General features: G+C 55.1%; 43 protein-coding genes, 6 tRNA genes, 5 rRNA genes and 1 riboswitch (2 of these 55 only partly in view). Of the genes, 44 read left to right on the forward strand and 10 right to left on the reverse strand.

The annotated features are described in order from the left end of the window. From rmuC to tatD, 8 genes are all read left to right on the forward strand, one after another. Positions 1 to 220 carry the end of a DNA recombination protein RmuC gene (gene rmuC / locus AC6I8V_RS01000; protein ID WP_497844097.1) on the forward strand. The gene continues 1,295 nt to the left of window position 1, outside the view, so the window shows 220 of its 1,515 coding nt (coding positions 1,296–1,515); its start codon lies beyond the left edge, outside the window; the stop codon is at positions 218 to 220. A 75-nt stretch (positions 221 to 295) separates the two neighbouring features. Then, positions 296 to 1,054: a bifunctional demethylmenaquinone methyltransferase/2-methoxy-6-polyprenyl-1,4-benzoquinol methylase UbiE gene (ubiE, locus tag AC6I8V_RS01005; RefSeq protein ID WP_497844098.1), complete on the forward strand. Its 759-nt coding sequence runs from the start codon at positions 296 to 298 to the stop codon at positions 1,052 to 1,054. A 12-nt stretch (positions 1,055 to 1,066) separates the two neighbouring features. Next, positions 1,067 to 1,672 (forward strand): ubiquinone biosynthesis protein UbiJ, encoded by a 606-nt coding sequence (gene ubiJ / locus AC6I8V_RS01010; RefSeq protein WP_497844099.1) that lies wholly within the window; start codon positions 1,067 to 1,069, stop codon positions 1,670 to 1,672. Continuing rightward, positions 1,669 to 3,306: a ubiquinone biosynthesis regulatory protein kinase UbiB gene (gene ubiB, locus AC6I8V_RS01015; protein WP_497844100.1), complete on the forward strand. Its 1,638-nt coding sequence runs from the start codon at positions 1,669 to 1,671 to the stop codon at positions 3,304 to 3,306. Before ubiJ ends, ubiB begins: the two co-directional genes overlap by 4 nt. 110 nt (positions 3,307 to 3,416) lie before the next feature. Then, positions 3,417 to 3,671 (forward strand): Sec-independent protein translocase subunit TatA, encoded by a 255-nt coding sequence (gene tatA / locus AC6I8V_RS01020; RefSeq protein ID WP_497844101.1) that lies wholly within the window; start codon positions 3,417 to 3,419, stop codon positions 3,669 to 3,671. A 2-nt stretch (positions 3,672 to 3,673) separates the two neighbouring features. Then, complete coding sequence (tatB, locus tag AC6I8V_RS01025) at positions 3,674 to 4,183, forward strand: Sec-independent protein translocase protein TatB (protein ID WP_497844102.1); 510 nt, start codon at positions 3,674 to 3,676, stop codon at positions 4,181 to 4,183. 2 nt (positions 4,184 to 4,185) lie between these two features. Continuing rightward, positions 4,186 to 4,944, forward strand: coding sequence for a Sec-independent protein translocase subunit TatC (gene tatC / locus AC6I8V_RS01030; RefSeq protein WP_497844103.1), 759 nt, complete (start codon positions 4,186 to 4,188; stop codon positions 4,942 to 4,944). An 89-nt stretch (positions 4,945 to 5,033) separates the two neighbouring features. After that, positions 5,034 to 5,816 carry a 3'-5' ssDNA/RNA exonuclease TatD gene (tatD, locus tag AC6I8V_RS01035; protein WP_497844104.1) on the forward strand — a complete coding sequence of 261 codons (783 nt, stop codon included), beginning with the start codon at positions 5,034 to 5,036 and terminating at the stop codon, positions 5,814 to 5,816. Here tatD and rfaH read toward each other — a convergent pair. Further along, positions 5,813 to 6,301 (reverse strand): transcription/translation regulatory transformer protein RfaH, encoded by a 489-nt coding sequence (gene rfaH / locus AC6I8V_RS01040; RefSeq protein WP_497844105.1) that lies wholly within the window; start codon positions 6,299 to 6,301, stop codon positions 5,813 to 5,815. The two genes, tatD and rfaH, sit on opposite strands and share 4 nt — an antisense overlap. A gap of 209 nt (positions 6,302 to 6,510) precedes the next feature. On the opposite strand from rfaH, the gene pepE reads away from it, so the two are divergent. The 3 genes from pepE (at position 6,511) to fre (ending at position 9,545) form a co-directional block, all read left to right on the forward strand. Further along, positions 6,511 to 7,242 (forward strand): dipeptidase PepE, encoded by a 732-nt coding sequence (gene pepE, locus AC6I8V_RS01045; RefSeq protein WP_497844106.1) that lies wholly within the window; start codon positions 6,511 to 6,513, stop codon positions 7,240 to 7,242. A gap of 74 nt (positions 7,243 to 7,316) precedes the next feature. After that, positions 7,317 to 8,801 carry a 4-hydroxy-3-polyprenylbenzoate decarboxylase gene (gene ubiD, locus AC6I8V_RS01050; protein WP_497844107.1) on the forward strand — a complete coding sequence of 495 codons (1,485 nt, stop codon included), beginning with the start codon at positions 7,317 to 7,319 and terminating at the stop codon, positions 8,799 to 8,801. 42 nt (positions 8,802 to 8,843) lie between these two features. Next, a complete protein-coding gene (gene fre / locus AC6I8V_RS01055; protein ID WP_497844108.1) occupies positions 8,844 to 9,545 on the forward strand; it encodes an NAD(P)H-flavin reductase in 702 nt (233 codons plus the stop codon). Between the two features lie 79 nt (positions 9,546 to 9,624). Here the strand turns inward: fre and fadA are convergent, their stop codons facing one another. Then, positions 9,625 to 10,788: an acetyl-CoA C-acyltransferase FadA gene (fadA, locus tag AC6I8V_RS01060; RefSeq protein ID WP_497844109.1), complete on the reverse strand. Its 1,164-nt coding sequence runs from the start codon at positions 10,786 to 10,788 to the stop codon at positions 9,625 to 9,627. A 10-nt stretch (positions 10,789 to 10,798) separates the two neighbouring features. After that, on the reverse strand, positions 10,799 to 12,982 hold the full coding sequence (fadB, locus tag AC6I8V_RS01065) for a fatty acid oxidation complex subunit alpha FadB (RefSeq protein WP_497844110.1): 2,184 nt from the start codon (positions 12,980 to 12,982) through the stop codon (positions 10,799 to 10,801). Between the two features lie 186 nt (positions 12,983 to 13,168). Here fadB and pepQ point away from each other — a divergent pair, with 186 nt between their 5' ends. From pepQ to birA, 10 genes are all read left to right on the forward strand, one after another. After that, positions 13,169 to 14,500, forward strand: a complete 1,332-nt coding sequence (gene pepQ / locus AC6I8V_RS01070; protein ID WP_497844111.1) for a Xaa-Pro dipeptidase — start codon at positions 13,169 to 13,171, stop codon at positions 14,498 to 14,500. Next, the gene (locus AC6I8V_RS01075; RefSeq protein WP_497844112.1) at positions 14,500 to 15,132 is read left to right on the forward strand and encodes an IMPACT family protein; all 633 of its coding nucleotides are present in this window, start codon (positions 14,500 to 14,502) and stop codon (positions 15,130 to 15,132) included. The genes pepQ and AC6I8V_RS01075 overlap by 1 nt, the downstream gene beginning before the upstream one ends. Positions 15,133 to 15,146: 14 nt before the next feature. Further along, the gene (trkH, locus tag AC6I8V_RS01080) at positions 15,147 to 16,598 is read left to right on the forward strand and encodes a Trk system potassium transporter TrkH (protein WP_497844113.1); all 1,452 of its coding nucleotides are present in this window, start codon (positions 15,147 to 15,149) and stop codon (positions 16,596 to 16,598) included. A gap of 17 nt (positions 16,599 to 16,615) precedes the next feature. Continuing rightward, positions 16,616 to 17,152, forward strand: a complete 537-nt coding sequence (gene hemG / locus AC6I8V_RS01085; protein ID WP_497844114.1) for a menaquinone-dependent protoporphyrinogen IX dehydrogenase — start codon at positions 16,616 to 16,618, stop codon at positions 17,150 to 17,152. Positions 17,153 to 17,533: 381 nt separating this feature from the next. Further along, a 16S ribosomal RNA gene (locus AC6I8V_RS01090) occupies positions 17,534 to 19,075 on the forward strand. An 89-nt stretch (positions 19,076 to 19,164) separates the two neighbouring features. Continuing rightward, positions 19,165 to 19,239: transfer RNA gene (locus AC6I8V_RS01095), tRNA-Glu, on the forward strand. A gap of 217 nt (positions 19,240 to 19,456) precedes the next feature. Next, a 23S ribosomal RNA gene (locus AC6I8V_RS01100) occupies positions 19,457 to 22,361 on the forward strand. A gap of 104 nt (positions 22,362 to 22,465) precedes the next feature. After that, positions 22,466 to 22,581 (forward strand): 5S ribosomal RNA (gene rrf, locus AC6I8V_RS01105). The 16S, 23S and 5S rRNA genes sit together here with 1 tRNA gene alongside, the layout of an rRNA operon. 150 nt (positions 22,582 to 22,731) lie before the next feature. Next, positions 22,732 to 23,769 (forward strand): UDP-N-acetylmuramate dehydrogenase, encoded by a 1,038-nt coding sequence (gene murB, locus AC6I8V_RS01110; RefSeq protein ID WP_497844115.1) that lies wholly within the window; start codon positions 22,732 to 22,734, stop codon positions 23,767 to 23,769. Then, positions 23,766 to 24,728: a bifunctional biotin--[acetyl-CoA-carboxylase] ligase/biotin operon repressor BirA gene (gene birA / locus AC6I8V_RS01115; protein WP_497844116.1), complete on the forward strand. Its 963-nt coding sequence runs from the start codon at positions 23,766 to 23,768 to the stop codon at positions 24,726 to 24,728. The genes murB and birA overlap by 4 nt, the downstream gene beginning before the upstream one ends. A gap of 61 nt (positions 24,729 to 24,789) precedes the next feature. Here birA and coaA read toward each other — a convergent pair whose 3' ends face one another. After that, positions 24,790 to 25,740, reverse strand: a complete 951-nt coding sequence (coaA, locus tag AC6I8V_RS01120) for a type I pantothenate kinase (protein WP_497844117.1) — start codon at positions 25,738 to 25,740, stop codon at positions 24,790 to 24,792. A gap of 504 nt (positions 25,741 to 26,244) precedes the next feature. Between coaA and AC6I8V_RS01125 the strand changes: the two genes are divergently transcribed. From AC6I8V_RS01125 to rpoC, 13 genes are all read left to right on the forward strand, one after another. Then, positions 26,245 to 26,320, forward strand: a tRNA-Thr gene (locus AC6I8V_RS01125). Positions 26,321 to 26,327: 7 nt separating this feature from the next. Next, positions 26,328 to 26,412 (forward strand) — tRNA-Tyr (locus tag AC6I8V_RS01130). A gap of 192 nt (positions 26,413 to 26,604) precedes the next feature. After that, positions 26,605 to 26,679: transfer RNA gene (locus AC6I8V_RS01135), tRNA-Gly, on the forward strand. Between the two features lie 5 nt (positions 26,680 to 26,684). Continuing rightward, a tRNA-Thr gene (locus AC6I8V_RS01140) sits at positions 26,685 to 26,760 on the forward strand. A gap of 107 nt (positions 26,761 to 26,867) precedes the next feature. After that, positions 26,868 to 28,052: an elongation factor Tu gene (tuf, locus tag AC6I8V_RS01145; RefSeq protein ID WP_497843611.1), complete on the forward strand. Its 1,185-nt coding sequence runs from the start codon at positions 26,868 to 26,870 to the stop codon at positions 28,050 to 28,052. 228 nt (positions 28,053 to 28,280) lie between these two features. Beyond that, positions 28,281 to 28,664 carry a preprotein translocase subunit SecE gene (secE, locus tag AC6I8V_RS01150; protein WP_497844118.1) on the forward strand — a complete coding sequence of 128 codons (384 nt, stop codon included), beginning with the start codon at positions 28,281 to 28,283 and terminating at the stop codon, positions 28,662 to 28,664. A 1-nt stretch (position 28,665) separates the two neighbouring features. Continuing rightward, the gene (nusG, locus tag AC6I8V_RS01155; RefSeq protein WP_013507400.1) at positions 28,666 to 29,211 is read left to right on the forward strand and encodes a transcription termination/antitermination protein NusG; all 546 of its coding nucleotides are present in this window, start codon (positions 28,666 to 28,668) and stop codon (positions 29,209 to 29,211) included. A gap of 145 nt (positions 29,212 to 29,356) precedes the next feature. Next, entirely contained in the window at positions 29,357 to 29,785 is a 429-nt protein-coding gene (rplK, locus tag AC6I8V_RS01160; protein ID WP_497844119.1) for a 50S ribosomal protein L11, read from the forward strand. Positions 29,786 to 29,788: 3 nt separating this feature from the next. Next, positions 29,789 to 30,493 carry a 50S ribosomal protein L1 gene (gene rplA / locus AC6I8V_RS01165; protein WP_497844120.1) on the forward strand — a complete coding sequence of 235 codons (705 nt, stop codon included), beginning with the start codon at positions 29,789 to 29,791 and terminating at the stop codon, positions 30,491 to 30,493. Between the two features lie 353 nt (positions 30,494 to 30,846). Next, entirely contained in the window at positions 30,847 to 31,344 is a 498-nt protein-coding gene (gene rplJ, locus AC6I8V_RS01170; protein ID WP_084871753.1) for a 50S ribosomal protein L10, read from the forward strand. A 64-nt stretch (positions 31,345 to 31,408) separates the two neighbouring features. Next, positions 31,409 to 31,771, forward strand: coding sequence for a 50S ribosomal protein L7/L12 (gene rplL / locus AC6I8V_RS01175; protein WP_497844121.1), 363 nt, complete (start codon positions 31,409 to 31,411; stop codon positions 31,769 to 31,771). A 327-nt stretch (positions 31,772 to 32,098) separates the two neighbouring features. Continuing rightward, a complete protein-coding gene (gene rpoB, locus AC6I8V_RS01180) occupies positions 32,099 to 36,127 on the forward strand; it encodes a DNA-directed RNA polymerase subunit beta (RefSeq protein WP_497844122.1) in 4,029 nt (1,342 codons plus the stop codon). A gap of 81 nt (positions 36,128 to 36,208) precedes the next feature. Further along, entirely contained in the window at positions 36,209 to 40,432 is a 4,224-nt protein-coding gene (gene rpoC, locus AC6I8V_RS01185; protein ID WP_497844123.1) for a DNA-directed RNA polymerase subunit beta', read from the forward strand. Positions 40,433 to 40,493: 61 nt separating this feature from the next. Here rpoC and AC6I8V_RS01190 read toward each other — a convergent pair whose 3' ends face one another. Then, the gene (locus AC6I8V_RS01190) at positions 40,494 to 40,682 is read right to left on the reverse strand and encodes a DUF1127 domain-containing protein (RefSeq protein ID WP_497844124.1); all 189 of its coding nucleotides are present in this window, start codon (positions 40,680 to 40,682) and stop codon (positions 40,494 to 40,496) included. 174 nt (positions 40,683 to 40,856) lie between these two features. Between AC6I8V_RS01190 and AC6I8V_RS01195 the strand changes: the two genes are divergently transcribed. Beyond that, a complete protein-coding gene (locus AC6I8V_RS01195) occupies positions 40,857 to 42,311 on the forward strand; it encodes an aminotransferase-like domain-containing protein (RefSeq protein ID WP_497844125.1) in 1,455 nt (484 codons plus the stop codon). 606 nt (positions 42,312 to 42,917) lie between these two features. On the opposite strand, the gene thiE is transcribed toward AC6I8V_RS01195, so the two are convergent. The 3 genes from thiE to rsd form a co-directional block, all read right to left on the reverse strand. After that, the gene (gene thiE / locus AC6I8V_RS01200) at positions 42,918 to 43,565 is read right to left on the reverse strand and encodes a thiamine phosphate synthase (RefSeq protein ID WP_497844126.1); all 648 of its coding nucleotides are present in this window, start codon (positions 43,563 to 43,565) and stop codon (positions 42,918 to 42,920) included. Then, positions 43,562 to 45,487 (reverse strand): phosphomethylpyrimidine synthase ThiC, encoded by a 1,926-nt coding sequence (gene thiC, locus AC6I8V_RS01205; RefSeq protein WP_497844127.1) that lies wholly within the window; start codon positions 45,485 to 45,487, stop codon positions 43,562 to 43,564. Before thiC ends, thiE begins: the two co-directional genes overlap by 4 nt. A 79-nt stretch (positions 45,488 to 45,566) precedes the next feature. Next, positions 45,567 to 45,667: riboswitch (TPP riboswitch) on the reverse strand. Between the two features lie 86 nt (positions 45,668 to 45,753). Next, positions 45,754 to 46,260 (reverse strand): sigma D regulator, encoded by a 507-nt coding sequence (gene rsd / locus AC6I8V_RS01210; RefSeq protein WP_497845739.1) that lies wholly within the window; start codon positions 46,258 to 46,260, stop codon positions 45,754 to 45,756. 88 nt (positions 46,261 to 46,348) lie between these two features. On the opposite strand from rsd, the gene nudC reads away from it, so the two are divergent. From nudC to AC6I8V_RS01240, 6 genes are all read left to right on the forward strand, one after another. Further along, positions 46,349 to 47,122, forward strand: a complete 774-nt coding sequence (nudC, locus tag AC6I8V_RS01215; protein WP_497844128.1) for an NAD(+) diphosphatase — start codon at positions 46,349 to 46,351, stop codon at positions 47,120 to 47,122. 39 nt (positions 47,123 to 47,161) lie between these two features. Then, entirely contained in the window at positions 47,162 to 48,229 is a 1,068-nt protein-coding gene (gene hemE, locus AC6I8V_RS01220) for a uroporphyrinogen decarboxylase (protein WP_497844129.1), read from the forward strand. Positions 48,230 to 48,231: 2 nt separating this feature from the next. Next, complete coding sequence (nfi, locus tag AC6I8V_RS01225) at positions 48,232 to 48,900, forward strand: deoxyribonuclease V (protein ID WP_497844130.1); 669 nt, start codon at positions 48,232 to 48,234, stop codon at positions 48,898 to 48,900. Positions 48,901 to 48,962: 62 nt separating this feature from the next. Further along, positions 48,963 to 49,553: a YjaG family protein gene (locus AC6I8V_RS01230; RefSeq protein WP_497844131.1), complete on the forward strand. Its 591-nt coding sequence runs from the start codon at positions 48,963 to 48,965 to the stop codon at positions 49,551 to 49,553. 188 nt (positions 49,554 to 49,741) lie between these two features. Next, the gene (hupA, locus tag AC6I8V_RS01235; RefSeq protein WP_003850136.1) at positions 49,742 to 50,014 is read left to right on the forward strand and encodes a nucleoid-associated protein HU-alpha; all 273 of its coding nucleotides are present in this window, start codon (positions 49,742 to 49,744) and stop codon (positions 50,012 to 50,014) included. A gap of 68 nt (positions 50,015 to 50,082) precedes the next feature. After that, on the forward strand, positions 50,083 to 50,748 hold the full coding sequence (locus tag AC6I8V_RS01240) for a DUF1481 domain-containing protein (protein WP_497844132.1): 666 nt from the start codon (positions 50,083 to 50,085) through the stop codon (positions 50,746 to 50,748). 39 nt (positions 50,749 to 50,787) lie between these two features. Here AC6I8V_RS01240 and purD read toward each other — a convergent pair whose 3' ends face one another. Further along, on the reverse strand, positions 50,788 to 52,068 hold the full coding sequence (purD, locus tag AC6I8V_RS01245) for a phosphoribosylamine--glycine ligase (protein WP_497844133.1): 1,281 nt from the start codon (positions 52,066 to 52,068) through the stop codon (positions 50,788 to 50,790). A gap of 18 nt (positions 52,069 to 52,086) precedes the next feature. Then, the gene (gene purH, locus AC6I8V_RS01250; RefSeq protein ID WP_497844134.1) at positions 52,087 to 53,676 is read right to left on the reverse strand and encodes a bifunctional phosphoribosylaminoimidazolecarboxamide formyltransferase/IMP cyclohydrolase; all 1,590 of its coding nucleotides are present in this window, start codon (positions 53,674 to 53,676) and stop codon (positions 52,087 to 52,089) included. 604 nt (positions 53,677 to 54,280) lie between these two features. Here purH and AC6I8V_RS01255 point away from each other — a divergent pair. The 3 genes from AC6I8V_RS01255 to AC6I8V_RS01265 form a co-directional block, all read left to right on the forward strand. Next, positions 54,281 to 55,822, forward strand: a 16S ribosomal RNA gene (locus AC6I8V_RS01255). 89 nt (positions 55,823 to 55,911) lie between these two features. Next, a tRNA-Glu gene (locus AC6I8V_RS01260) sits at positions 55,912 to 55,986 on the forward strand. Between the two features lie 217 nt (positions 55,987 to 56,203). After that, positions 56,204 to 57,671: ribosomal RNA gene (locus AC6I8V_RS01265) — 23S ribosomal RNA — on the forward strand; it runs 1,437 nt beyond the window's last position.

Genomic DNA, 57,671 nt, shown 5'->3' on the forward strand with positions numbered 1-57,671 from the left:
CCATCTGGCGATGAAAAAGCTGGCGGAAGGGCGCGGCAATCTGATCGCGCAAAGCGAATCGTTCCGTGCGCTGGGGGTGGAGATCAAACGTCCGATTAATCCGCAGCTGGTGGCGCAGGCGCAACCGGATGAGGGCGAGGAGAACTGGGCTGATGATGACGAGCCTGATGAAAAGGCAGCAGATTCTTCTGCGTCTTCCCTGCGCCGCATCAACGAATAACGCGCCGGTCGCGTGCCCGGCCAGCGCAACTCTGATACACTTCGGGAAGAATTGTTTGTGGAACAGGTAAAACCGATGGCAGATGAATCACAGCAGGAAACTACGCATTTTGGCTTTCAGACCGTCGCAAAAAGCGAAAAGGCAGATAAAGTCGCCGACGTGTTTCACTCGGTAGCGGCTAAATATGACCTGATGAACGATCTGATGTCGTTTGGCATCCATCGTGTCTGGAAGCGTTTTACCATTGACAGCAGCGGCGTACGCCGCGGTCAGCGCGTGCTGGATCTGGCCGGTGGTACGGGCGATCTCACGGCAAAATTTTCACGTCTGGTGGGTGAAACCGGCCAGGTGGTATTGGCGGATATCAACAGCTCCATGCTGAAGATGGGCCGCGAAAAGCTGCGTAACCTGGGCGTTTCCGGCAACGTTAGCTATGTACAGGCAAACGCCGAAGCGCTGCCCTTCCCGGATAACTATTTCGATTGCATCACCATCTCCTTCGGCCTGCGTAACGTGACCGAAAAAGAGAAGGCGCTGGCGTCGATGTTCCGTGTGCTGAAGCCAGGCGGACGCCTGCTGGTGCTGGAGTTCTCCAAACCGCTGCTTGATCCGCTCAGCAAAGCCTACGATGCCTACTCATTCCACATTCTGCCGCGCATTGGTCAGCTGGTGGCGAAGGATGCGGAAAGTTATCGTTATCTGGCGGAGTCGATTCGTATGCATCCCGATCAGGAAACCCTGAAGGCGATGATGAACGACGTAGGCTTCGAAAACACCACCTACTTCAACATGACCGGTGGCATTGTCGCGCTGCATCGCGGCTTTAAGTTCTGACAAACCATGGCCATGACTTTCACTCCTTTGATTACCGGCGGTCTTGAGACCGCCCTCAATCGTGTTTTGTATCGCGATCGCAGCCTGAAAGCAGCACGCCAGCGTCTGGCGGGTAAAGTGTTGATGCTGCGTCTGCAGGAACTCTCCTTCCCGCTGGTGCTGGTGTTCAGTGAAAACCAGCTGGACGTGCTGGGTGACTGGCAGGACAGCAGCGATTGCTCCGTTAGCCTGCGCCTCGGCACTCTGCCAAAATTGCGCGACCGCCAGCAGCTCACCCGTCTGATTCGCAGCGGTGAACTGGAGGTGGAAGGGGATTTGCAGGTGGTGCAGCAATTCTCGGCGCTGATGGATCTGGCGGAGCTGGACCCGGCGGAATATCTCGCGCCGTGGATTGGCGATATCGCTGCGCAGGGCATCAGCCAGGCCGCGCAGCGGGCGTTGCAGTTTGTGAAGCATGAGGTGACGCGTCGCCAGGATTACCTGGGCCAGACGCTGACCGAAGAGTGGCGGCTGGCGCCGGGTGCGCTGGAACTTGCCTGGTTTTGCGAGGAAGTGGAAGCGATGGAACGTTCGCTTGATGCGCTTGACGCGCGTTTAGCACTGCTGGAGGCGAAATGACGCTGGGAGAAATTCGGCGCTTATATTTTATCGTAAAGGTCTTTCTCACCTATGGCCTCGATGAACTGATTCCCCACATGCGCATCACGCTGCCCCTGCGTTTATGGCGGCGCTGCATTTTCTGGATCCCCAACAAGCATAAGAATGAATCGACCGGCGTGCGGATACGTCTGGCGATGGAACAGCTTGGTCCGGTTTGGATCAAGTTCGGCCAGATGCTCTCGACGCGTCGCGACCTGTTTCCTCCGGCGATTGCCGACGAGCTGGCGGTGTTGCAGGACCGGGTTGCGCCGTTCGATGGCGTAAAAGCCAAAGAACAGATCGAAAAAGCCATTGGCGGACCGGTGGAAACCTGGTTCGACGATTTTGAGATCAAACCGCTGGCCTCGGCCTCGATTGCGCAGGTCCACACCGCGACGCTGAAAGAAAACGGTCGGGAAGTGGTGATCAAGGTAATCCGCCCGGATATCCTGCCGGTGATCAAAGCGGATATGAAGCTGATCTACCGTCTGGCGCGCTGGGTGCCGCGTCTGCTGCCAGACGGACGCCGTCTGCGCCCGGTGGAAGTGGTGCGCGACTACGAAAAAACGCTGATTGATGAACTCAATCTGCTGCGTGAAGCGGCCAACGCCATTCAGCTGCGTCGCAACTTTGATCAGAGCCGTATGCTGTATGTGCCGGAAATCTTCTCCGATTATTGCAGCGAATCCATGCTGGTAATGGAGCGTATCTACGGCATTCCGATTTCCGACGTCGCCACGCTGGAGCAGCATGGCGTCAATATGAAACTGCTGGCGGAACGCGGGGTGCAGGTGTTCTTCACCCAGGTGTTCCGTGACAGTTTCTTCCACGCCGATATGCATCCCGGCAACATCTTCGTCAGCTATGACCACCCGGAAGATCCGCAATATATCGGCATCGACTGCGGTATCGTCGGCTCGCTGAACAAAGAGGATAAGCGCTACCTCGCGGAGAACTTTATCGCCTTCTTTAACCGCGATTACCGCAAAGTGGCCGAGCTGCACGTCGATTCCGGCTGGGTGCCGCCGGATACCAACGTGGAAGATTTTGAGTTCGCTATTCGTACCGTGTGTGAACCGATCTTTGAGAAGCCGCTGGCGGAGATCTCCTTCGGCCATGTGTTGCTCAACCTGTTCAACACCGCGCGTCGTTTCAATATGGAAGTCCAGCCGCAGCTGGTGCTGTTGCAGAAAACCCTGTTGTATATCGAAGGCATCGGCCGTCAGCTCTATCCGCAGCTCGACCTGTGGAAAACCGCCAAGCCGTTCCTGGAAGACTGGATTAAAGATCAGATTGGCCTGCCAGCTATCTGGCGCGCGGTGAAAGAGAAAGCACCGTTCTGGGCAGAGAAGCTGCCAGAGCTGCCAGAGTTGTTCTATGACAGTATGCGTCAGCATAAATTGTTGCAGCACAGCGTCGACAAACTTGTCAGCGATCTCAACGCTCAGCGCACCCGCCACCATCAGGCACGTTATCTGTTTGGGGTAGGGGCTACACTGTTATTAAGTGGCACCGCCGTGCTGCTGAGTCGGCCCGACTGGGATTTCTTCCCTGCGTTATTAATAGCCGCCGGCATCGTCACCTGGCTGATAGGCTGGCGCAAGACAAACTGATTGTCAGCCTGATCTAAAACGCGTAATGTCGCAAGTTAAGGCCCGAAATCATACGGGCTTTCTGTGCGCTACATTCGACAGTTTTTCACAGAATATTAGAGGCATATCTCATGGGCGGTATCAGTATTTGGCAATTGTTAATCATTGCCGTCATTGTTGTACTTCTGTTCGGTACCAATAAGCTCCGCAATCTGGGTTCGGATTTAGGTTCTTCCATTCGCGGCTTTAAAAAAGCCATGAGTGACGAAGACGATAAAAAGGATGATCCGAAAGAGCAGGACGCTGACTTCAACGCCAAAACCCTGGCAGACAAACAGCAAACCTCGGCTAGTAAAGACGACGCCAGGAACGACAAGCAGGTATAACTGTGTTCGACATTGGTTTTAGTGAACTGGTATTGGTGTTCGTTATCGGGCTGATTGTTCTTGGCCCGCAACGATTACCGGTTGCGGTAAAAACCGTTGTGGGCTGGATCAGGGCGATTCGCTCGCTGGCCGCCAACGTACAACATGAACTGGCGCAGGAACTGAAGCTACAGGAGCTACAGGATAGCCTGAAGAAGGTGGAAGAGGCGGGCCGTGGCACGCTGTCCCCGGAACTGAAAGAATCGATGGAAGAGTTGCGGAAAACCGCCGACTCCATGAAGCGTTCTTATCAGCAGAGCATCGATGTAGAGAAAGCGGAAGATGAAGCCAATACCATTCATACGCCGCAGCCTGCCAGCAGCGTGCTGCCAGTAACGCCCGCGACGGCGGAACATCAGGCCAGCGCCCCGGCGCAGGCTCCGCAACCTGCTCCGGCTGCCGCGGATAAACCCGAAACCGCCAGTGCCCCTCGCAGCACAGCGACGACTCCTTCCGCAAGTGATGAACGATAAACATGGCCGTTGAAGATACCCAACCGCTCATCAGCCATCTGATTGAGCTGCGCAAGCGTCTGTTGAACTGCATCATCGCGGTATTTGTGATTTTTCTGGCGTTGATTTACTTCGCCAACGACATCTACCATCTGGTGGCAGAACCGTTGATTAGCCAGATGCCCGCCGGTGCCAGTATGATCGCCACCGAAGTCGCGTCGCCGTTCTTTGCCCCGATTAAGCTCACCATCATTGTGTCGGTATTTCTTGCCGTGCCGGTGATTCTGTATCAGGTATGGGCGTTTATTGCGCCAGCGCTCTATCGCCATGAACGCAAACTGGTGATGCCGCTGCTGTTCTCCAGCACGCTGTTATTTTACGTCGGCGTGGCTTTTGCTTACTTCGTCGTGTTCCCGCTGGCGTTTGGCTTCTTTGCCAAAACGGCGCCGCAGGGGGTGCAAATCGCGACAGACATCACCCACTATCTCGACTTCGTCATGACCCTCTTCCTGGCATTCGGGGTGGCGTTTGAGGTGCCGGTGGTGATTGTGCTGCTGTGCTGGACCGGGATCACCTCGCCGGAAGAGCTGAAAAAGAAACGTCCTTACATTCTGGTTGGCGCGTTCGTTGTTGGGATGCTGCTCACACCGCCAGACGTTTTTTCCCAAACTTTGCTCGCTATTCCGATGTACTGCCTGTTTGAAGTCGGCGTATTCTTTTCCCGCTACTATGTGGGGAAAGGGCGTAAGGCGATGGATGAGGAAAACAACACCGAATCCTGATCTCCTTTTGCAGGGCATCCCGTATGCGAGCGGGATGATGATGAATCTGAACCGCCCGCCTGTTGGGCGGTTTTTATTTGGGAAAAAACATGTTTGATATCGGTGTAAACCTGACCAGCACGCAGTTCGCCAAAGATCGCGAACAGGTGGTTGCACGCGCGCGCGACGCGGGCGTCACCGGCCTGTTAATCACCGGCACCAACGCGCTGGAAAGTCAGCAGGCACAGCGGCTGGCCGCGCTGCATCCGGGCTACTGCTGGTCAACCGCGGGCGTGCACCCGCACCATGCCAGCGAATGGTCAGCTGAAACCGCCAATACGCTACGTCGCCTGGCCGAGAGCGGGCAGGTGGTGGCGATCGGGGAATGCGGACTGGATTTTAACCGTAACCTTTCGGCGCATGACCAGCAGGAATACGCCTTCGAGGCGCAGCTGGCGCTGGCGGCTGAATTACAGCTGCCGGTCTTTTTGCATTGCCGCGAAGCGCATGCGCGTTTTGCCGCGGTGCTGCGTCCCTGGTTGCCAAAACTGGTGGGCGCGGTGGCGCACTGTTTTACCGGCACGCGTGAGGAGCTGGTCGCCTGTCTTGATCTCGGCCTGTCGGTGGGGATTACCGGTTGGGTGTGCGACGAACGTCGCGGTATGGAACTGCGTGAGTTGCTGCCGCTGATTCCGGCCGAACGTCTGCTGCTGGAAACCGATGCGCCGTACCTGCTGCCGCGTGACATGCATCCACGCCCGACTTCACGCCGCAACGAGCCGTGCTTTCTGCCGCACATCGTGCAGCAGGTGGCGCTATGGCGTAATGAGTCGGCAGAGACGCTGGGCGCGCAGGTTGATCACAATGCGCGGCAGTTATTCAGGCTGGCTTAGGCTTTCCGAAACTGTTTGTTATCCACGCTGCGCATCACCTGTTTATTCAGCAGGTTAAGCAGCAGGATTGAACGGGTTTCGCCATCCGGTTCGGCAAAAATAGCGCGCAACCCTTCGAAGGTGCCTTCGGTGATGATCACTTCATCACCGATTTGCGGCGTTTCGGGATCGATCAGGATTTGCGGGGCATCACTTTGTAACGCTTCGATCACTTCATACGGCACCGTCGCTGGCATGGTGCCAAAGCGCACAAAGTGGCTGACACCACGCGTGCTGCTGATGGTGGTGGTGTGGATCGCTTCCGGATCGAATTCAATAAACAGATAGTTGGGAAACAGCGGCTCACTCACGGTCGTGCGTTTGCCACGGACGATTTTCTCCAGCGCAATCATCGGGCTGAGGCAATTGACCTCCTGCCGCTCAAGATGCTCCTTCGCGCGCAATAGCTGTCCACGTTTGCAATAGAGTAAGTACCAGGATTCCATAACTGCTCCCAAAGAATGGACGCTAAGAATAGCAAACCTGCTGTCAGAGTTATAGCGCATCGGCCGGGGGAAACGCAGTCGCGAAACAAATTTCACTACGATTTTTCTGAGTTCTAACCCTTTGTCATCGTTTATCGCAAGAAAATTGACGTCTGGCGATCATCTGTATCAGACTCCTTCACCATCTTGTGAATGAAAAGGACCGTCTGATGGAACTGTTCCTGTTAAGCAACGGCAAGCTGGCCGATGATGCTCCGCTGCTGAGTTATGCCCACCCACAGCTGCACGCGATGATTGCACAACGCGGTATCACCTCTGCGGTGCTGGTGCCTTACGCCATTATTCGTGGCGATCATGCCCAGCGGGCGCAGGATCTCAGCGACTCGCTCGGTATTCAGGTGCGCACCGTGCATGAATTCGCTTCGCCGGTGCAGGCGATTGAGCAGGCCGAGTTGATTCTGGTGAGCGGCGGCAATACCTGGTTGCTGAACCAGATGCTGCATGAGCAAGGGCTGATTGTGGCCATCCAGCGCGCGGTGCGCGAGCGTAGCGTGCCTTACGTCGGCTGGAGCGCGGGCTGCAACGTCGCGACGCCATCCATTCGCACCACCAATGATATGCCGGTACGCAGCAGCGTGGTGCTCCCCGCGCTGGGTCTGTTCCCGGTGCAGATCAATCCGCATTACCTTGATGCGCATGTCAGCGGCCATATGGGTGAAACCCGTGATGAGCGCCTGGCCGAATTTTGTGCGGTGAACCCGCATGAGTCGGTGATTGCGCTGCGCGAAGCCAGTTTCCTGCACGTTAGCGAGAGCCGTCTGCGCTACTACAGCGCGCGCGGTGAAGACTTTAAAGTATTCCGCCACGGCGAGCCGATTGCCGCTTACCATGATGTACTGGCGTTGCAGTCGCTGGTGCCGTTCTCCTGTCAGCCCGCCTGACGCAGAAACCTCAACATAGCCGCAGAATCGGCCCTATAATGGCCGATTCAATTGGGCCGGAAAGCTAAACCCGCATGAAATATCATGATTTACGAGATTTCCTTGACCTGCTGGAGCAGCGGGGCGAGTTAAAGCGCATCACTCAGGCGATCGATCCTGAACTGGAGATGACCGAAATTGCCGACCGCACGCTGCGTGCTGGCGGCCCGGCGCTGCTGTTCGAAAACCCCAAGGGTTATGACATGCCGGTGCTGTGCAACCTGTTTGGCACGCCGAAGCGCGTGGCGATGGGCATGGGCCAGGAAGAGGTCAGCGCGCTGCGCGAAGTCGGCAAACTGCTGGCGTTTCTTAAAGAACCGGAGCCACCCAAGGGCTTCCGCGATCTGTTCGACAAGATGCCGCAGTTCAAACAGGTGCTGAACATGCCGACCAAACGGCTGCGCAATGCGCCGTGCCAGGAAGAGGTTTTTACTGGCGACGAGGTCGATTTATCGCGTATTCCGGTGATGAAATGCTGGCCTGGCGATGCGGCGCCGCTGATCACCTGGGGTTTAACCGTGACGCGCGGGCCGCATAAAGAACGCCAGAATCTGGGCATTTATCGTCAGCAGGTGATTGGCAAAAACCGCGTGATTATGCGCTGGTTGTCGCACCGTGGCGGCGCGCTCGATTTTCAGGAGTGGTGTAAAGCCCATCCGGGCGAGCGTTTCCCGGTTTCTGTCGCGCTGGGCGCCGATCCGGCCACCATTCTCGGTGCCGTAACGCCGATACCGGATACGCTGTCGGAATATGCTTTTGCCGGGCTGCTGCGTGGCAACAAGACCGAGGTGGTGAAGTGCCTGTCTAACGAGCTGGAAGTCCCCGCCAGCGCGGAAATCGTGCTGGAAGGGTATATCGAGCAGGGCGATATGGCGCCTGAAGGTCCGTACGGCGATCACACCGGCTACTACAATGAAGTAGATAACTTCCCGGTGTTTACCGTGACGCACATAACGCAACGTCGCAACGCGATTTATCACTCAACCTATACCGGCCGTCCACCGGATGAACCGGCGGTGCTGGGCGTGGCGTTAAATGAAGTGCTGGTGCCGATCCTGATTAAGCAGTTCCCGGAAATTGTCGATTTCTACCTGCCGCCGGAAGGCTGTTCGTACCGCCTGGCGGTGGTAACGATGAAAAAGCAGTACGCCGGTCACGCCAAACGCGTGATGTTTGGCGTCTGGTCATTCCTGCGGCAGTTCATGTACACCAAATTTGTTATTGTGTGTGACGATGACGTCAATGCGCGTGACTGGAACGATGTGATCTGGGCCATTACCACCCGTATGGACCCGGCGCGCGACACGGTGCTGGTTGAGAATACGCCCATCGACTATCTCGACTTCGCTTCGCCGGTCTCCGGGCTGGGTTCGAAGATGGGGCTTGATGCCACCAACAAATGGCCCGGTGAGACGACGCGCGAGTGGGGCACCCCGATTGTGAAGGACCCATTGGTCACGGCGCGTATTGACGCCATCTGGGATGAGTTAGGCATCTTTGCTGAGCCGCCGCAGCGCTGACGGCGGCGAGCAACCATAAAAATGACCCGACAGAGGGAACGCATGACAACGTTAAGCTGCAAAGTGACTTCGGTTGAAGCGATTACTGATACCGTCTACCGCGTCCGTTTAATCCCGGAAGCGGATTTTAGCTTCCGGGCCGGACAGTACCTGATGGTGGTAATGGATGAACGTGATAAGCGTCCGTTCTCCCTGGCCTCCACGCCGATGGAAAAAGATATTATCGAGCTGCACATCGGCGCATCCGAGCTGAATCTCTACGCCATGGCGGTGATGGAACGTATCCAGAATCAGCGCGAAATCACCGTGGATATGCCGCACGGCGATGCCTGGCTGCGTGAAGATAGCGACCGTCCGGTGATCCTGATTGCGGGCGGCACCGGTTTCTCCTATGCCCGTTCCATTCTGCTGACCGCGCTGGCGCAACGGCCTGACCGTGAGATCGCCATCTACTGGGGCGGCCGCGAACTGACGCATCTCTACGATCTCGACGAACTCAATGCGCTGGCGGTGAAGCATCCGCATCTGAAGGTGATCCCGGTGGTTGAGCAGCCGGAAGCGAACTGGCAGGGTCGTACCGGTACGGTGCTGACCGCGGTGATGCAGGATTACGCCACGCTGAGCGCGCACGATATCTATATCGCTGGTCGCTTTGAGATGGCGAAGATTGCACGCGAACGCTTCTGCGCCGAGCGCGGCGCGCTGGAAGCGCAGATGTATGGCGACGCCTTCGCGTTTATTTGATCGCGTCTGAACGATACGGGTGCGCATTCATGCGCACCCTACGTGCAGGGTCGGCATTCATGCCGACCTGGTCAACGTATTACAGACGCTCAAATACGGTGGCAATCCCCTGACCTAAACCAATACACATGGTCGCCAGACCAAATTGCGCATCGCGTCGCTCCATCAAATGCAGCAGCGTGGTACTGATGCGCGCCCCGGAGCATCCCAGCGGATGACCGAGCGCAATCGCGCCGCCGTTCAGGTTCACCTTCTCGTCCAGCTGATCCAGCAACCCTAAATCTTTCAGGCAGGGCAGCGTTTGTGCTGCGAAGGCTTCGTTCAGTTCGAACAGGTCAATATCCTGCACTGTCAGACCGGCGCGTTTCAGCGCCAGCTTGCTGGCCGGTACCGGGCCATACCCCATGATCGAAGGATCGCAGCCAACCACCGCCATGCTGCGGATGCGCGCGCGCGGAGTCAGGCCCAGTTCACGGGCGCGGCTCTCGCTCATCAGCAGCATCGCCGCCGCACCGTCGGACAGGGCCGAGGAGCTGCCGGCGGTGACGGTGCCATTGACCGGGTCAAACGCCGGTTTCAGCGCCGCCAGGCCCGCGAGGCTGGCGTCTTCGCGAATTACTTCATCCGCGTCATAACGTTTCAGCACGCCGTCGGCATCGTGGCCATAAGTCGGGATGATTTCACGTTTGAAATCGCCACGCAGGGTGGCCTGCCAGGCGCGCTGGTGCGAGCGCAGCGCAAAGGCATCCTGCTGTTCACGGCTGATATGATGCATCCGCGCCAGCATCTCGGCAGTCAGACCCATCATGCCAGCGGCTTTCGCCACGGTACGACTTAAGCCCGGATGGAAATCCACGCCGTGGCTCATTGGCACATGGCCCATATGTTCGACGCCGCCAATCAGGCAGCTTTGCGCATCGCCGACCATAATGGCGCGCGCAGCGTCGTGCAGCGCCTGCATCGACGAACCGCATAAACGGTTGACGGTGCTGGCCGGGACGCGGTGCGGGATCTCCGCCAGCAGCGCGGCGTTGCGGGCGATATTGAAGCCCTGCTCCAGCGTTTGCTGCACGCAACCCCAGATGATGTCATCCAGTGACGCCGGATCAAGCGCCGGATTGCGGCTGAGCAGTTCCCGCATCAGATGGGCCGAGAGATCTTCCGCGCGTACCTGACGAAACGCGCCGCCTTTGGAACGTCCCATTGGTGTACGGGCGGCATCGATAATAACGACATTTTCCATTTTCTTACCCTCAGGCACTTTGCAGCGCGGCTTCATCAATCGGTTGGGCTTCGGGATACCAGCTTTGATGCTGATGGGCTTTCTGCAACAGCAGCTCCGGCAGCGCATAGAGCGGGCCAAGAGCGGTGTAGCGTTTAGCCTGATCAACCACCGTGCTGTTGCCCAGCGTATCCATATAGCGGAAGGCGCCGCCACGGAACGGCGGGAAGCCCAGGCCATACACCAGCGCCATATCGGCTTCGGCAGGGGATGCGATGATCTTCTCTTCCAGGCAGCGCACCACTTCGTTCAGCATCGGCAGCATCATGCGGTTGGCAATCTCTTCATCACTGAACACCCGCTTCGGCTGACAAACGTGTTCCAGCAACGCATCCACCGCGGCATCGGGCTGCTTCTGCGCCTTGCCCTTTTTGTCCTCTTCCCAGCGCCAGAAACCGAGACCATTTTTCTGACCATAACGTCCGGCTTCATACAACACGTCGATGGCGTCGCGATAATCTTTCTGCATCCGTGACGGGAAGCCCTGCGCCATCACCTGCTGCGCATGATGGGCGGTATCGATGCCGACGACATCCAGCAGCCACGCCGGTCCCATCGGCCAGCCAAACTGTTTTTCCATCACTTTATCGACCTGACGGAAATCGGCACCGTCGCGCAGCAGCAGGCTGAAGGCGGCGAAGTAGGGGAACAACACGCGGTTGACGAAGAAACCGGGACAGTCATTCACCACAATCGGCGTTTTACCCATTTTGCTGGCCCAGGCCACCACTTTGCCCAGCGTCTCCTCCGAGGTTTTTTCGCCACGGATCACTTCCACCAGCGGCATCCGCGGCACCGGATTGAAGAAGTGCATCCCGCAGAAGTTTTCCGGGCGTTGCAGCGCCTGCGCCAGCTGGCTGATAGGAATGGTGGAGGTGTTAGAGGCCAGGATGGCGTCGTCGCGCAGCTGCTGCTCGGTCTCGGCCAGCACTTTGGCTTTGATTTGCGGGTTTTCCACCACCGCTTCTACCACCACATCGGCACGGGTAAACCCGGCATACTCCAGCGTCGGCTGGATGGTGGTCAGCACGCTGGCCAGTTTCGCGCCATCAATTTTCCCGCGCTCCAGCTGTTTATTCAGCAGCTTGCTGGCTTCTTTCATCCCCAGCGCCAGCGCCTGTGGATTGATATCCTTCATCATCACCGGCACGCCTTTCCATGCCGACTGATAAGCAATGCCGCCGCCCATAATCCCTGCGCCGAGCACTGCCGCCTGCGCAGGCGTGCTGGTGGCGCTGCCGCGTTTTTTCGCCAGCCCTTTGACGTATTGATCGTTCAGGAAGATGCCGACCAGCGCGCGCGCCACATCGCTTTGCGCCAGCGGTACAAAGGCGGCGGTTTCCAGCTTCAGCGCATCGTCGCGGCCCAGACCCGCTGCGGCTTCAATGGTTTTCACTGCGGTGATCGGCGCCGGATAGTGTTTCCCGGCGGTTTGCAGCGCCATGCTTTTGGCGATGGTGAAACTCATCGCGGCTTCAATCGGGCTGAGCTTCAGCGGCGCCAGCTTCGGTGCACGACGCGCCTGCCAGCTGCCCTGGACGATCGCGTCCTGCAACACGGTTAAGGCCGCGCTGCGCAATTTATCCGGGCTTACTATCGCATCCACCAGGCCCAGCTTCAGCGCACTGAGGCCATCGACATCTTTGCCTGCGGCAATAATCTCCAGCGCGCTGTCCGCGCCGAGCAGACGCGGCAGGCGCACGCTGCCGCCAAAGCCGGGCATGATGCCGAGTTTGGTTTCCGGCAGGCCGATACGGGTTTGCGCCGTGGCGATGCGGAAATCGGTCGCCAGCACGCATTCACAGCCGCCGCCCAGCGCATAACCGTCGATAGCGGCGACGGTGGGCACCGGCAGATCCTCCAGACGATTGAAGATGCTGTTGGCAAACGCCAGCCACTGGCTCAGCTTCTCTTCGGGAGCATCGAACAGGGAGAGAAATTCGGTGATGTCGGCACCGACGATAAACGCCGGTTTCGCTGATGTGAGCAGCAGGCCGCGCAGCGTGGGTTGCTGCTCGAGTACGCCCAACGCCTCGCCCAGCGAGGCAACGGTTTTGGTATCGAGTTTGTTCACCGAACCGGGCGCGTCAAAAACCAGCTCGGCGATGCCATCGTCAAGCCAGCGAACAGAAAGGGTATCGCCTTGGTAGAGCATGTCCGTCTCCTGAAACCGCGAAAGTTGATCTGGTCATACCAGATGATCGAGAGTCTGGGCGTCATGTTAATTTTTTGCAAACAAGAGTTTGATTATTTGATACAGCGATCACAGCGCGCGGGGCACGGCATCACTGGCGCGGCTGTGCTACACTGCGGCCATTTTCGCGACACTGGAGACAAGTCCATGGATTCACTGAAAACCCTGTATCACGCACATATCAATACGTTGCAACAGCGGGCGCAGCAGGTGCTGGCACGCTTTAAACTTGATGCCATGCTGATTCATTCCGGCGAGTTGCTGACCGTGTTTCTCGACGATCACGACTATCCGTTTAAGGTGAATCCGCAGTTCAAAGCCTGGGTGCCGGTCACGCAGGTGCCAAACTGTTGGTTATGGATCGATGGCGTGAATAAACCCAAACTGTGGTTCTATTCGCCAGTGGATTACTGGCACAACGTCGAACCGCTGCCGAACAGCTTCTGGACCGGTGACGTTGAGGTTATTGGCCTGAAAAATGCGGACGAGATTGGGCAGTTGCTCCCGGCCCAGCGCGACAACGTGGCGTATATTGGCCCGGTGCCGACGCGTGCTACCCAGCTGGGGATTAAGGCGGATGGCATCAACCCGAAAGGGGTGATCGATTTCCTGCATTACCATCGCAGCATCAAAACTGATTATGAGCTGGCCTGTATGCGTGAAGCGCAGAAGCTGGCGGTTGCCGGTCATCGTGCCGCCAAAGAAGCCTTTTTCTCCGGCATGAGCGAGTTCGATATCAACATCGCTTACCTGAGCGCCACCGGCCATCGCGATATCGATGTGCCTTACGGCAACATCATCGCGCTGAATGAACACGCCGCCGTGCTGCACTACACCAAACTGGATCACCAGCCGCCAGCGAAGCGCCATAGCTTTTTGATTGATGCCGGGGCTGAGTATCTGGGCTATGCCGCGGATTTGACCCGCAGCTATGCCGCGCAGACGAAATCGCGCTATGCCGAAATGGTCGACGCGATGAACAAAGAGGAGCTGGCGCTGATCGCCACCCTCAAAGCTGGCGTGCGCTATACCGATTATCATCTGCAAATGCATCAACGCATTGCGCGCCTGCTGCTGAAGTTCGAGCTGGTGAAGGGATTAAGTGAAGAGACGCTGGTGGCGGAAGACTTAACCGGTCCGTTTATGCCACACGGCCTCGGCCATCCGCTGGGCTTGCAGGTACATGATGTCGCGGGCTTTATGCAGGATGATAAGGGGACGCACCTTGCGGCTCCGGCGCAATATCCTTACCTGCGTTGTACCCGTGTGCTGGAACCGGGCATGGTGATGACCATCGAACCCGGTTTCTACATTATCGATTCGCTGCTGGCCGCGCTGCGTGCTGGCAAGTTTAGCCAGCACTTCGACTGGCAGGCGATTGATGCGCTGAAGCCGTATGGCGGCATCCGCATCGAGGATAATGTGGTGATCCACGCCAACCGGATTGAAAACATGACGCGCGATCTGCATCTGGCCTGATGGACGCCTATGACATTCCCGCTGAGGCCGTGAGCCTCAGTGAGGAAACCATCAAGAAAAGCCGCTTTATCACGCTGCTGGCGCATACCGCTGGCGTAGAGGCGGCGCGCGCCTTTGTTCAGCAGATCAAAGCTGAACATCCAGCGGCGCGTCACCATTGCTGGGCATGGGTGGCGGGTGCGCCGGATGATTCACAGCAACTGGGCTTTTCTGATGATGGCGAACCATCGGGCACCGCGGGCAAACCGATGCTGGCCCAGCTGATGGGCAGCGGCGTTGGGGAAATTACCGCCGTGGTGGTGCGCTACTATGGCGGCATTATGCTGGGTACCGGCGGGCTGGTGAAAGCCTATGGCGGCGGCGTGCAGCAAGGGCTAAAACAGCTGGCCCGCTGTCGCAAAGTGCCGATGCAATCTTTTACCCTGCAATGCGAGTATGCCCAGCTGAGCGATATCGAACGCCTGTTGCAGCGCTTTGACGGCAAGATAGAAGAGAGCCATTATCTTGATCGCATTACGTTGCGGCTGGCATTACCGCATAGCCAGATCGATGGCTTTCGGCAAAACCTCTCTGACTACAGCCGGGGCGTGCTGACGCTCATCCCGCTGGAAAACTCAAGCTTATCTCTTTGAAAGGAAACGGCTGAATGCATTTTCGCGCCATAACCCGCATTGTGGGCCTGCTGGTGATCCTGTTCTCAGTGACCATGATCTTGCCCGGTCTGGTGGCCTTAATTTATCGTGACGGTGCCGGGCGGGCGTTCAGCCAGACCTTTATGATGGCCCTCGTGATTGGTTCATTATTGTGGTGGCCAAACCGCAAGGAGAAAACTGAGCTGAAGCCGCGCGAAGGGTTTCTGATTGTGGTGCTGTTCTGGACGGTGCTGGGCAGCGTCGGGGCGATGCCGTTTATGTTTGCGGAACAGCCGCACCTGTCCGTGACCGATGCATTTTTCGAATCGTTTTCCGGATTAACCACCACCGGGGCAACGACGCTGGTGGGGCTGGACTCATTACCCAAAGCGATTCTGTTCTATCGCCAGATGCTGCAATGGCTGGGCGGTATGGGGATCATCGTGCTGGCGGTGGCGATCCTGCCGATTCTCGGGGTTGGTGGTATGCAGCTGTATCGCGCCGAGATGCCAGGGCCGCTGAAAGACAACAAGATGCGACCGCGTATTGCAGAAACGGCAAAAACGCTGTGGCTGATCTATGTCCTGTTAACGGTGGCCTGCGCTGTGGCGTTGTGGCTGGCGGGGATGCCGGTGTTTGATGCCATCGGCCATAGCTTCTCCACTATCGCGATTGGCGGCTTCTCTACCCATGATGCCAGTATCGGTTACTTCAATAGTCCGACCATCAACACCATCGTAGCGGTATTTCTGCTGATCTCTGGCTGTAACTATGGCCTGCACTTCTCTCTGCTTAGCGGACGCAGCCTGAAAGTTTACTGGCGCGACCCCGAGTTTCGCATGTTCATTGGCGTGCAGCTGACGCTGGTGCTGATTTGCACTCTGGTGCTGTGGTTCCACGATGTCTATGCCAGCGGCTGGCAAACCCTGAATCAGGCCTTTTTCCAGGTGGTGTCGATGGCGACTACCGCCGGGTTTACCACCGATAGCATTGCACGCTGGCCGCTGTTCCTGCCGGTGCTGCTGTTATGTTCCGCCTTTATTGGTGGCTGCGCCGGTTCTACCGGCGGCGGGTTAAAGGTGATCCGCATTCTGCTGCTGTGCAAGCAGGGGTCGCGTGAGCTGAAGCGTCTGGTTCATCCCAATGCGGTTTACACTATTAAGTTAGGCAACCGTGCGCTGCCAGAACGCATTCTGGAAGCGGTGTGGGGCTTCTTCTCCGCCTATGCGTTGGTGTTCCTCGTCAGTATGCTGGCGATTATCGCCACCGGCGTGGATGACTTCTCGGCGTTTGCTGCCGTCGCTGCCACCCTTAATAACCTCGGACCGGGGTTGGGCGTGGTGGCCGATAACTTCGCATCAATGAATGATGTGGCGAAGTGGATTCTGATCTCGACCATGCTGTTTGGCCGACTTGAGGTCTTCACATTGCTGGTTCTCTTCACGCCGACCTTCTGGCGTGAATGATAAAACGGGATTGTGTAATGAAAGCGTTGATTCTCTACTCCAGCCGTGACGGGCAAACTCAAAAGATCGCCGGGCGCATCGCGCAAAGCCTGGCGCCGCAGCAGCTATGTGATGTGATTGATATGCTGCATACCGCGTCTCTCGACTGGGCGCAGTATGATCGCGTGCTGATTGGCGCTTCAATTCGCTATGGTCATTTCCATCCGGCACTGATGAAGTTTGTGACGCAGTATCGCGCGCAGCTGGAACAACGTGTCAGTGGTTTCTTTAGTGTGAATCTGACGGCACGCAAAGCCGATAAATGTACGCCGGAAACCAACGTTTATACACATAAGTTCCTGACGCAGTCGCCGTGGCAGCCAGATTGCTGTGCGGTATTCGCCGGTGCGCTGCGTTATCCACGCTATCGCTGGTTCGATCGCGTCATGATTCAGCTGATTATGCGTATGACGGGTGGCGAAACGGATACGTCAAAAGAAGTGGAATACACCGATTGGCAAAAAGTCGCGCTTTTTGCCCAGGATTTTGCGCACTTACCAGGCAAATCGTTGTGAAATAAGGCGCTTTGGTGAAATTTAGGCCGAACGATCATTTTTTTGCAATAAACGCTTGTCAGTCAGAATTAACTCCCTATAATGCGCCTCCACTGACACGGGAAAGCGGCAACGCAGACGGTCAGCGAGGGACGAAGTGATTCATCCCGCCAGAGAAAAATCTCGAAAAAGAGATTGACTCTGAAAGAGGAGGGCGTAATATACGCCACCTCGCGACAGCAGCGTAAAGCACTGGTCGCACTGCTCTTTAACAATTTATCAGACAATCTGTGTGGGCACTCGCAGGATTGATATCAAAAGTCTACGGACTTAAAAAAATATCAAGTCTCAAGAGTGAACACGTAATTCATTACGAAGTTTAATTCTTTGAGCATCAAACTTAAATTGAAGAGTTTGATCATGGCTCAGATTGAACGCTGGCGGCAGGCCTAACACATGCAAGTCGAACGGTAGCACAGAGGAGCTTGCTCCTTGGGTGACGAGTGGCGGACGGGTGAGTAATGTCTGGGGATCTGCCCGATGGAGGGGGATAACTACTGGAAACGGTAGCTAATACCGCATAACGTCGCAAGACCAAAGTGGGGGACCTTCGGGCCTCACACCATCGGATGAACCCAGATGGGATTAGCTAGTAGGTGGGGTAACGGCTCACCTAGGCGACGATCCCTAGCTGGTCTGAGAGGATGACCAGCCACACTGGAACTGAGACACGGTCCAGACTCCTACGGGAGGCAGCAGTGGGGAATATTGCACAATGGGCGCAAGCCTGATGCAGCCATGCCGCGTGTATGAAGAAGGCCTTCGGGTTGTAAAGTACTTTCAGCGGGGAGGAAGGTGTGACGGTTAATAACCGTCGCAATTGACGTTACCCGCAGAAGAAGCACCGGCTAACTCCGTGCCAGCAGCCGCGGTAATACGGAGGGTGCAAGCGTTAATCGGAATTACTGGGCGTAAAGCGCACGCAGGCGGTCTGTCAAGTCGGATGTGAAATCCCCGGGCTTAACCTGGGAACTGCATTCGAAACTGGCAGGCTAGAGTCTTGTAGAGGGGGGTAGAATTCCAGGTGTAGCGGTGAAATGCGTAGAGATCTGGAGGAATACCGGTGGCGAAGGCGGCCCCCTGGACAAAGACTGACGCTCAGGTGCGAAAGCGTGGGGAGCAAACAGGATTAGATACCCTGGTAGTCCACGCCGTAAACGATGTCGACTTGGAGGTTGTTCCCTTGAGGAGTGGCTTCCGGAGCTAACGCGTTAAGTCGACCGCCTGGGGAGTACGGCCGCAAGGTTAAAACTCAAATGAATTGACGGGGGCCCGCACAAGCGGTGGAGCATGTGGTTTAATTCGATGCAACGCGAAGAACCTTACCTGGCCTTGACATCCACGGAATTCGGCAGAGATGCCTTAGTGCCTTCGGGAACCGTGAGACAGGTGCTGCATGGCTGTCGTCAGCTCGTGTTGTGAAATGTTGGGTTAAGTCCCGCAACGAGCGCAACCCTTATCCTTTGTTGCCAGCGATTCGGTCGGGAACTCAAAGGAGACTGCCGGTGATAAACCGGAGGAAGGTGGGGATGACGTCAAGTCATCATGGCCCTTACGGCCAGGGCTACACACGTGCTACAATGGCGCATACAAAGAGAAGCGACCTCGCGAGAGCAAGCGGACCTCATAAAGTGCGTCGTAGTCCGGATCGGAGTCTGCAACTCGACTCCGTGAAGTCGGAATCGCTAGTAATCGTAGATCAGAATGCTACGGTGAATACGTTCCCGGGCCTTGTACACACCGCCCGTCACACCATGGGAGTGGGTTGCAAAAGAAGTAGGTAGCTTAACCTTCGGGAGGGCGCTTACCACTTTGTGATTCATGACTGGGGTGAAGTCGTAACAAGGTAACCGTAGGGGAACCTGCGGTTGGATCACCTCCTTACCTGAAGATACCTTCCTCCGAAGTGCTCACACAGATTGTCTGATGAAAACGTAATGAGCAAGACGGCTGCGAAGTCGTGACACATTCGTGTCCCCTTCGTCTAGCGGTTAGGACTCCGCCCTTTCACGGCGGCAACAGGGGTTCGAATCCCCTAGGGGACGCCACTTGCTTGGTGACAGGTGAAAGGTGTCTCCACGAAGTATCTCAAAACTGACTGTAAAGTCATGTTTGAGATATTTGCTCTTTAACAATCCGGAACAAGCTGAAAATTTGAAACGACGCGCAGTCGTATTCCTCCGTAATAAGGAATACAGCACGGCGCGTTCGAGTCTCTCAAATGCTTGCAGTCTGCACGCGTTGCAAAACGCCTGTGGGTTGTGAGGTTAAGCGACTAAGCGTACACGGTGGATGCCCTGGCAGTCAGAGGCGATGAAGGACGTGCTAATCTGCGTAAAGCGCCGGTAAGGTGATATGAACCGCTATAGCCGGCGATGTCCGAATGGGGAAACCCGGTGCACTCAGTGCATCATCGTTAACTGAATACATAGGTTAACGAGGCGAACCGGGGGAACTGAAACATCTAAGTACCCCGAGGAAAAGAAATCAACCGAGATTCCCCCAGTAGCGGCGAGCGAACGGGGAACAGCCCAGAACCTGAATCAGTTTGTGCATTAGTGGAAGCGTCTGGAAAGTCGCAGGGTACAGGGTGATACTCCCGTACACAAAAATGCACCTGCTGTGAGTTCGATGAGTAGGGCGGGACACGTGGTATCCTGTCTGAATATGGGGGGACCATCCTCCAAGGCTAAATACTCCTGACTGACCGATAGTGAACCAGTACCGTGAGGGAAAGGCGAAAAGAACCCCGGCGAGGGGAGTGAAACAGAACCTGAAACCGTGTACGTACAAGCAGTGGGAGCCTACTTGTTAGGTGACTGCGTACCTTTTGTATAATGGGTCAGCGACTTATATTCTGTAGCAAGGTTAACCGTATAGGGGAGCCGCAGGGAAACCGAGTCTTAACCGGGCGTTAAGTTGCAGGGTATAGACCCGAAACCCGGTGATCTAGCCATGGGCAGGTTGAAGGTTGGGTAACACTAACTGGAGGACCGAACCGACTAATGTTGAAAAATTAGCGGATGACTTGTGGCTGGGGGTGAAAGGCCAATCAAACCGGGAGATAGCTGGTTCTCCCCGAAAGCTATTTAGGTAGCGCCTCGTGAACTCATCTCCGGGGGTAGAGCACTGTTTCGGCTAGGGGGCCATCCCGGCTTACCAACCCGATGCAAACTGCGAATACCGGAGAATGTTATCACGGGAGACACACGGCGGGTGCTAACGTCCGTCGTGAAGAGGGAAACAACCCAGACCGCCAGCTAAGGTCCCAAAGTCATGGTTAAGTGGGAAACGATGTGGGAAGGCACAGACAGCCAGGATGTTGGCTTAGAAGCAGCCATCATTTAAAGAAAGCGTAATAGCTCACTGGTCGAGTCGGCCTGCGCGGAAGATGTAACGGGGCTAAACCATGCACCGAAGCTGCGGCAGCGACACTATGTGTTGTTGGGTAGGGGAGCGTTCTGTAAGCCGCTGAAGGTGGACTGTGAGGTCTGCTGGAGGTATCAGAAGTGCGAATGCTGACATAAGTAACGATAAAGCGGGTGAAAAGCCCGCTCGCCGGAAGACCAAGGGTTCCTGTCCAACGTTAATCGGGGCAGGGTGAGTCGACCCCTAAGGCGAGGCTGAAAAGCGTAGTCGATGGGAAGCAGGTTAATATTCCTGCACTTGGTGTTACTGCGAAGGGGGGACGGAGAAGGCTAGGTTATCCGGGCGACGGTTGTCCCGGTTTAAGCGTGTAGGCGTGTGCTCCAGGCAAATCCGGTGCACTTTAACGCTGAGGCGTGATGACGAGCCACTACGGTGGTGAAGTAACTGATGCCCTGCTTCCAGGAAAAGCCTCTAAGCTCCAGGTAACACGAAATCGTACCCCAAACCGACACAGGTGGTCAGGTAGAGAATACCAAGGCGCTTGAGAGAACTCGGGTGAAGGAACTAGGCAAAATGGTGCCGTAACTTCGGGAGAAGGCACGCTGGCGCGTAGGTGAAGGGACTTGCTCCCGGAGCTGAAGCCAGTCGAAGATACCAGCTGGCTGCAACTGTTTATTAAAAACACAGCACTGTGCAAACACGAAAGTGGACGTATACGGTGTGACGCCTGCCCGGTGCCGGAAGGTTAATTGATGGGGTTATCCGCAAGGAGAAGCTCTTGATCGAAGCCCCGGTAAACGGCGGCCGTAACTATAACGGTCCTAAGGTAGCGAAATTCCTTGTCGGGTAAGTTCCGACCTGCACGAATGGCGTAATGATGGCCAGGCTGTCTCCACCCGAGACTCAGTGAAATTGAAATCGCTGTGAAGATGCAGTGTACCCGCGGCAAGACGGAAAGACCCCGTGAACCTTTACTATAGCTTGACACTGAACATTGAGCCTTGATGTGTAGGATAGGTGGGAGGCTTTGAAGCGTGGACGCCAGTCTGCGTGGAGCCAACCTTGAAATACCACCCTTTAATGTTTGATGTTCTAACGTAGGCCCGTAATCCGGGCTGCGGACAGTGTCTGGTGGGTAGTTTGACTGGGGCGGTCTCCTCCCAAAGCGTAACGGAGGAGCACGAAGGTTGGCTAATCCTGGTCGGACATCAGGAGGTTAGTGCAATGGCATAAGCCAGCTTGACTGCGAGAGTGACGGCTCGAGCAGGTGCGAAAGCAGGTCATAGTGATCCGGTGGTTCTGAATGGAAGGGCCATCGCTCAACGGATAAAAGGTACTCCGGGGATAACAGGCTGATACCGCCCAAGAGTTCATATCGACGGCGGTGTTTGGCACCTCGATGTCGGCTCATCACATCCTGGGGCTGAAGTAGGTCCCAAGGGTACGGCTGTTCGCCGTTTAAAGTGGTACGCGAGCTGGGTTTAGAACGTCGTGAGACAGTTCGGTCCCTATCTGCCGTGGGCGCTGGAGAATTGAGGGGGGTTGCTCCTAGTACGAGAGGACCGGAGTGAACGCACCACTGGTGTTCGGGTTGTCATGCCAATGGCATTGCCCGGTAGCTAAGTGCGGAAGAGATAAGTGCTGAAAGCATCTAAGCACGAAACTTGCCCCGAGATGAGTTCTCCCTGACTCCTTGAGAGTCCTGAAGGGACGTTGAAGACGACGACGTTGATAGGCCGGATGTGTAAGTGCAGCGATGCATTGAGCTAACCGGTACTAATGACCCGTGAGGCTTAACCTTACAACGCCAGAGGCGTTTTGGTTGAGAGACCAGAGAATTTTCAGCTTAGTTCAAACGGATTGGTTCGCATGGCCTGAGAGGGCGGTGCGGATAAACAGAATTTGCCTGGCGGCTGTAGCGCGGTGGTCCCACCTGACCCCATGCCGAACTCAGAAGTGAAACGCCGTAGCGCCGATGGTAGTGTGGGGTCTCCCCATGCGAGAGTAGGGAACTGCCAGGCATCAATTAAGTGAAAAAGCCCTGAACGAAAGTTCAGGGCTTTTTTACGTCCGCAGATCGGCAAACCAGTGCTGAAAAACCACGAAAACATCCCACCCGTAACAATCTGATCAGGTAAACTACGGCCAGATTAATCAGTTAAGGCCGTGAAATGTCCAGCCCCAACACTTCTCTTAAAGCATTCAATACACTTGGCCTTGAGGTCAGTGCGAAAACCATCGTTATTGCCGACACGGCGGATGCCATTACCGAAGCCTGGCAAGCCAGCGTCCAGCAGGCTCAGCCGTTTATGGTGCTTGGTGAGGGTAGCAACGTACTGTTTCTTGAAGACTTTAGCGGCACCGTTGTTATCAATGCCATTAAAGGCATCGCCTTAGAAGAACATGCCGAAGCATGGCAATTGCATGTCGGGGCGGGAGAGAATTGGCACGGTCTGGTTGAGCAGACGTTAAAGAAAGGCATCCCAGGCCTGGAGAATCTGGCACTGATTCCTGGCATGGCCGGTTCAGCACCGATTCAAAACATTGGTGCTTACGGAGTCGAATTCAAAGATATCTGCCATTATGTGGAAGCCCTGCATCTGCCAACTGACAAGATCGTCCGCCTGTATCGTGACGAGTGTGAGTTTGGCTATCGGGACAGTATCTTCAAACACGCGATGAAGAATGACTATGTCATCGTCGCAGTAGGGTTGCGCCTGCCAAAACTATGGCAGCCGGTTCTGAGTTATGGCGATCTTGCACGACTTAACCCGGCAACGGTCAGCGCGTGGGATGTTTTCAACGCTGTCTGCCAGATGCGTCAGAGCAAGCTGCCCGACCCGCGTGTGACAGGCAATGTGGGGAGCTTCTTCAAAAACCCGCTGATCTCAGCCAGCCAGGCCGCCACATTATGCACGCAGTGGCCCACAATGCCGGTCTATCCACAGCCTAATGGTGAGGTAAAACTCGCTGCTGGATGGTTGATCGATCAGTGTCAGCTGAAAGGCTATCGTGTGGGTGGAGCTGCCGTTCATCGTCAGCAGGCGCTGGTATTGATCAATGAAGCCGACGCGGCACCACAGGATATTGTCCAGCTGGCGCATGAAGTGAGAGGCAAAGTGGGTGAAATATTTGATGTCTGGCTGGAGCCTGAAGTTCGCTTCATTGGCGCGAAGGGCGAACGTAATGCCGTTGAGGTGATTTCATGAAAGACCATAGTGTTCCGTTGAAACTGGTTGCTCTGCTGGCAGATGGAGAATTTCATTCGGGTGAGCAACTGGGTGAGATTCTGGGCATGAGCCGGGCGGCGGTCAATAAGCACATCCAGACACTGAAAAGCTGGGGACTGGATGTGTATACCGTCACTGGCAAAGGATACAGCCTGCCAGCACCGATTCAGCTGCTGAATAAAGACGAAATCTTATCGCGTCTGCATCAACCCAATCTGGCTGTGATTCCGGTGATTGATTCAACCAACCAGTATCTGCTGGAACGTATGGATCAACTGGTTTCTGGCGATGCCTGTATTGCGGAATATCAACAGGCAGGTCGTGGGCGCCGTGGCAGACAGTGGTTTTCCCCCTTTGGCGCCAATCTGTATATGTCGATGTACTGGCGCCTGGAACAGGGACCCGCGGCAGCAATGGGACTGAGCCTGGTGATTGGTATTGTCATGGCGGAAGTCATTCAATCGCTCGGTGCGGGCGATGTGCGGGTAAAATGGCCGAACGACCTCTATCTGAACGATCGGAAGCTGGCCGGAATCCTGGTCGAACTCACCGGGAAGACGGGCGATGCGGCCCAGATTGTTATTGGTGCGGGTATTAATCTTGCAATGCGTTCTGAAGCTGCCTCACAAATCAGCCAGGGCTGGATCAATTTGCAGGAAGCGGGCATTGAAATCGATCGCAATCAGCTGGCGGCAAAATTGATTAATACCCTGCGTGAAGCTTTACCTCAGTTCGAACGCGACGGACTTGCGCCCTTTATTGAACGCTGGGAAGCACTCGATAACTTTATCAATCGGCCAGTAAAATTATTGATTGGCGAACGTGAAGTTCATGGTATAGCCCGCGGTATAGATAAACAGGGTGGTTTATTGCTGGAGCAGGACGGTGAAATTAAAGCCTGGGTTGGCGGCGAAATTTCATTGCGGCCATCAACGTGATGGTATTGCTGTAAATATTTCAGACAGTACATAACGCCCTGATAATCTCAGGGCGTTTTTCTTATTTTCTCAAACGTACATGCTGCACGGCATGATCGGCAGACTTAGTCATGATCAGGCTGGCGCGCTCACGAGTGGGAAGGATATTTTCCTTAAGATTTAACCAGTTAATCTCATGCCATAAACCACGCGCAATATTAACGGCTTCCTCTTCCGGCAGTTGTGAATAATGATGGAAATAAGAATCCGGATCGCTAAATGCACCCTGACGGAATTTCAGGAAGCGATTGATATACCAGCTTTCAAGCAGATCTTCCGGCGCATCAACATATATGGAAAAGTCGACGAAATCCGAAACAAATACGTGGTGGGGATCGTGCGGATAATCCATCCCGCTTTGCAGCACATTTAAGCCTTCAAGAATCAAAATATCAGGCTGCTGCACAACCTTATCGCCATCCGGGATAACATCATAAATCAGGTGTGAATAAACCGGTGCGGTAACCTGGCTGGCGCCAGATTTTAGATCGGAAACAAAATTGACCAGGCGATGCATATCATAAGATTGCGGGAAGCCTTTCTTCTTCATCAACCCACGTTCTTTTAACACCGCATTTGGATGCAGAAAGCCATCAGTAGTGATCAATTCTACTTTTCGATGCTCCGGCCAACGGCTGAGCAACGCCTGCAACACGCGTGCCGTCGTGCTTTTACCCACCGCTACGCTACCGGCGATACTGATGATGTAAGGGATCTTTTGCCCGTTGGTGCCGAGGAACTGCTCCAGCACCGCCTGACGGCGCAGATTAGAACTGATGTAAAAATTTAACAGGCGTGACAGCGGCAAATAAATCTCAGCGACCTCTTCCAGCGAGAGATCTTCATTAATGCCGCGTAACCGGGCGATTTCACCCTCAGCCAGGGTCATCGGCACCGAGTCGCGCAAGGCAGCCCATTGCTGACGATCAAATTGCAGATAGGGTGTAGTAACTGGCGTCGTCTTTTTACTCATAAGCATGCATCTGACCGCAAATTCTGGCTCATCAACACCTTGCAGCATCAGGCATACAGCGATGTGTCGAACTCAGTTGCACGTCACAGGGGTAATTTAACGAGAACAATGGGCAGGAGGGTAACACCAGTGTGACTTTAAAAAGAAGTAAAATGATAAACGCAAGTGCGCTTTCGTAAGCGTGCCCGCATTTTTCTTGTCACTCAGTAGCTTGTCTCAGCAATTTCTGGTGCGTTTCCCGCAGACCGATGCCATAGCGCGCTAGCAAAAAACGTTTTCGATATAGAGATAGTTGCGTGTGAGGTGGATTGTGCCGCGGGGGAGAGCGAAAAATCTGCCCGGATTAAGGAATGTCGCGAGTAAAAATGCAGCATTGCTGGACAAATTTGCGGCATCTGGCAATTGATTTGCGAGGATTTGCACAAATAGTAAGCGATAGCGCGATTTTGGCAATTTTTTTGTTGCATCCTGCATCCGCACTTCCTAGAATGCGCGTCACTTGATGCCGGCTTAGCTCAGTTGGTAGAGCAACTGACTTGTAATCAGTAGGTCACCAGTTCGATTCCGGTAGCCGGCACCATCAAGTAGGTGGGATTCCCGAGCGGCCAAAGGGAGCAGACTGTAAATCTGCCGTCACAGACTTCGAAGGTTCGAATCCTTCTCCCACCACCATCTCAACCCCCTGGGTTGAGCGTCAGATGAAGACTTCATTCTGACGGGTGAGTTCAACTCTCTCACCTTCGAATTCAGACTGAGCATTAGCGCAGTCAAAGTTGGTCGGAAACACTGACTGACTCGAATAATAGAAGGCCTTCTTTTATTATTCATAAGCTACAGAAAGAACAGGTAGCCGAGTTCCAGGATGCGGGCATCGTATAATGGCTATTACCTCAGCCTTCCAAGCTGATGATGCGGGTTCGATTCCCGCTGCCCGCTCCAGATGTGCTGATATGGCTCAGTTGGTAGAGCGCACCCTTGGTAAGGGTGAGGTCCCCAGTTCGACTCTGGGTATCAGCACCACTTCCTTTATCTCTCTCCTGATTCTCTCTCTGTAAAACTAACAGTCAGGCCTAGCCTGGTTGATGTGACGATATCTTTGATATATCCGTGTCTTAGAGGGACAAGCGATGGCTAAAGAGCAATTTCAACGTAACAAACTGCACGTAAACGTGGGCACCATCGGTCACGTTGACCACGGTAAAACCACTCTGACTGCTGCGATCACCACCGTTCTGGCTAAAACCTACGGCGGCCAGGCGCGTGCATTTGACCAGATCGACAACGCGCCGGAAGAGAAGGCTCGTGGTATCACCATCAACACTTCACACGTTGAGTATGAAACCCCGACTCGCCACTACGCGCACGTTGACTGCCCGGGCCACGCCGACTACGTGAAAAACATGATCACCGGTGCTGCGCAGATGGACGGCGCAATCCTGGTTGTTGCTGCGACTGACGGCCCGATGCCGCAGACCCGTGAGCACATCCTGCTGGGTCGTCAGGTTGGCGTTCCGTACATCATCGTGTTCCTGAACAAGTGCGACATGGTTGATGACGAAGAGCTGCTGGAACTGGTTGAGATGGAAGTGCGTGACCTGCTGTCACAGTACGACTTCCCGGGCGACGATACTCCGATCGTTCGTGGTTCTGCTCTGAAAGCGCTGGAAGGCGATGCAGAGTGGGAAGCGAAAATCGTTGAGCTGGCTGGTCACCTGGACACCTACATCCCGGATCCGGTTCGTGCCATCGACCTGCCGTTCCTGCTGCCGATCGAAGACGTATTCTCAATCTCTGGCCGTGGTACCGTTGTTACCGGTCGTGTTGAGCGCGGCATCGTGAAAGTAGGCGACTCAGTAGAAATCGTTGGTATCAAAGATACTCAGGTTTCAACCTGTACTGGCGTTGAAATGTTCCGCAAACTGCTGGACCAGGGTCAGGCGGGCGAGAACTGTGGTGTTCTGCTGCGTGGTATCAAGCGTGAAGAGATCCAGCGTGGCCAGGTACTGGCTAAGCCGGGCACCATCAAGCCGCACACTCAGTTCGAATCAGAAGTGTACGTACTGTCTAAAGATGAAGGCGGCCGTCATACTCCGTTCTTCAAAGGCTACCGTCCTCAGTTCTACTTCCGCACTACTGACGTAACAGGTTCAGTAGAGCTGCCGGAAGGCGTTGAGATGGTAATGCCGGGCGACAACATCAAAATGGTTGTTACCCTGATTCACCCGATCGCCATGGACGAAGGTCTGCGCTTCGCAATCCGCGAAGGCGGCCGTACCGTTGGTGCGGGCGTTGTTGCTAAAGTTATCGCTTAATCTCGATAACATTTGACGCAATGCACACGGAAAGGGCATCATTTGATGCCCTTTTTGCACGCTGTTGCATAGAACCTGGCTCATCAGTGATTTTCGGTCATAATCATTGCTGAGACAGGCTCTGTTAAGCGGCGCAGGATACCGAGTTACGCCCTAAAAGCTCATTCGGTTTGGATGCCTCGCATTGCGGGGCAGAATAGTTTCTGAATTATAGTGGCAGGTTGGTTTATGAGTGCGAATACCGAAGCTCAAGGGAGCGGACGCGGCCTGGAAACAGTAAAATGGCTGGTTGTTGCCGTATTACTGATCGTCGCTATTGTTGGTAATTACTACTACCGCGATGTGACACTGCCGTTACGTGCGCTGGCCGTAGTGGTTCTGATTGCAGTGGCAGGCGGCATTGCGTTGCTGACCACGAAAGGCAAAGCGACAGTTGCGTTTGCGCGTGAAGCCAGGACCGAGATGCGTAAGGTCATTTGGCCGACTCGCCAGGAAACGCTGCACACCACGTTAATCGTTGCCGCGGTTACTGCCGTGATGTCACTGATTTTGTGGGGACTGGATGGTATTCTGGTCCGCCTTGTATCGTTTATCACTGGCCTGAGGTTCTGAGATGTCTGAAGCTCCAAAAAAACGCTGGTACGTCGTGCAGGCGTTTTCCGGTTTCGAAGGCCGCGTAGCCCAGTCGCTGCGTGAGCACATCAAATTGCACAACATGGAAGAGTTGTTTGGCGAAGTCATGGTTCCGACTGAAGAAGTCGTAGAAATCCGTGGCGGCCAGCGTCGCAAAAGCGAACGCAAATTCTTCCCGGGATACGTACTCGTTCAGATGGTGATGAACGATGCCAGCTGGCATCTGGTGCGTAGCGTACCGCGTGTGATGGGCTTCATTGGTGGTACATCAGACCGTCCAGCGCCGATCAGCGATAAAGAAGTTGATGCGATTATGAACCGCCTGCAACAGGTTGGTGATAAGCCGCGTCCGAAAACCCTGTTCGAGCCGGGCGAGATGGTACGCGTCAACGACGGTCCATTTGCCGACTTCAACGGTGTGGTGGAAGAGGTGGATTACGAAAAGAGCCGCCTGAAAGTCTCCGTTTCCATCTTTGGTCGTGCGACCCCTGTCGAGCTGGACTTCAGCCAGGTGGAAAAAGGCTAACGCCAGATACATTTTTGTAGTTGCAGCAGGCGCGGAATTTATCTACAATTTCGCGCCTTTTGTTTTTATGCGCTGGCAACAGCGTGTGAACTGTTACCACGGGGAGCCTGTTTTTCAGGCGCTATAACCCAATAGAGGAAATATCATGGCTAAGAAAGTACAAGCCTACGTCAAGCTGCAGGTTGCAGCTGGTATGGCTAACCCAAGCCCACCGGTTGGTCCGGCTCTGGGTCAGCAGGGCGTTAACATCATGGAATTCTGTAAAGCGTTCAACGCGAAGACCGAATCCCTGGAGAAAGGTCTGCCGACTCCTGTTGTTATCACCGTATATAGCGACCGTTCTTTCACCTTCGTTACCAAAACGCCTCCGGCTGCCGTACTGCTGAAAAAAGCAGCGGGCATCAAGTCTGGTTCTGGTAAGCCGAACAAAGACAAAGTCGGTAAAGTAACCCGTGCTCAGGTACGTGAAATCGCAGAAACCAAAGCTGCGGACATGACTGGTTCCGACGTAGAAGCGATGGCTCGCTCTATCGAAGGTACTGCTCGTTCCATGGGCCTGGTAGTGGAGGACTAAGAAATGGCTAAGCTGACCAAGCGCATGCGCGTGATCCGTGACAAAGTTGATGCAACTAAACAGTATGACATCAACGAAGCTGTTGCTCTGCTGAAAGAACTGGCTACCGCTAAGTTTGTAGAGAGCGTGGACGTTGCTGTTAACCTCGGCATCGATGCTCGTAAATCTGATCAGAACGTACGTGGTGCAACTGTACTGCCGCACGGTACTGGTCGTTCAGTACGCGTTGCCGTATTTACTCAGGGCGCAAACGCTGAAGCTGCTAAAGCAGCTGGCGCAGAGCTGGTAGGTATGGAAGATCTGGCTGACCAGATCAAGAAAGGCGAAATGAACTTTGACGTTGTTATTGCTTCTCCGGATGCAATGCGCGTTGTTGGCCAGCTCGGCCAGGTTCTTGGCCCGCGCGGTCTGATGCCGAACCCGAAAGTGGGTACTGTAACCCCGAACGTTGCTGAAGCGGTTAAAAACGCTAAAGCCGGTCAGGTTCGTTATCGTAACGACAAAAACGGCATCATCCACACCACCATCGGTAAAGTGGACTTTGACGCTGACAAACTGAAAGAAAACCTGGAATCTCTGCTGGTTGCGCTGAAAAAAGCAAAACCTGCTCAGGCGAAAGGCGTGTACATCAAGAAAGTTAGCCTGTCTACCACCATGGGCGCCGGCGTTGCCGTTGACCAGGCTGGTCTGAACGCAGCAGCAAGCTAATTGTTGCTTGTAACGGGCGAAAAATTCATCTAGAATCTTACGCCCGTTGTTCTGGTTGAACACTCAATTCAGAACCCGTATTCATAGTGAGTGGAGAGTGAAGGTTAACCCCTTTGTTATTCAGTCACTAAGGTTGGAGCCAGGCCTTATCCTGGCCTCCGTCCAAGACCGCAGGAGCGCAGCATCTTCGGATGAAACGCTTAATCCCCTGCGTAGACGGTGACAGAACCAAAAAGAATTTTTTTCTTCACTGGATTCTGCTCACCGTGTAATAGCGCTTTTCGCCTTCGGGTGAATAAGTGAAGTGAGTTCCGGGGAAATCCTTCCCCGGTCAAATCCAGGAGCAAAAGCTAATGGCATTAAATCTTCAAGACAAACAAGCGATTGTTGCTGAAGTCAGCGAAGTAGCCAAAGGCGCGCTGTCAGCGGTTGTTGCGGATTCCCGCGGCGTGACCGTTGATAAAATGACCGAACTGCGTAAAGCAGGTCGTGAAGCTGGCGTTTACATGCGTGTTGTTCGCAACACCCTGCTGCGCCGCGTCGTTGAGGGTACTCCGTTCGAGTGCCTGAAAGACACGTTTGTTGGTCCGACCCTGATTGCATACTCTATGGAACACCCGGGCGCTGCTGCTCGTCTGTTCAAAGAGTTCGCGAAAGCGAATGCAAAATTCGAGGTCAAAGCTGCAGCCTTTGAAGGTGAGCTGATCACGGCGGCCAATATTGACCGTCTGGCGACTCTGCCGACTTACGAAGAAGCACTGGCACGTCTGATGTCGACCATGAAAGAAGCCGCTGCTGGCAAACTGGTCCGCACTCTCGCTGCTGTTCGCGATGCAAAAGAAGCGGCTTAAGGCCACATTCTTTTCCTTCGTACTTTAACGCATAAACTTATACTGATTCTTAGGAACAATTGTTATGTCTATCACTAAAGACCAAATTCTGGAAGCCGTAGCCGCTATGTCCGTAATGGAAGTAGTTGAACTGGTTTCTGCTATGGAAGAAAAATTCGGCGTTTCTGCTGCTGCTGCTGTAGCTGTTGCTGCTGGCCCGGCTGAAGCTGTTGAAGAGAAAACTGAATTCGACGTTATCCTGAAAGCTGCTGGCGCGAACAAAGTTGCAGTAATCAAAGCTGTTCGTACCGCAACTGGTCTGGGCCTGAAAGAAGCCAAAGATCTGGTTGAAGCTACTGGCGTGATCAAAGAAGGCGTTAGCAAAGATGACGCAGCTGCTCTTGAAACACTGCTGAAAGAAGCTGGCGCTGAAGTTGAAGTTAAGTAAGACAACCCTCGGGTTGCAGCCTGAGTAATTTCAGGCTGATGGCTGGTGACTTTTTAGTCACCAGCCTTTTTGCGCTACAGGGCCGCAATGGGGTTTCGCACTGTTTGTCCATTGGTGCTCTTCAATATCTTTTTCTATCGACGCCTTAATATACTGCTTTCCTGCCAGGGTTCCCTGCCCAGGCTAAAGCAATGAAATGATTTAAGAGTGATAGAAAGATGTATTGCATGTGATGTCCCGCATCGCATGAGAAACAAAATAGTGTTGCATGAACTGTCCTTCAGGACGGACAGCGTGGGTCGACTTGTCAGCTAGCTGAGGAACCCTATGGTTTACTCCTATACCGAGAAAAAACGTATTCGTAAGGATTTTGGTAAACGTCCGCAGGTCCTGGACATACCTTATCTCCTTTCCATCCAGCTGGACTCGTTCCAGAAGTTTATCGAGCAAGATCCAGAAGGTCAGTACGGACTGGAAGCTGCATTCCGTTCTGTTTTCCCGATCGCGAGCTACAGCGGCAACTCTGAGTTGCAGTATGTCAGCTATCGTCTGGGTGAACCTGTCTTTGATGTTAAAGAATGTCAGATCCGTGGCGTGACCTTTTCGGCACCGCTGCGCGTAAAACTGCGTCTGGTGATCTACGAGCGCGAAGCGCCGGAAGGCACTGTTAAAGACATTAAAGAACAAGAAGTTTACATGGGCGAAATTCCGCTCATGACTGAAAACGGTACCTTTGTTATCAACGGTACTGAGCGTGTTATCGTTTCTCAGCTGCATCGTAGTCCTGGCGTTTTCTTTGACAGCGATAAGGGTAAAACACACTCTTCAGGTAAAGTGCTGTACAACGCACGTATCATTCCTTACCGCGGTTCATGGCTCGACTTCGAGTTTGACCCGAAAGATAACCTGTTCGTCCGTATTGACCGTCGCCGTAAGCTGCCGGCCAGTATCATCCTGCGCGCGCTGCATTACACCACGGAGCAGATTCTTGATCTGTTCTTCGAGAAAGTGGTGTTTGAAATTCGCGACAACAAACTGCAGATGGAACTGGTGCCTGAGCGCCTGCGTGGTGAAACCGCCTCCTTCGATATCGAAGCCAACGGCACGGTGTACGTCGAGAAAGCGCGTCGCATTACTGCACGCCACATCCGTCAGCTGGAAAAAGACAACATTCAGCACATCGAAGTACCGGTTGAATACATTGCCGGTAAAGTCGTCGCTAAAGACTACATCGATGAGAACACCGGTGAGCTGATTGTTGCCGCGAACATGGAGCTGTCTCTGGATCTGCTGGCCAAACTGAGCCAGTCTGGTCACAAGCGCATTGAGACGCTGTTCACCAACGATCTGGATCACGGCCCGTACATTTCCGAAACGCTGCGTGTTGACCCAACCAACGATCGCCTGAGCGCGCTGGTTGAGATCTACCGCATGATGCGTCCTGGCGAGCCGCCGACGCGTGAAGCTGCGGAAAACCTGTTCGAGAACCTGTTCTTCTCTGAAGATCGTTACGATCTGTCTGCGGTTGGCCGCATGAAGTTCAACCGTTCTCTGCTGCGTGACGAGATCGAAGGTTCCGGTATCCTGAGCAAGTCTGACATCATCGAAGTGATGAAGAAGCTCATCGATATCCGTAACGGTAAAGGCGAAGTGGACGATATCGACCACCTCGGCAACCGTCGTATCCGTTCCGTAGGCGAAATGGCGGAAAACCAGTTCCGTGTTGGCCTGGTGCGTGTAGAGCGTGCAGTGAAAGAGCGTCTTTCTCTGGGCGACCTCGACACCCTGATGCCGCAGGACATGATCAACGCTAAGCCGATTTCGGCGGCGGTGAAAGAGTTCTTCGGTTCCAGCCAGCTGTCACAGTTTATGGACCAGAACAACCCGCTGTCTGAGATCACGCATAAGCGTCGTATTTCAGCCCTCGGCCCAGGCGGTCTGACCCGTGAACGCGCAGGCTTCGAAGTGCGTGACGTACACCCGACTCACTACGGCCGCGTATGTCCAATCGAAACGCCTGAAGGTCCGAACATCGGTCTGATCAACTCGTTGTCTGTCTATGCGCAGACTAACGAATATGGCTTCCTGGAAACGCCGTACCGTCGCGTTGTTGACGGTAAAGTGAGTGACGAGATCCATTACCTCTCTGCAATTGAAGAGGGTAACTTCGTTATCGCTCAGGCGAACACCAACCTGGATGACCACGGTGCATTCGTTGACGACCTGGTGACCTGCCGCAGCAAAGGCGAATCAAGCCTGTTTAGCCGCGACCAGGTTGACTATATGGACGTTTCGACCCAGCAGGTTGTTTCTGTTGGTGCGTCACTGATCCCGTTCCTGGAACACGATGACGCCAACCGTGCATTGATGGGTGCAAACATGCAACGTCAGGCGGTTCCGACTCTGCGCGCTGATAAGCCGCTGGTTGGTACCGGTATGGAGCGTGCAGTTGCGGTTGACTCCGGTGTAACCGCCGTTGCCAAACGTGGCGGTACCATCCAGTACGTTGATGCATCACGTATCGTGATCAAGGTTAACGAAGATGAGATGTACCCAGGCGAAGCTGGCATCGACATCTACAACCTGACCAAATACACCCGTTCGAACCAGAACACCTGCATCAACCAGATGCCGTGTGTGTCACTGGGCGAACCGATTGAGCGCGGCGACGTGCTGGCTGATGGCCCGTCTACCGACCTCGGTGAACTGGCGCTGGGCCAGAACATGCGCGTAGCGTTCATGCCGTGGAACGGTTACAACTTCGAAGACTCCATCCTCGTTTCTGAGCGTGTAGTCCAGGAAGACCGCTTCACCACCATCCACATTCAGGAACTGGCTTGCGTGTCTCGTGACACCAAACTGGGGCCAGAAGAGATCACCGCTGACATCCCGAACGTGGGTGAAGCTGCGCTCTCCAAACTGGATGAGTCCGGTATCGTGTATATCGGTGCGGAAGTGACCGGTGGCGACATTCTGGTTGGTAAGGTAACGCCGAAAGGTGAAACCCAGCTGACGCCAGAAGAGAAACTGCTGCGTGCCATCTTCGGTGAAAAAGCCTCTGACGTGAAAGATTCGTCACTGCGCGTGCCGAACGGTGTTTCCGGTACAGTTATCGACGTGCAGGTCTTTACCCGCGATGGCGTGGAAAAAGACAAGCGCGCGCTGGAAATCGAAGAGATGCAGCTGAAGCAGGCGAAGAAAGACCTGTCTGAAGAATTGCAGATCCTCGAAGCTGGCCTGTTTGGCCGTATCCAGGCGGTACTGATCTCTGGTGGTGTTGAGGCTGAGAAGCTGGACAAGCTGCCGCGCGAGCGCTGGCTGGAGCTGGGCCTGACCGACGAAGAGAAACAGAACGCACTGGAGCAGCTGGCTGAGCAGTATGACGAGCTGAAGCACGAGTTTGAGAAGAAACTCGAAGCGAAGCGTCGCAAGATCACCCAGGGCGATGATCTGGCACCAGGCGTGCTGAAAATCGTTAAGGTGTACCTGGCGGTTAAACGTCAGATCCAGCCTGGTGACAAGATGGCAGGTCGTCACGGTAACAAAGGTGTTATCTCTAAGATCAACCCGATCGAAGATATGCCTTACGATGAGAACGGTACGCCGGTCGACATCGTACTGAACCCGCTGGGCGTACCGTCACGTATGAACATCGGTCAGATCCTGGAAACCCACCTGGGTATGGCGGCGAAAGGTATTGGTGAAAAGATCAATGCCATGCTGAAGAAGCAGGAAGAAGTCGCCAAACTGCGTGAGTTTATCCAGCGTGCTTACGATCTGGGCACCGACGTGCGTCAGAAAGTTGACCTGAACACTTTCAGCGATGATGAAGTGCTGCGTCTGGCAGAGAACCTGAAAAAAGGTATGCCAATCGCAACGCCAGTGTTTGACGGCGCGAAAGAGAGCGAAATCAAAGAGCTGCTGCAGCTCGGCGGCCTGCCTTCTTCCGGTCAGATTACCCTGTTTGACGGCCGTACCGGTGAGCAGTTCGAGCGCCAGGTTACTGTCGGCTACATGTACATGCTGAAACTGAACCACCTGGTTGACGACAAGATGCACGCCCGTTCCACCGGTTCTTACAGCCTGGTTACTCAGCAGCCGCTGGGTGGTAAAGCACAGTTCGGTGGTCAGCGCTTCGGTGAGATGGAAGTGTGGGCACTGGAAGCATACGGTGCCGCTTATACCCTGCAGGAAATGCTCACCGTTAAGTCTGATGACGTGAACGGCCGTACGAAGATGTATAAAAACATCGTCGATGGCAACCATCAGATGGAACCGGGCATGCCAGAATCCTTCAACGTTCTGTTGAAAGAGATTCGCTCGCTGGGTATCAACATCGAGCTGGAAGACGAGTAAGCACTCGCATTTGTACTGGTTATGGGATGTTCGGCTTAGGTCGAACATCCCTGAGAGTCTCACTCCGACGGGAGCTAATCCGTGAAAGACTTACTTAAGTTTCTGAAAGCGCAAACTAAAACCGAAGAGTTTGATGCGATCAAAATTGCTCTGGCCTCGCCAGACATGATCCGTTCCTGGTCTTTTGGTGAAGTGAAAAAGCCGGAAACCATTAACTACCGTACCTTCAAACCGGAGCGTGACGGTCTTTTCTGTGCCCGTATTTTCGGACCGGTAAAAGATTACGAGTGCCTGTGCGGTAAGTACAAGCGCCTGAAACACCGTGGCGTGATCTGTGAGAAGTGTGGCGTTGAAGTCACGCAGACCAAAGTGCGTCGTGAGCGTATGGGCCACATCGAACTGGCTTCGCCGACTGCACACATTTGGTTCCTGAAATCACTGCCGTCCCGTATCGGTTTGCTGCTGGATATGCCGCTGCGTGATATCGAGCGCGTGCTGTACTTCGAATCTTACGTTGTTGTCGAAGGTGGCATGACCAACCTCGAAAAACGTCAGATCCTGACTGAAGAACAGTACCTCGACGCGCTGGAAGAGTTCGGTGACGAATTCGACGCGAAGATGGGTGCGGAAGCGATCCAGGCCCTGTTGAAAAACATGGATCTGGAGCAGGAGTGCGAGCAGCTGCGTGAGGAGCTGAACGAAACCAACTCCGAAACCAAGCGTAAAAAGCTGACCAAGCGCATCAAGCTGCTGGAAGCGTTCGTGCAGTCTGGCAACAAGCCAGAGTGGATGATCCTGACCGTTCTGCCGGTTCTGCCGCCAGATCTGCGTCCGCTGGTTCCGCTGGATGGTGGTCGTTTCGCTACTTCGGATCTGAACGATCTGTATCGTCGCGTGATCAACCGTAACAACCGTCTGAAACGTCTGCTGGATCTGGCTGCGCCGGATATCATCGTACGTAACGAAAAACGTATGTTGCAGGAAGCGGTCGATGCGCTGCTGGATAACGGCCGCCGTGGCCGCGCCATCACTGGCTCCAACAAGCGTCCGCTGAAATCACTGGCAGACATGATCAAAGGTAAGCAGGGTCGTTTCCGTCAGAACCTGCTGGGTAAACGTGTCGACTACTCTGGTCGTTCGGTTATCACCGTTGGTCCATACCTGCGTCTGCATCAGTGCGGTCTGCCGAAGAAAATGGCACTCGAGCTGTTCAAACCGTTCATTTACGGCAAGCTGGAACTGCGTGGCCTCGCCACCACCATCAAAGCCGCGAAGAAAATGGTTGAGCGCGAAGAAGCCGTTGTGTGGGATATCCTCGACGAGGTTATCCGTGAGCACCCGGTTCTGCTGAACCGTGCGCCGACACTGCACCGTCTGGGTATTCAGGCGTTTGAACCGGTTCTGATCGAAGGTAAAGCGATCCAGCTGCACCCGCTGGTTTGTGCGGCCTATAACGCCGACTTCGATGGTGACCAGATGGCTGTTCACGTACCGCTGACGCTGGAAGCCCAGCTGGAAGCGCGTGCGCTGATGATGTCTACCAACAACATTCTGTCACCTGCGAACGGCGAGCCAATCATCGTTCCGTCTCAGGACGTTGTTCTGGGTCTGTACTATATGACCCGCGACAAAGTGAACGCCAAAGGCGAAGGCATGGTGCTGACTGGCCCGAAAGAAGCTGAGCGTGTTTACCGCGCTGGCCTGGCCGAGCTGCATGCACGCGTTAAAGTGCGTATCACCGAGTACAGCAAAAACGAACAAGACGAATTCGTCGCGAAAACCAGCCTGATCGACACCACCATTGGTCGTGCGATCCTGTGGATGATCGTGCCGCAAGGTCTGCCTTACTCCATCGTCAACCAGGCGCTGGGTAAAAAGGCGATCTCCAAAATGCTGAACACCTGTTACCGCATTCTGGGTCTGAAGCCGACCGTTATCTTTGCTGACCAGACCATGTACACCGGCTTTGCTTACGCAGCCCGTTCTGGTGCCTCTGTAGGTATCGACGACATGGTTATCCCGGCGAAGAAAGCGGAAATCATCGCAGAAGCGGAAGCTGAAGTTGCTGAGATCCAGGAGCAGTTCCAGTCTGGTCTGGTAACCGCAGGCGAACGTTACAACAAAGTCATCGATATCTGGGCCGCCGCTAACGAACGCGTCTCTAAAGCGATGATGGATAACCTGCAAACCGAAACGGTAATCAACCGTCACGGCGAAGAAGAGAAGCAGGTTTCCTTTAACAGCATCTACATGATGGCCGACTCCGGTGCGCGTGGTTCTGCTGCACAGATTCGTCAGCTGGCCGGTATGCGTGGTCTGATGGCGAAGCCAGATGGCTCCATCATCGAGACGCCGATCACCGCGAACTTCCGTGAAGGTCTGAACGTACTCCAGTACTTCATTTCAACGCACGGTGCGCGTAAAGGTCTGGCGGATACCGCACTGAAAACCGCGAACTCCGGTTATCTGACCCGTCGTCTGGTTGACGTGGCACAGGATCTGGTCGTAACCGAAGACGATTGTGGCACCTTCGAAGGTATCATGATGACGCCGGTTATCGAGGGTGGCGATGTTAAAGAGCCGCTGCGTGAGCGTGTACTGGGTCGTGTGACCGCAGAAGACGTGCTCAAGCCGGGTACTGCTGACATCCTGATTCCGCGTAACACCCTGCTGGATGAGCACTGGTGTGATGTGGTTGAACAGAACTCTGTCGACTCCATCAAAGTGCGTTCAGTCGTAAGCTGTGAAACCGACTTCGGTGTGTGTGCACACTGCTACGGTCGCGATCTGGCTCGTGGTCACATCATCAACAAAGGTGAGGCCATCGGCGTTATCGCAGCACAGTCCATCGGTGAGCCGGGTACACAGCTGACGATGCGTACGTTCCACATCGGTGGTGCGGCATCCCGTGCGGCTGCTGAATCCAGCATTCAGGTGAAGAACAAAGGTACTATCAAGCTGAGCAACGCGAAAACCGTTACCAACTCCTCCGGGAAGCTGGTGATCGTTTCTCGTAACGTTGAGCTGAAAATGATCGACGAGTTCGGTCGTACCAAAGAAAGCTATAAAGTGCCTTACGGCTCTGTCATGGCGAAAGGTGATGGTGAGCAGGTCAACGCGGGCGAAACCGTGGCGAACTGGGATCCGCATACCATGCCGGTCATCACTGAAGTGAACGGTTTCATCCGCTTCACCGATATGATCGACGGCCAGACCATTACCCGTCAGACTGACGAGTTAACCGGTCTGTCTTCGCTGGTGATTCTGGACTCTGCTGAGCGTACCGCAGGTGGTAAAGATCTGCGTCCGGCACTGAAAATCGTTGATGCCAATGGTGATGATGTTCTGATCCCAGGCACCGACATGCCGGCACAGTACTTCCTGCCAGGCAAAGCGATTGTTCAGCTGGAAGATGGTGTGAAGATCAGCGCAGGTGACACCCTGTCGCGTGTTCCGCAGGAATCTGGCGGTACCAAGGACATCACCGGTGGTCTGCCGCGCGTTGCGGATCTGTTCGAAGCGCGTCGTCCGAAAGAGCCAGCAATCCTGGCGGAGATCAGCGGTATCATCTCCTTCGGTAAAGAGACCAAAGGTAAGCGTCGTCTGGTAATCACCCCGGTTGACGGCAGCGATAACTACGAAGAGATGATTCCGAAATGGCGTCAGCTCAACGTATTCGAAGGTGAGCGCGTAGAGCGCGGTGACGTTGTTTCTGACGGCCCGGAATCTCCGCACGACATCCTGCGTCTGCGTGGCGTTCATGCTGTGACCCGTTACATCACTAACGAAGTGCAGGAAGTTTACCGTCTGCAAGGCGTTAAGATTAACGATAAACACATTGAAGTTATCGTTCGTCAGATGCTGCGTAAAGCAACCATCGCCAGCGCCGGAAGCACTGACTTCCTGGAAGGTGAGCAGGCTGAAGTGTCTCGCATCAAGATCTCTAACCGCGATCTGGAAGCGAACGGCAAGTTGGGCGCAACCTACATGCGTGACCTGCTGGGTATCACCAAAGCGTCTCTGGCAACCGAGTCGTTCATCTCTGCTGCATCGTTCCAGGAGACTACCCGTGTCCTGACCGAAGCTGCGGTAGCAGGCAAGCGCGATGAACTGCGTGGCCTGAAAGAGAACGTTATCGTGGGTCGTCTGATCCCGGCCGGTACGGGTTATGCTTACCATCAGGATCGTATGCGTCGCCGTCAGGCGGGTGAAACACCGGTTGCACCGCAGGTCACTGCGGATGAAGCCTCTGCAAGCCTGGCTGAACTGCTGAACGCCGGTCTCGGCGGTAGCGACGACGAGTAATCGTCTGAGCTAGCCAATAAAAAACCCTGCCTCGGCAGGGTTTTTTTTCGTCGGTATGTTTTCACTCTTTGCGGTGAATATCGTGGCGCGTCAGCCCGATATCGCGTAACTGGGTATCGCTCAGGTTCAACAGGATGCGCCGGGTCTGTCGCCGCGCATACCAGCCTTTGATTAGCTGTCCCAGCACGCGGAATATATCCAGCAAGGTGACGTTGAAGGGTTTCGCTGCACGGTTTTGATCGAATTCCATAATCCTGCCCTCAGTAAGATGTCTGAGAAGCATTGTCCGGTTTCCGCGCATTTCAATACAGATTCAAAAATCACTTATCTTTAACATACAGATTGCATTGTGACCGATCTGAATGGTAAAAAATAAGCTGATCTGTACCGGTTTTATTCTTTCGAAAGTCATGTGAGGCATACGATGACGCGTTACCAACATCTGGCTTGTCTGCTCTCCGACCGTATTGAGCAGGGGTTGTATCGCAGCGGCGAACGGCTGCCATCGGTGCGCACGCTGAGTATTGAACATGGCGTCAGCATCAGCACCGTCCAGCAGGCTTATCATTTGCTGGAAGAGAAGCAGCTGATCGTTCCGCAGCCGCGATCGGGCTATTTCGTTGCTTCACGTAAGGCCACGCCTCCGGTACCCGCACTCACCCGTCCGGCTCAGCGCCCGGTGGAGATTACCCAGTGGGAATCGGTGCTGGAGCTGCTAAGTAGCCGCATTGAAGGGGATGTGCTTCAGCTGGGTAGCGGTATCCCCGATCTGACGCAGCCGACGCTGAAACCCTTATGGAAGATCCAGAGCCGCATGGCGCAGAAGCAGGATATCAACCAGCTTAACTACGACAGCCTGCTGGGCGTCACGGCGCTGCGTGAACAGGTGGCCCGACTGGCGATTGATAGCGGCTGCCAGTTGAGCGCGGAGGATATCGTGATCACCACTGGCTGCCATGAGGCGCTGTCGGTATCTATTCGCGCCGTTTGCCAGCCGGGAGATATTATCGCGGTGGAGTCACCGACGTTTCACGGCACCATGCAGACGCTGCGCGGTTTCGGTATTCGCGTCATTGAAATTCCGACCGACTCGGTCACCGGCATCAGCCTCGAAGCGCTTGAACTGGCGTTTGAGCAATGGCCGATTAAAGCTGTGGTGGTGGTCCCCAACTGTAACAACCCATTGGGTTTCATCATGCCGGAGGCCCGTAAGCGCGCATTGCTGACGCTGGCGCAGCGCTTCGATGCCGCGATTATTGAAGATGACGTGTATGGCGAGCTGGCGTGGGAATATCCGCGTCCCATCACGATTAAATCGCTGGATGGGGATGGGCGCGTGCTGCTATGCAGTTCGTTCTCCAAAACGCTGGCGCCGGGTTTGCGCGTCGGCTGGGTCGCTCCGGGGCGCTACCGTGAACGCGTGCTGCATATGAAATACATCAGCACCGGTTCGACGGCCACGCTGACCCAATATGTTGTGGCGGAGTTTATTCGCCACGGCCATTACCTGCCGCACCTGCGCCGGATGCGGCAGGTGTATCAACGCAATTACGAAACCTTAAGCTGCTGGGTGCGTCATTATTTCCCCTGCGGTATCTGCGTGTCGCGCCCGCAGGGTGGTTTCCTGATGTGGATCGAGCTGCCGGAAGCGTTCGATGCCGTGCGCCTGAACAGCGAGCTGCGGGCGTCAAAAATCCAGGTCGCGGTCGGCTCGTTGTTTTCGGCCTCGGGCAAGTATCGTAACTGCCTGCGTCTTAATTATGCGCTGCCAATAAATGAAACGACCGAACAGGCGATAGCGCTGGTGGGCGCGGTGGTTGAACGGGCGATCGCGGCCTGCAGTGCTGATAACCCGTATGCCCCTTCTTTTATGGTATGACGGGATACCCAGGTGCGCATAAATGCGCACCCTGCGATATTGATAAACCCACATTTCTGTAGGGTCGGCATTGATGCCGACCAGGCTCCCTGATGGGCGACGCGATACCCAGGTGCGCATCAATGCGCACCCTACGATATTGATAAACCTGCATTTCTGTAGGGTCGGCATTGATGCCGATCTGGCAACGTTTTTGATGGGCGACGCGATACCCAGGTGCACATCAATGCGCACCCTACGATATTGATAAACCCGTGTTTCTGTAGGGTCGGCATTGATGCCGACCAGGCTCCCTGATGGGCGACGCGATACCCAGGTGCGCATCAATGCGCACCCTACGATATTGATAAACCCACATTTCTGTAGGGTCGGCATTGATGCCGACCAGGATTAATGGATAAGCCGCGTAAAGAATTGCACCCTATCTGAACGATGTAACTTATTGTATTGCCGGGAAAGGCAGGGCCGACAGAGGAGGGGACGGCCCTGGCGCGCTGCAAGCGACAGCGGGCAGGAAGCACTTTAGCGCCGCGGGCAAAAGACACCAGCCCACCTATCGCCCGGCTGCGCGCTGGGTTCCAGCATAGTTAACCGGGCAACATCGATTTACACGGTTGTTGTGTGCTCGGTTCCGGTTCCCACCAGATCCATCAGCTCACGCGTCGCCGCCAGCCAGTCCGCTGCCTGGGTGATGGCGCTCACCACCGCAATGCTGCCCACGCCGGTTGCCAGCACCTCGGGCGCGCGCGCCAGCGAAATCCCGCCAATCGCGACCGTCGAAATACCTTGCAGGCGCGCCAGATGGCGCTTCAGTTCGGTAATGCCTTGCGGCTCAGATGGCATATCTTTAGTTTGCGTCGGGAAAATATGTCCCAGCGCGATATAGGAAGGACGCAGCGCCAGCGCGCGATCCAGTTCGGCGTCGTCATGGGTCGACAGGCCAAGACGTAATCCTGCCTCGCGAATGGCGTTGAGATCGGCAACATCCAGATCCTCCTGTCCAAGATGCACACCGTAAGCGTTATAACGGATCGCCAGCCGCCAGTAATCATTGATAAAAAGTCGGGCGTGATACTGTTTGCCCAGCGTGATAGCGGTACGGACAGCATCCTCTACCTCTTCATCCTGGCAATCTTTAATCCGCAGCTGGATGGTGCGTACGCCCGCCTCCAGCAGACGGGCAATCCACTCAACGCTATCCACCACCGGATAAAGGCCTAAACGCGGAGCGGTACTGGGGAATGGGGCGGTCATACATTTTCCTCTTTAAGGGCATCGGGGGCGTGATAAAGCTCGCCGCCACGACTGCGGAAGGCGTCCGACATTTGCGCCATGCCAATTTCAATCGGCTGGGCTTCCGCCTGCTGGCGGGCAGCATATTCGCGCACTTCCTGGGTGATTTTCATTGAACAGAATTTCGGGCCGCACATGGAGCAGAAATGCGCCACTTTGCCCGACTCCTGCGGTAAGGTTTCATCGTGATAGGCGCGGGCGGTGTGCGGGTCCAGCGCCAGATTGAACTGATCTTCCCAGCGAAACTCAAAACGCGCTTTCGACATCGCGTTATCGCGGATCTGCGCGCCAGGATGGCCTTTGGCCAGATCGGCGGCATGGGCGGCGATTTTGTAGGTAATCAGCCCCTGTTTGACATCTTCCTTATTCGGCAGACCCAGATGCTCCTTCGGTGTGACATAACACAGCATCGCGCAGCCGAACCAGCCAATCATCGCGGCACCAATGCCGGAGGTGAAATGGTCGTAGCCGGGCGCGATATCGGTGGTGAGCGGTCCGAGGGTATAAAAAGGGGCTTCGTGGCAATGCTCCAGCTGTTCAGTCATATTGCGGCGAATCATCTGCATCGGCACATGGCCCGGACCTTCAATCATCACCTGCACGTCATATTCCCAGGCGATTTTCGTCAGCTCGCCCAGCGTATGCAGTTCCGCAAACTGCGCTTCATCGTTGGCATCCTGGATGGAACCCGGACGCAGACCATCGCCCAGCGACAGCGCCACATCATAGGCGGCGCAGATCTCGCAGATCTCACGGAAGTGCAGGTAGAGAAAACTTTCCTGATGATGCGACAGGCACCACTTCGCCATAATCGAGCCGCCGCGCGACACAATGCCGGTCAGGCGCTTTGCCGTCATCGGTACGTAGCGCAGCAGCACACCGGCGTGAATGGTGAAGTAATCCACGCCCTGTTCCGCCTGCTCCAGCAAGGTATCACGGAAGATTTCCCAGTTGAGGTCTTCGGCGACGCCATTCACCTTCTCCAGCGCCTGGTAAATCGGTACGGTGCCAATCGGCACCGGGCTGTTACGCAAAATCCATTCGCGCGTTTCATGGATATAGCGTCCGGTCGAGAGATCCATCACGGTATCGGCACCCCAGCGGGTCGACCACACCAGCTTTTCCACCTCCTCTTCAATCGAGGAACTGACGGCGGAGTTGCCGATATTGGCATTCACCTTCACCAGAAAGTTACGGCCAATGATCATCGGCTCAGATTCAGGATGGTTGATGTTGGACGGGATGATGGCGCGACCCGCGGCGACCTCCTCGCGAACAAATTCCGCGGTGATATTTTCCGGCAGATGCGCGCCAAAGCTGTGACCGGGATGCTGTTGCAGCAGCACTTCGCCGCGGATGCGCTCACGGCCCATGTTTTCACGCAGCGCGATAAATTCCATCTCCGGCGTGATGATGCCCTGACGCGCGTAGTGCAGCTGGGTAACGCGACGCCCGGCTTTGGCGCGGCGCGGCTGGGGCAAATGTTCAAAACGCAGGTGATCCAGTCCTTCATCCGCCAGTCGTTGCTGGGTATAGCTGGAGCTGAGCTGGTCGATGGTTTCGCTGTCGCCACGTTCGGCGATCCAGTGCGCGCGCAGTTTTTCCAGACCCTGATGTACATCGATGGTTGCTGCCGGATCGCCATAGGCACCGGCGGTGTCATACACCGGGACTGCTTCGTTCTCTTCGTACTGCGGATGGTCTTTGCTGCCGCCGATCAGGGTTGGGCTGAGCTGGATTTCGCGCATCGGTACGCGAATATCAGGGCGATTGCCGGTGATCCAGATGCGTTGGGAATTGGGAAACGCGGTTCCCTGGAGGGAATCGATAAACGCCTGCGCCTGGGCGCGCTGTTCACGACGAGAGGTTTTTGCAACAGACATAGCAAGTTTCCTGTAAATGATGGAAGTTGCTTGTCCGGAGTCCGGAATGAGTAACAGAAGCGGTGCGGGCACCGTGCTGATGATGTTTACTCTTGTTCCCTTCGCAGGTTCTAACCTGATCAGGTTCCGCGGATCCCGAATTAACGGTCTCAGCCCAGATGGGCACTCCGACAAGATCATGTTTTACGCTGTAACCGCAAAACAATAAAGCCCGCTCAGCATAGAGGGGCTTTTCGTGAATCACAAGTATTTTACAATTGCCCGTTTTACGCCGGACGGGCAACGATGCTCTCATTGGCAACCGGCGGATGTGCCAGCTGATTGTCCCATGCCAGATGCACCAGTTTGTCTTCCAGCGTAAAGCGCGACTCCAGCACTTCACCCACTTCAGACAGGGCCTGCTGGAACAGGGTGCAGTTATCGTCGGTGATCGCCTGCTGTAAATGACCATCGTACAGCTGCATCAGTCGCTCGGTATTGGCTTCCAGCGATGGATAAAGCTGTGCGGCAGCAATCATCGGGCTGTCGCCCTGCATCTCACTGATAATATGTTCATAAACGCTGAAATGACCGGAGGAAAGATAATCCACCAGGTTGTGGCAAAACGCATCCAGCGCCCGTTCATCCAGTGCGCTCATCGCGTCTTTCTTCGGCTTCATGCCAATTAACTGATAATAAGTCACCAGTAACTGACGACGCGCGTTTAGCCAGGAATCGACCAATTCATTACCGCCACCGACACGCTCGGTCAGGTTATCTAACTGGTTAAGCATACGTCGCTCCATTTGGGTATAGTTGTTGATTAACAAACCTGACATCAGCATTTCGGCGTACGAATTGACGCTAAGGATGACAATTTATATGCAACGTGAGATCTCAAGCGTAGACGCTGGCTGGTGGATTGTCAGCCATGAGCAAAAACTTTGGCTGCCGCAGGGGGAATTGCCGCACGGCACCGCGCAGCAGTTTGGTCTGGCAGGCAGCAACGGCATGGTCATTGGCGAGTGGCAGGGGGAGAGCGTCTGGCTGGTGCGTGAGAACCGTCCCGACAACATGGCGTCCGTTCGCCAGTTGATCGACGAAGATGTCGGCCTGTTTCAGCTCGCCGGCAGGGGAGTGCAGCTGGCGGAGTTCTACCGTTCGCATCGCTGGTGCGGCTATTGCGGCCATGAAATGCATCTGAGCAAACGTGAGTTCGCCTGCCTGTGCGGCCACTGTCGTGAACGTTATTACCCGCAAATCGCGCCCTGCATCATTGTGGCGATTCGCCGCGGCGATGAAATTTTGCTGGCTAACCATGCCCGTCATCGCAACAACATCTACACCGTGCTGGCCGGATTTGTCGAAGTGGGCGAAACCCTTGAGCAGGCGGTGGCGCGTGAGGTGATGGAGGAGAGCAACGTACGGGTTAAAAACGTGCGTTATGTGACGTCGCAGCCGTGGCCGTTTCCCCATTCGCTGATGATGGCGTTTATGGCCGATTATGAAGGCGGCGAATTGCAACATGATGGCAAGGAGCTGCTGGACGCTGGCTGGTATCACTACGATGCGCTGCCATTACTACCGCCGCCGGGCACCGTGGCGCGGCGTTTGATTGAAGATACCGTTGCCCAGTGTCGCGCCAGCGCGACGTGAAAATGCTACACTGGCGCCCTGCAAGAAAGAGAGCCAATTATGAGTGAACTGAAGAACGATCGTTATCTGCGCGCCCTGTTACGTCAGCCGGTGGATATCACCCCGGTATGGATGATGCGACAAGCCGGGCGTTATCTGCCGGAATATAAAGCCACCCGTGCCGAAGCCGGTGACTTTATGTCGCTGTGTAAAAATGCTGAGCTGGCGTGCGAAGTCACGTTGCAACCGCTGCGCCGCTATGCGCTGGACGCGGCCATCCTCTTCAGCGATATCCTCACCATCCCCGATGCGATGGGGCTGGGGCTTTACTTTGAAACTGGCGAAGGCCCGCGTTTCTCGCACCCGATTACCTGCCGTGCCGATGTCGACAAACTGCCGGTGCCCGATCCGGAGCAGGAACTGGGTTATGTGATGAATGCGGTACGCACCATCCGGCATAACCTGAAAGGCGAAGTGCCGCTGATTGGCTTCTCCGGTAGCCCGTGGACGCTGGCGACCTATATGGTGGAAGGCGGCAGTAGCAAAGCCTTCACCAAAATCAAAAAGATGATGTACGCCGAGCCGCAGACGCTGCATCTGCTGCTGGATAAGCTCGCCGATAGCGTGATCCTTTACCTGAATGCGCAGATCAAAGCCGGTGCGCAGTCGATCATGGTGTTTGACACCTGGGGCGGCGTGCTGACCGGACGTGACTACCGCGAATTCTCGCTCTACTACATGCACAAAATCGTCGATAGCGTGCTGCATGAAAACGAAGGCCGCCGCGTGCCAGTTACCCTGTTCACCAAGGGTGGTGGGCAGTGGCTGGAAGCGATGGCGGAAACCGGTTGTGATGCGCTGGGTCTGGACTGGACCACCGATATCGCCGATGCCCGTCGTCGCGTTGGCCACAAGGTCGCGCTACAGGGCAATATGGATCCTTCCATGCTGTATGCGCCACCGGCGCGTATCGAACAGGAAGTTGCCGGGATCCTGGAAGGTTTCGGCGCAGGCGAAGGCCATGTCTTCAATCTCGGTCACGGTATCCATCAGGATGTTCCGCCTGAGCACGCCGGGGCCTTTGTTGAGGCGGTGCATCGTCTGTCCCGCCCTTATCATCAGGGCTAAGCATGGATTTGGCGGCGCTACGCACGGAACAGCAACAGCGCGCAGCTGACGTGGTGCGGCAGGACGATTTTGACGTGCTGCCGCCGCGTTTGATTGCCGGTGCCGATGTGGGTTTTGAACAGGGCGGCGAGGTGACACGCGCCGCGCTGGTGATTCTGGAATATCCCTCGTTACAGCTGGTGGAGCACCAGATTGCGCGCGTCAGCACCACCATGCCTTATATCCCCGGATTTTTGTCGTTCCGCGAAGTCCCCGCGCTGCTGGCCGCCTGGCAGCAACTCCATCATCAGCCCGATCTGTTATTTGTCGATGGCCACGGTATCGCGCATCCGCGTCGGCTCGGGGTGGCGGCGCATTTTGGCCTGCTGGTGGATGTACCCACCATCGGGGTGGCGAAGCGCCGTCTGTGCGGGAAATTTGCCGAGCTGGGTGAGGCGCCTGGCAGCCGCCAGCCGCTGCTGGATAAGAACGAGCAGCTTGGCTGGGTCTGGCGCAGCAAGGCGCGTTGTAATCCGTTATTTGTCTCCACCGGCCATCGCGTTAGCGCCGATAGCGCCTTGCAGTGGGTGGAAAATTGTATGGCGGGCTATCGTTTACCGGAGCCGACACGCTGGGCGGATGCGGTTGCTTCCGGTCGTCCGGCCTTTCTGCGCAGGCAAAATGCGCGTTGACGCTGTTTGCGCGCAGCTTTTGCGGTACACTGCCGCCAGCTAAATTATTGAGAGTAAGTTTGATGTTACAGAATCCCGTCCATTTACGTCTGGCGAAGCTGGAAAGCTGGCAGCACGTCACCTTTATGGCCTGTTTGTGTGAACGTATGTTCCCTAACTATTGGGCCTTCTGTCAGCAGACCGAATTCGCTGATCCGCAACTCTACCGCCGTATGCTCGATCTCGTCTGGGAAAGCCTGACGGTCAAAGACGCCAAAATCAATTTCGACAGTCAGCTGGAGAAACTGGAAGCGGCCATCCCTGACGGGGATGATTTTGACATCTATGGCGTGCATCCGGCGATTGATGCCTGCGTAGCATTAAGTGAAGTGCTTCATGCCCAGCTGAGCGGCGAGACGCTGGAACACGCCATCGAAGTGAGCCGTACCTCGATCACCACCGTAGCGATCCTCGAAATGACCCAGGCTGGACGCGAAATGAGCGATGACGAGCTGCGCGAAAACCAGGCGATTATTGACGAATGGGATATGCAGTGGGAAATTTTCCGCCTGCTGGCAGAGTCTGAGGAGCGTGACCTGGAGCTGATCAAAGGGCTACGTTCTGACCTGCGAGAAGCGGGAATCAGTAACATCGGTATAAATTTTCAGCAATAAGGCGAGAAAACGTGACTTCAGGCCCGAATTAGCGCGCCTGGAGGCTTCACATCAGCCCCCTGTCTGGTCTACATTTGGGGGGCTGAAAATTGTGGCTATCGGTGCGTGCAGGCTGAAGAGTGCCAGAATATGGCTTTTCCCTCGCACTCGTTGCTTAGCAAGCGATAAATACACTTTAAGGATAACTTATGAACAAGACTCAACTGATTGATGTGATCGCAGAGAAAGCGGACCTGTCAAAAACCCAGGCTAAAGCTGCGCTGGAATCTACCCTGGCTGCGATCACTGAGTCTCTGAAAGATGGTGATGCTGTACAACTGGTTGGTTTTGGTACTTTTAAAGTGAACCACCGCGCTGAGCGTACCGGTCGCAACCCGCAGACTGGCAAAGAGATCAAAATCGCTGCGGCAAACGTACCGGCGTTCGTCTCCGGTAAAGCGCTGAAAGACGCTGTTAAATAAGTTTCCGCGACGCGGTATAGCTTTAAAAGAGGGGGCGGCATCGCCCCTTTTTGTTGCCGGGGCCTGCCATGCTGAAAACTCTACGTCAGCGCGTTTGCGCCCTGTTATGTGGTGCGCTGCTTACGGGCTGTAGCACCACTCCCGATCTTCCTGCCTTCACCGCCAGCGGCTATCTTGCCGACCGTGGCGTGGTGCGCATCTGGCGCAAGAATGGCGATCATCAGTCAGTCCATCTGCGTACCGTCTTCACACCTTTCGATGGCGATGCCATGCAGACCACCGATTACAGCTGGCAGGATAACAACCTTCTCAGCGTGGAACGCCATGTTTCAGGCGACCAGCCGGATGATGTCACGCTCCGTTTCGATCAGCAGGGCAATCTCAATTTTATGCAGCGGCAACTGGCCGGACGGCGTGAAGCGGTTAGCGCGGACAGCGTGGAGCTGTATCGCTTTGATGCGCAGCGCATGTTGCAGCAGAGCAATGCGCTGCTGAAAGGCCGGGTATTGCTGAGCCAGGGGCAGTGGCTGGGCGGTACTCAGGTGCGTACCTGCGCGGGCAAAGTGGTGGATGCCCCGTTCGACAGCAATCAGGTTAATACCCTGACACAGCAGAAGGGCAATGGATCATCACCGTTGATGGTTTCATGGCTGGAAGCGCCGGAAGGGGTACAGCTACTGCATGTCACAGCAAATGATGAGTGCAGCTGGGAGCCGAAAGAGAGCGATTTCTGACGGACGGAAAAGAGAAGGGGCACTGTGTGCCCCTTGTGATTATTTGCGGTTGATTGCGCGGTAGCCGATATCGCGACGACAGAAACTGCCGTTCCAGGAGATATGCTGCGCCAGTTCATAAGCGCGCTGCTGCGCGGCAGCCACATCTTCACCCAGCGCGGTGACGCACAGCACGCGACCGCCGTTGGTAACGACCAGGTCATCCTTCAGCGTGGTGCCAGCGTGGAATACCTTGCCATCCGGCACTTCTTCCAGCGGCAGGCCATGGATCTGGTCGCCAGTGCTGTAATCCCCCGGATAACCGCCCGCAGCCAGTACCACACCCAGCGATGGACGCGGATCCCATTGTGACTCCTGCTGATCCAGCTTACCGTCACAGGCGGCCAGGCACAGCGCCACCAGGTCCGACTGCAAACGCAGCATGATCGGCTGGGTTTCCGGATCGCCAAAGCGGCAGTTGAATTCGATCACTTTTGGCTGACCGGCTTTGTCGATCATCAGACCGGCATACAGGAAACCGGTATAGGTGTTGCCTTCCGCTTTCATGCCGTTCACGGTTGGCCAGATGATCTGATCCATCACGCGCTGGTGGATCTCATCGGTTACCACCGGAGCCGGGGAGTAGGCGCCCATACCGCCGGTGTTCGGGCCGGTATCGCCGTCGCCAACGCGTTTATGATCCTGGCTGGTGGCCATTGGCAGCACATTGTCGCCATCGACCATCACGATAAAGCTGGCTTCTTCGCCATCAAGGAACTCTTCGATCACGATGCGGTGACCGGCGTCGCCGAATGCGTTGCCTGCCAGCATATCCAGCACCGCCGCTTCCGCTTCTTCCAGCGTCATTGCTACGATCACACCTTTACCGGCAGCCAGGCCATCGGCCTTGATGACGATCGGAGCGCCTTTCTCACGCAGGTAGGCCAGCGCCGGTTCGACTTCGGTAAAGTTCTGGTATTCGGCGGTCGGGATCTGCTGACGAGCGAGGAAATCCTTGGTGAAAGCTTTAGAACCTTCCAGCTGAGCGGCGGACTGGGTCGGGCCAAAGATTTTCAGACCGGCGGCACGGAATGCATCTACCACGCCGATAACCAGCGGGGCTTCCGGCCCGACGATGGTCAGGTCGATTTTTTCCTGCTGCGCAAAGGCCAGCAGCGCAGGCACATCCGTCGCGCTGATGGCGACGTTTTGCAGAGCGGGTTCCAGCGCGGTGCCAGCATTACCCGGCGCAACAAATACGGTCTCTGCCAGCGGTGACTGTGCCGCTTTCCACGCCAGGGCGTGCTCGCGTCCGCCATTGCCAATGACTAAAATTTTCATCTGTAACGCTCCCAACGATTAATGGCGGAAATGACGCATGTCGGTGAAGATCATGGCGATGCCGTGCTCATCGGCGGCGGCAATCACTTCGTCATCGCGAATCGAGCCACCCGGCTGAATAACGCAGCTGATACCCACAGCGGCGGCGGCATCAATACCATCGCGGAACGGGAAGAAGGCGTCTGACGCCATCGCTGAGCCTTGCACTTCCAGACCTTCATCGCCCGCTTTGATACCGGCGATTTTTGCGGAATAGACGCGGCTCATCTGGCCTGCGCCAATACCGATGGTCATATTGTCGCGTGCATATACGATGGCGTTGGATTTGACGAACTTCGCCACTTTCCAGCAGAACAGCGCATCACGCAGTTCCTGCTCGGTCGGCTGGCGTTTGCTGACAACGCGCAGCTGGCTGGCATCGACCATACCCAGATCGCGATCCTGCACCAGTAAACCACCGTTAACGCGTTTGAAGTCCAGAGCGGCAACGCGCTCCTGCCACTGACCACATACCAGAACGCGAACATTCTGTTTGCTGGCAGTCACTTTCAGGGCGGCCTCAGAGGCAGAAGGGGCAATGATCACTTCAACAAACTGGCGGCTGATAATGGCCTGCGCAGTGGCTTCGTCCAGCTCGCGGTTGAAGGCGATAATGCCGCCAAATGCAGAGGTTGGATCGGTTTTGTAGGCGCGCTCGTAGGCATCCAGAATCGAACTGCCCACCGCCACACCGCATGGATTCGCGTGTTTCACAATCACACAAGCGGCTTCGCTGAACTCTTTCACGCATTCCAGCGCGGCATCGGTATCCGCGATGTTGTTGTAGGAGAGCGCTTTGCCCTGTACCTGCTGCGCAGTGGCAACCGAAGCCTCTGCCACGTTTTCTTCTATATAGAAGGCGGCGTCCTGATGGCTGTTCTCGCCGTAACGCATATCCTGCTTCTTAATGAAGTTCAGATTCAGGGTGCGCGGGAAGCGGCCAGCAGGTTCTTTGCTTTCGCCGTGATAAGCCGGCACCAGGCTGCCAAAGTAGTTGGCAATCATGCTGTCGTAGGCGGCGGTGTGCTCGAAGGCTTTGATTGCCAGATCGAAGCGGGTTTCCAGCGTCAGGGAGTTTTCGTTGGCGTCCAGCTCAGCAATGATGGCGCTGTAGTCGCTGCTCTTAACCACGATCGCCACATCTTTATGGTTCTTCGCGGCCGAGCGCACCATGGTTGGGCCGCCGATATCGATGTTTTCCACCGCATCTTCCAGCGTGCAACCCGGTTTCGCCACGGTCTGGGCAAACGGATAGAGGTTTACGACCACCATGTCGATAGGATCGATGGCGTGCTGCGCCATGATGGCATCATCCTGGCCACGGCGGCCGAGAATGCCACCATGAACTTTCGGGTGCAGCGTTTTGACGCGTCCATCCATCATTTCCGGAAAACCGGTGTAGTCAGACACTTCAGTGACCGGCAGGCCCGCATCTGCCAGCAGGCGTGCAGTGCCACCTGTGGAGAGCAGCTCAACACCACGGCTGGAGAGTGCCTGAGCAAATTCGAGGATACCGGCTTTGTCTGAGACACTCAGCAGAGCGCGGCGTACAGGACGACGTTGTTGCATGGTGGTTTTATCCCTTGGCTTTGTTTCGCGTAAATAAGAGCGTTACATCAAGCTTAGCGTTTCTCTTCTATCTATATAGAAGAAAGCTGGCTTCAGGTAACGCCCCAAAAGGGGCATCCGTACGTCGCGGGGCATTGTAGCGAAAACGTTTGCGCGATGCTCGCCTAAATTCATTTCAACCACGGGATGTGGATAACTTTGTGTGTAAGTGGGTATAAGGCGGGGTTTTGCTGTGGAATGCAGCGAACAGTTGTTTTTATTGAAATTAGCGGTTGCGCCTGCCGAACAACTCCCTATAATGCGCCTCCATCGACACGGCACAACGGTTTACGAAATGCAGTGTTGAGAGGGCGGTTCTGAAGGAACAACCCGCCAGAGAAAAATCTCGAAAAAGAGATTGACTCTGAAGGAGGAAAGCGTAATATACGCCACCTCGCGACAGCAGCGTAAAGCACTGGTCGCACTGCTCTTTAACAATTTATCAGACAATCTGTGTGGGCACTCGCAGGATTGATATCAAAAGTCTACGGACTTAAAAAATATCAAGTCTCAAGAGTGAACACGTAATTCATTACGAAGTTTAATTCTTTGAGCATCAAACTTTAAATTGAAGAGTTTGATCATGGCTCAGATTGAACGCTGGCGGCAGGCCTAACACATGCAAGTCGAACGGTAGCACAGAGGAGCTTGCTCCTTGGGTGACGAGTGGCGGACGGGTGAGTAATGTCTGGGGATCTGCCCGATGGAGGGGGATAACTACTGGAAACGGTAGCTAATACCGCATAACGTCGCAAGACCAAAGTGGGGGACCTTCGGGCCTCACACCATCGGATGAACCCAGATGGGATTAGCTAGTAGGTGGGGTAACGGCTCACCTAGGCGACGATCCCTAGCTGGTCTGAGAGGATGACCAGCCACACTGGAACTGAGACACGGTCCAGACTCCTACGGGAGGCAGCAGTGGGGAATATTGCACAATGGGCGCAAGCCTGATGCAGCCATGCCGCGTGTATGAAGAAGGCCTTCGGGTTGTAAAGTACTTTCAGCGGGGAGGAAGGGTTGATGGTTAATAACCATCAGCATTGACGTTACCCGCAGAAGAAGCACCGGCTAACTCCGTGCCAGCAGCCGCGGTAATACGGAGGGTGCAAGCGTTAATCGGAATTACTGGGCGTAAAGCGCACGCAGGCGGTCTGTCAAGTCGGATGTGAAATCCCCGGGCTTAACCTGGGAACTGCATTCGAAACTGGCAGGCTAGAGTCTTGTAGAGGGGGGTAGAATTCCAGGTGTAGCGGTGAAATGCGTAGAGATCTGGAGGAATACCGGTGGCGAAGGCGGCCCCCTGGACAAAGACTGACGCTCAGGTGCGAAAGCGTGGGGAGCAAACAGGATTAGATACCCTGGTAGTCCACGCCGTAAACGATGTCGACTTGGAGGTTGTTCCCTTGAGGAGTGGCTTCCGGAGCTAACGCGTTAAGTCGACCGCCTGGGGAGTACGGCCGCAAGGTTAAAACTCAAATGAATTGACGGGGGCCCGCACAAGCGGTGGAGCATGTGGTTTAATTCGATGCAACGCGAAGAACCTTACCTGGCCTTGACATCCACGGAATTTGGCAGAGATGCCTTAGTGCCTTCGGGAACCGTGAGACAGGTGCTGCATGGCTGTCGTCAGCTCGTGTTGTGAAATGTTGGGTTAAGTCCCGCAACGAGCGCAACCCTTATCCTTTGTTGCCAGCGATTCGGTCGGGAACTCAAAGGAGACTGCCGGTGATAAACCGGAGGAAGGTGGGGATGACGTCAAGTCATCATGGCCCTTACGGCCAGGGCTACACACGTGCTACAATGGCGCATACAAAGAGAAGCGACCTCGCGAGAGCAAGCGGACCTCATAAAGTGCGTCGTAGTCCGGATCGGAGTCTGCAACTCGACTCCGTGAAGTCGGAATCGCTAGTAATCGTAGATCAGAATGCTACGGTGAATACGTTCCCGGGCCTTGTACACACCGCCCGTCACACCATGGGAGTGGGTTGCAAAAGAAGTAGGTAGCTTAACCTTCGGGAGGGCGCTTACCACTTTGTGATTCATGACTGGGGTGAAGTCGTAACAAGGTAACCGTAGGGGAACCTGCGGTTGGATCACCTCCTTACCTGAAGATACCTTCCTCCGAAGTGCTCACACAGATTGTCTGATGAAAACGTAATGAGCAAGACGGCTGCGAAGTCGTGACACATTCGTGTCCCCTTCGTCTAGCGGTTAGGACTCCGCCCTTTCACGGCGGCAACAGGGGTTCGAATCCCCTAGGGGACGCCACTTGCTTGGTGACAGGTGAAAGGTGTCTCCACGAAGTATCTCAAAACTGACTGTAAAGTCATGTTTGAGATATTTGCTCTTTAACAATCCGGAACAAGCTGAAAATTTGAAACGACGCGCAGTCGTATTCCTCCGTAATAAGGAATACAGCACGGCGCGTTCGAGTCTCTCAAATGCTTGCAGTCTGCACGCGTTGCAAAACGCCTGTGGGTTGTGAGGTTAAGCGACTAAGCGTACACGGTGGATGCCCTGGCAGTCAGAGGCGATGAAGGACGTGCTAATCTGCGTAAAGCGCCGGTAAGGTGATATGAACCGCTATAGCCGGCGATGTCCGAATGGGGAAACCCGGTGCACTCAGTGCATCATCGTTAACTGAATACATAGGTTAACGAGGCGAACCGGGGGAACTGAAACATCTAAGTACCCCGAGGAAAAGAAATCAACCGAGATTCCCCCAGTAGCGGCGAGCGAACGGGGAACAGCCCAGAACCTGAATCAGTTTGTGCATTAGTGGAAGCGTCTGGAAAGTCGCAGGGTACAGGGTGATACTCCCGTACACAAAAATGCACTTACTGTGAGTTCGATGAGTAGGGCGGGACACGTGGTATCCTGTCTGAATATGGGGGGACCATCCTCCAAGGCTAAATACTCCTGACTGACCGATAGTGAACCAGTACCGTGAGGGAAAGGCGAAAAGAACCCCGGCGAGGGGAGTGAAACAGAACCTGAAACCGTGTACGTACAAGCAGTGGGAGCCTACTTGTTAGGTGACTGCGTACCTTTTGTATAATGGGTCAGCGACTTATATTCTGTAGCAAGGTTAACCGTATAGGGGAGCCGCAGGGAAACCGAGTCTTAATTGGGCGTTAAGTTGCAGGGTATAGACCCGAAACCCGGTGATCTAGCCATGGGCAGGTTGAAGGTTGGGTAACACTAACTGGAGGACCGAACCGACTAATGTTGAAAAATTAGCGGATGACTTGTGGCTGGGGGTGAAAGGCCAATCAAACCGGGAGATAGCTGGTTCTCCCCGAAAGCTATTTAGGTAGCGCCTCGTGAATTCATCTCCGGGGGTAGAGCACTGTTTCGGCTAGGGGGCCATCCCGGCTTACCAACCCGATGCAAACTGCGAATACCGGAGAATGTTATCACGGGAGACACACGGCGGGTGCTAACGTCCGTCGTGAAGAGGGAAACAACCCAGACCGCCAGCTAAGGTCCCAAAGTCATGGTTAAGTGGGAAACGATGTGGGAAGGCACAGACAGCCAGGATGTTGGCTTAGAAGCAGCCATCATTTAAAGAAAGCGTAATAGCTCACTGGTCGAGTCGGCCTGCGCGGAAGATGTAACGGGGCTAAACCATGCACCGAAGCTGCGGCAGCGACACTATGTGTTGTTGGGTAGGGGAGCGTTCTGTAAGCCGTTGAAGGTGGACTGTGAGGTCTGCTGGAGGTATCAGAAGTGCGAATGCTGACATAAGTAACGATAAAGCGGGTGAAAAGCCCGCTCGCCGGAAGACCAAGGGTTCCTGTCCAACGTTAATCGGGGCAGGGTGAGTCGACCCCTAAGGCGAGGCTGAAAAGCGTAGTCGATGGGAAGCAGGTTAATATTCCTGCACTTGGTGTTACTGCGAAGGGGGGACGGAGAAGGCTAGGTTATCCGGGCGACGGTTGTCCCGGTTTAAG

The sequence above is a fragment of the Pantoea sp. X-Soil-TKNS-1207 genome (assembly GCF_059730485.1).

Bases quoted from the DNA above. Each gene is read 5' to 3' on its own strand.
- fre (WP_497844108.1), top strand. From the start codon at position 8,844: ATGACAACGTTAAGCTGCAAAGTGACTTCGGTTGAAGCGATTACTGAT.
- purH (WP_497844134.1), bottom strand. From the start codon at position 53,676: ATGCAACAACGTCGTCCTGTACGCCGCGCTCTGCTGAGTGTCTCAGAC.
- rsd (WP_497845739.1), bottom strand. From the start codon at position 46,260: ATGCTTAACCAGTTAGATAACCTGACCGAGCGTGTCGGTGGCGGTAAT.
- tatC (WP_497844103.1), top strand. From the start codon at position 4,186: ATGGCCGTTGAAGATACCCAACCGCTCATCAGCCATCTGATTGAGCTG.
- trkH (WP_497844113.1), top strand. From the start codon at position 15,147: ATGCATTTTCGCGCCATAACCCGCATTGTGGGCCTGCTGGTGATCCTG.
- pepE (WP_497844106.1), top strand. From the start codon at position 6,511: ATGGAACTGTTCCTGTTAAGCAACGGCAAGCTGGCCGATGATGCTCCG.
- AC6I8V_RS01240 (WP_497844132.1), top strand. From the start codon at position 50,083: ATGCTGAAAACTCTACGTCAGCGCGTTTGCGCCCTGTTATGTGGTGCG.
- rfaH (WP_497844105.1), bottom strand. From the start codon at position 6,301: ATGGAATCCTGGTACTTACTCTATTGCAAACGTGGACAGCTATTGCGC.
- ubiE (WP_497844098.1), top strand. From the start codon at position 296: ATGGCAGATGAATCACAGCAGGAAACTACGCATTTTGGCTTTCAGACC.
- hemE (WP_497844129.1), top strand. From the start codon at position 47,162: ATGAGTGAACTGAAGAACGATCGTTATCTGCGCGCCCTGTTACGTCAG.
- tatD (WP_497844104.1), top strand. From the start codon at position 5,034: ATGTTTGATATCGGTGTAAACCTGACCAGCACGCAGTTCGCCAAAGAT.
- ubiD (WP_497844107.1), top strand. From the start codon at position 7,317: ATGAAATATCATGATTTACGAGATTTCCTTGACCTGCTGGAGCAGCGG.
- murB (WP_497844115.1), top strand. From the start codon at position 22,732: ATGTCCAGCCCCAACACTTCTCTTAAAGCATTCAATACACTTGGCCTT.
- secE (WP_497844118.1), top strand. From the start codon at position 28,281: ATGAGTGCGAATACCGAAGCTCAAGGGAGCGGACGCGGCCTGGAAACA.
- AC6I8V_RS01195 (WP_497844125.1), top strand. From the start codon at position 40,857: ATGACGCGTTACCAACATCTGGCTTGTCTGCTCTCCGACCGTATTGAG.
- thiE (WP_497844126.1), bottom strand. From the start codon at position 43,565: ATGACCGCCCCATTCCCCAGTACCGCTCCGCGTTTAGGCCTTTATCCG.
- AC6I8V_RS01190 (WP_497844124.1), bottom strand. From the start codon at position 40,682: ATGGAATTCGATCAAAACCGTGCAGCGAAACCCTTCAACGTCACCTTG.
- nusG (WP_013507400.1), top strand. From the start codon at position 28,666: ATGTCTGAAGCTCCAAAAAAACGCTGGTACGTCGTGCAGGCGTTTTCC.
- rplJ (WP_084871753.1), top strand. From the start codon at position 30,847: ATGGCATTAAATCTTCAAGACAAACAAGCGATTGTTGCTGAAGTCAGC.
- AC6I8V_RS01230 (WP_497844131.1), top strand. From the start codon at position 48,963: ATGTTACAGAATCCCGTCCATTTACGTCTGGCGAAGCTGGAAAGCTGG.
- nudC (WP_497844128.1), top strand. From the start codon at position 46,349: ATGCAACGTGAGATCTCAAGCGTAGACGCTGGCTGGTGGATTGTCAGC.
- pepQ (WP_497844111.1), top strand. From the start codon at position 13,169: ATGGATTCACTGAAAACCCTGTATCACGCACATATCAATACGTTGCAA.
- tuf (WP_497843611.1), top strand. From the start codon at position 26,868: ATGGCTAAAGAGCAATTTCAACGTAACAAACTGCACGTAAACGTGGGC.
- fadB (WP_497844110.1), bottom strand. From the start codon at position 12,982: ATGCTCTACCAAGGCGATACCCTTTCTGTTCGCTGGCTTGACGATGGC.
- ubiJ (WP_497844099.1), top strand. From the start codon at position 1,067: ATGACTTTCACTCCTTTGATTACCGGCGGTCTTGAGACCGCCCTCAAT.
- fadA (WP_497844109.1), bottom strand. From the start codon at position 10,788: ATGGAAAATGTCGTTATTATCGATGCCGCCCGTACACCAATGGGACGT.
- rplK (WP_497844119.1), top strand. From the start codon at position 29,357: ATGGCTAAGAAAGTACAAGCCTACGTCAAGCTGCAGGTTGCAGCTGGT.
- rpoB (WP_497844122.1), top strand. From the start codon at position 32,099: ATGGTTTACTCCTATACCGAGAAAAAACGTATTCGTAAGGATTTTGGT.
- coaA (WP_497844117.1), bottom strand. From the start codon at position 25,740: ATGAGTAAAAAGACGACGCCAGTTACTACACCCTATCTGCAATTTGAT.
- ubiB (WP_497844100.1), top strand. From the start codon at position 1,669: ATGACGCTGGGAGAAATTCGGCGCTTATATTTTATCGTAAAGGTCTTT.
- thiC (WP_497844127.1), bottom strand. From the start codon at position 45,487: ATGTCTGTTGCAAAAACCTCTCGTCGTGAACAGCGCGCCCAGGCGCAG.
- nfi (WP_497844130.1), top strand. From the start codon at position 48,232: ATGGATTTGGCGGCGCTACGCACGGAACAGCAACAGCGCGCAGCTGAC.
- tatA (WP_497844101.1), top strand. From the start codon at position 3,417: ATGGGCGGTATCAGTATTTGGCAATTGTTAATCATTGCCGTCATTGTT.
- rplL (WP_497844121.1), top strand. From the start codon at position 31,409: ATGTCTATCACTAAAGACCAAATTCTGGAAGCCGTAGCCGCTATGTCC.
- hupA (WP_003850136.1), top strand. From the start codon at position 49,742: ATGAACAAGACTCAACTGATTGATGTGATCGCAGAGAAAGCGGACCTG.
- AC6I8V_RS01075 (WP_497844112.1), top strand. From the start codon at position 14,500: ATGGACGCCTATGACATTCCCGCTGAGGCCGTGAGCCTCAGTGAGGAA.
- purD (WP_497844133.1), bottom strand. From the start codon at position 52,068: ATGAAAATTTTAGTCATTGGCAATGGCGGACGCGAGCACGCCCTGGCG.
- hemG (WP_497844114.1), top strand. From the start codon at position 16,616: ATGAAAGCGTTGATTCTCTACTCCAGCCGTGACGGGCAAACTCAAAAG.
- rplA (WP_497844120.1), top strand. From the start codon at position 29,789: ATGGCTAAGCTGACCAAGCGCATGCGCGTGATCCGTGACAAAGTTGAT.
- birA (WP_497844116.1), top strand. From the start codon at position 23,766: ATGAAAGACCATAGTGTTCCGTTGAAACTGGTTGCTCTGCTGGCAGAT.